Annotated in this window: 63 protein-coding genes (2 of these 63 running past the window's edge); 20 read left to right on the top strand and 43 right to left on the bottom strand. The window is 75.7% G+C overall.

Annotated elements, in window-relative coordinates; translation table 11 throughout:
• Together ACI8AF_RS05325 and ACI8AF_RS05320 are read left to right on the top strand one after the other, a co-directional pair.
• A protein-coding gene (locus ACI8AF_RS05325) for a 1,4-dihydroxy-2-naphthoate polyprenyltransferase (protein WP_456538631.1) crosses the window boundary here: on the top strand, positions 1–705 show its 3' portion. The gene continues 168 nt to the left of window position 1, outside the view; the window shows 705 of its 873 coding nt (coding positions 169–873); the start codon falls outside the window, past its left edge; it ends in the stop codon at positions 703–705.
• Positions 706–788: 83 nt separating this feature from the next.
• On the top strand, positions 789–3,260 hold the full coding sequence (locus ACI8AF_RS05320) for an aminotransferase class I/II-fold pyridoxal phosphate-dependent enzyme (RefSeq protein WP_456538630.1): 2,472 nt from the start codon (positions 789–791) through the stop codon (positions 3,258–3,260).
• A 19-nt stretch (positions 3,261–3,279) separates the two neighbouring features.
• Here the strand turns inward: ACI8AF_RS05320 and ACI8AF_RS05315 are convergent, their stop codons facing one another.
• Positions 3,280–3,612, bottom strand: coding sequence for a DUF4229 domain-containing protein (locus ACI8AF_RS05315; protein WP_456538629.1), 333 nt, complete (start codon positions 3,610–3,612; stop codon positions 3,280–3,282).
• Positions 3,593–4,033 carry an Lrp/AsnC family transcriptional regulator gene (locus ACI8AF_RS05310; protein ID WP_456538628.1) on the bottom strand — a complete coding sequence of 147 codons (441 nt, stop codon included), beginning with the start codon at positions 4,031–4,033 and terminating at the stop codon, positions 3,593–3,595. The genes ACI8AF_RS05315 and ACI8AF_RS05310 overlap by 20 nt, the downstream gene beginning before the upstream one ends.
• Positions 4,034–4,143: 110 nt before the next feature.
• Between ACI8AF_RS05310 and ACI8AF_RS05305 the strand changes: the two genes are divergently transcribed.
• A complete protein-coding gene (locus ACI8AF_RS05305; protein WP_456538627.1) occupies positions 4,144–4,371 on the top strand; it encodes a hypothetical protein in 228 nt (75 codons plus the stop codon).
• 8 nt (positions 4,372–4,379) lie between these two features.
• Here the strand turns inward: ACI8AF_RS05305 and ACI8AF_RS05300 are convergent, their stop codons facing one another.
• The 15 genes from ACI8AF_RS05300 to ACI8AF_RS05230 all read right to left on the bottom strand — a co-directional run bounded on the left by ACI8AF_RS05300 (position 4,380) and on the right by ACI8AF_RS05230 (position 18,792).
• On the bottom strand, positions 4,380–4,571 hold the full coding sequence (locus ACI8AF_RS05300; protein WP_456538626.1) for a hypothetical protein: 192 nt from the start codon (positions 4,569–4,571) through the stop codon (positions 4,380–4,382).
• Between the two features lie 58 nt (positions 4,572–4,629).
• The gene (ccsB, locus tag ACI8AF_RS05295; protein WP_456538625.1) at positions 4,630–5,613 is read right to left on the bottom strand and encodes a c-type cytochrome biogenesis protein CcsB; all 984 of its coding nucleotides are present in this window, start codon (positions 5,611–5,613) and stop codon (positions 4,630–4,632) included.
• A complete protein-coding gene (resB, locus tag ACI8AF_RS05290) occupies positions 5,603–7,234 on the bottom strand; it encodes a cytochrome c biogenesis protein ResB (protein ID WP_456538624.1) in 1,632 nt (543 codons plus the stop codon). Before resB ends, ccsB begins: the two co-directional genes overlap by 11 nt.
• 73 nt (positions 7,235–7,307) lie before the next feature.
• Positions 7,308–8,129, bottom strand: coding sequence for a cytochrome c biogenesis CcdA family protein (locus ACI8AF_RS05285; protein ID WP_456538623.1), 822 nt, complete (start codon positions 8,127–8,129; stop codon positions 7,308–7,310).
• On the bottom strand, positions 8,130–8,702 hold the full coding sequence (locus tag ACI8AF_RS05280) for a redoxin domain-containing protein (RefSeq protein WP_456538622.1): 573 nt from the start codon (positions 8,700–8,702) through the stop codon (positions 8,130–8,132).
• Positions 8,699–9,337 (bottom strand): histidine phosphatase family protein, encoded by a 639-nt coding sequence (locus tag ACI8AF_RS05275; RefSeq protein WP_456538621.1) that lies wholly within the window; start codon positions 9,335–9,337, stop codon positions 8,699–8,701. The genes ACI8AF_RS05280 and ACI8AF_RS05275 overlap by 4 nt, the downstream gene beginning before the upstream one ends.
• Positions 9,334–10,716 carry a glutamate-1-semialdehyde 2,1-aminomutase gene (hemL, locus tag ACI8AF_RS05270; protein ID WP_456538620.1) on the bottom strand — a complete coding sequence of 461 codons (1,383 nt, stop codon included), beginning with the start codon at positions 10,714–10,716 and terminating at the stop codon, positions 9,334–9,336. The genes ACI8AF_RS05275 and hemL overlap by 4 nt, the downstream gene beginning before the upstream one ends.
• Positions 10,713–11,216, bottom strand: a complete 504-nt coding sequence (locus tag ACI8AF_RS05265; RefSeq protein ID WP_456538619.1) for a hypothetical protein — start codon at positions 11,214–11,216, stop codon at positions 10,713–10,715. Before ACI8AF_RS05265 ends, hemL begins: the two co-directional genes overlap by 4 nt.
• A gap of 1 nt (position 11,217) precedes the next feature.
• Positions 11,218–12,210 carry a porphobilinogen synthase gene (hemB, locus tag ACI8AF_RS05260; RefSeq protein ID WP_456538618.1) on the bottom strand — a complete coding sequence of 331 codons (993 nt, stop codon included), beginning with the start codon at positions 12,208–12,210 and terminating at the stop codon, positions 11,218–11,220.
• Positions 12,207–13,751 carry a uroporphyrinogen-III synthase gene (locus tag ACI8AF_RS05255; RefSeq protein ID WP_456538617.1) on the bottom strand — a complete coding sequence of 515 codons (1,545 nt, stop codon included), beginning with the start codon at positions 13,749–13,751 and terminating at the stop codon, positions 12,207–12,209. The genes hemB and ACI8AF_RS05255 overlap by 4 nt, the downstream gene beginning before the upstream one ends.
• Positions 13,752–13,801: 50 nt before the next feature.
• Positions 13,802–14,752, bottom strand: coding sequence for a hydroxymethylbilane synthase (gene hemC / locus ACI8AF_RS05250; protein ID WP_456538616.1), 951 nt, complete (start codon positions 14,750–14,752; stop codon positions 13,802–13,804).
• Positions 14,749–16,137, bottom strand: a complete 1,389-nt coding sequence (locus ACI8AF_RS05245) for a glutamyl-tRNA reductase (protein WP_456538615.1) — start codon at positions 16,135–16,137, stop codon at positions 14,749–14,751. The genes hemC and ACI8AF_RS05245 overlap by 4 nt, the downstream gene beginning before the upstream one ends.
• Positions 16,134–16,811 (bottom strand): redox-sensing transcriptional repressor Rex, encoded by a 678-nt coding sequence (locus ACI8AF_RS05240; protein ID WP_456538614.1) that lies wholly within the window; start codon positions 16,809–16,811, stop codon positions 16,134–16,136. Before ACI8AF_RS05240 ends, ACI8AF_RS05245 begins: the two co-directional genes overlap by 4 nt.
• Positions 16,812–17,029: 218 nt before the next feature.
• Positions 17,030–17,269, bottom strand: coding sequence for a glutaredoxin family protein (locus tag ACI8AF_RS05235; RefSeq protein WP_456538613.1), 240 nt, complete (start codon positions 17,267–17,269; stop codon positions 17,030–17,032).
• Positions 17,266–18,792: an AMP-binding protein gene (locus ACI8AF_RS05230; protein ID WP_456538612.1), complete on the bottom strand. Its 1,527-nt coding sequence runs from the start codon at positions 18,790–18,792 to the stop codon at positions 17,266–17,268. Before ACI8AF_RS05230 ends, ACI8AF_RS05235 begins: the two co-directional genes overlap by 4 nt.
• A 196-nt stretch (positions 18,793–18,988) precedes the next feature.
• Between ACI8AF_RS05230 and ACI8AF_RS05225 the strand changes: the two genes are divergently transcribed.
• The 3 genes from ACI8AF_RS05225 to ACI8AF_RS05215 all read left to right on the top strand — a co-directional run bounded on the left by ACI8AF_RS05225 (position 18,989) and on the right by ACI8AF_RS05215 (position 22,196).
• The gene (locus ACI8AF_RS05225; protein ID WP_456538611.1) at positions 18,989–19,810 is read left to right on the top strand and encodes a sigma-70 family RNA polymerase sigma factor; all 822 of its coding nucleotides are present in this window, start codon (positions 18,989–18,991) and stop codon (positions 19,808–19,810) included.
• Positions 19,811–19,895: 85 nt separating this feature from the next.
• Entirely contained in the window at positions 19,896–21,173 is a 1,278-nt protein-coding gene (locus ACI8AF_RS05220; protein WP_456538610.1) for a DUF5667 domain-containing protein, read from the top strand.
• 69 nt (positions 21,174–21,242) lie between these two features.
• On the top strand, positions 21,243–22,196 hold the full coding sequence (locus ACI8AF_RS05215) for an HAD family hydrolase (protein WP_456538609.1): 954 nt from the start codon (positions 21,243–21,245) through the stop codon (positions 22,194–22,196).
• Here the strand turns inward: ACI8AF_RS05215 and ACI8AF_RS05210 are convergent, their stop codons facing one another.
• The 6 genes from ACI8AF_RS05210 to ACI8AF_RS05185 form a co-directional block, all read right to left on the bottom strand.
• Positions 22,197–23,108 (bottom strand): lysophospholipid acyltransferase family protein, encoded by a 912-nt coding sequence (locus tag ACI8AF_RS05210; RefSeq protein WP_456538608.1) that lies wholly within the window; start codon positions 23,106–23,108, stop codon positions 22,197–22,199.
• Positions 23,101–24,207, bottom strand: coding sequence for an NAD-dependent epimerase/dehydratase family protein (locus tag ACI8AF_RS05205; RefSeq protein ID WP_456538607.1), 1,107 nt, complete (start codon positions 24,205–24,207; stop codon positions 23,101–23,103). Before ACI8AF_RS05205 ends, ACI8AF_RS05210 begins: the two co-directional genes overlap by 8 nt.
• A 14-nt stretch (positions 24,208–24,221) precedes the next feature.
• A complete protein-coding gene (locus tag ACI8AF_RS05200) occupies positions 24,222–24,320 on the bottom strand; it encodes a 30S ribosomal protein bS22 (protein ID WP_012854759.1) in 99 nt (32 codons plus the stop codon).
• A 296-nt stretch (positions 24,321–24,616) separates the two neighbouring features.
• Positions 24,617–24,964, bottom strand: a complete 348-nt coding sequence (locus tag ACI8AF_RS05195) for a helix-turn-helix domain-containing protein (RefSeq protein WP_456538606.1) — start codon at positions 24,962–24,964, stop codon at positions 24,617–24,619.
• Between the two features lie 255 nt (positions 24,965–25,219).
• Positions 25,220–26,050, bottom strand: coding sequence for a pyrroline-5-carboxylate reductase (proC, locus tag ACI8AF_RS05190; protein WP_456538605.1), 831 nt, complete (start codon positions 26,048–26,050; stop codon positions 25,220–25,222).
• Positions 26,047–26,787 (bottom strand): hypothetical protein, encoded by a 741-nt coding sequence (locus ACI8AF_RS05185; RefSeq protein WP_456538604.1) that lies wholly within the window; start codon positions 26,785–26,787, stop codon positions 26,047–26,049. Before ACI8AF_RS05185 ends, proC begins: the two co-directional genes overlap by 4 nt.
• Positions 26,788–26,849: 62 nt before the next feature.
• On the opposite strand from ACI8AF_RS05185, the gene ACI8AF_RS05180 reads away from it, so the two are divergent.
• Positions 26,850–27,416 carry a type 1 glutamine amidotransferase domain-containing protein gene (locus ACI8AF_RS05180; RefSeq protein WP_456538603.1) on the top strand — a complete coding sequence of 189 codons (567 nt, stop codon included), beginning with the start codon at positions 26,850–26,852 and terminating at the stop codon, positions 27,414–27,416.
• Here ACI8AF_RS05180 and ACI8AF_RS05175 read toward each other — a convergent pair.
• Positions 27,413–28,468: a hypothetical protein gene (locus ACI8AF_RS05175; protein ID WP_456538602.1), complete on the bottom strand. Its 1,056-nt coding sequence runs from the start codon at positions 28,466–28,468 to the stop codon at positions 27,413–27,415. The genes ACI8AF_RS05180 and ACI8AF_RS05175 overlap by 4 nt on opposite strands.
• Complete coding sequence (locus tag ACI8AF_RS05170) at positions 28,468–29,412, bottom strand: Ppx/GppA phosphatase family protein (RefSeq protein WP_456538601.1); 945 nt, start codon at positions 29,410–29,412, stop codon at positions 28,468–28,470. The genes ACI8AF_RS05175 and ACI8AF_RS05170 overlap by 1 nt, the downstream gene beginning before the upstream one ends.
• Before the next feature lie 71 nt (positions 29,413–29,483).
• On the opposite strand from ACI8AF_RS05170, the gene ACI8AF_RS05165 reads away from it, so the two are divergent.
• Complete coding sequence (locus ACI8AF_RS05165; RefSeq protein ID WP_456538600.1) at positions 29,484–30,311, top strand: hypothetical protein; 828 nt, start codon at positions 29,484–29,486, stop codon at positions 30,309–30,311.
• On the opposite strand, the gene ACI8AF_RS05160 is transcribed toward ACI8AF_RS05165, so the two are convergent.
• Positions 30,204–31,292, bottom strand: a complete 1,089-nt coding sequence (locus ACI8AF_RS05160; RefSeq protein WP_456538599.1) for a helix-turn-helix domain-containing protein — start codon at positions 31,290–31,292, stop codon at positions 30,204–30,206. The genes ACI8AF_RS05165 and ACI8AF_RS05160 overlap by 108 nt on opposite strands.
• Before the next feature lie 81 nt (positions 31,293–31,373).
• Here ACI8AF_RS05160 and ACI8AF_RS05155 point away from each other — a divergent pair, with 81 nt between their 5' ends.
• Both ACI8AF_RS05155 and ACI8AF_RS05150 read left to right on the top strand, forming a co-directional pair.
• Positions 31,374–31,580 carry a hypothetical protein gene (locus ACI8AF_RS05155; protein WP_456538598.1) on the top strand — a complete coding sequence of 69 codons (207 nt, stop codon included), beginning with the start codon at positions 31,374–31,376 and terminating at the stop codon, positions 31,578–31,580.
• Positions 31,581–31,590: 10 nt separating this feature from the next.
• Positions 31,591–31,794, top strand: a complete 204-nt coding sequence (locus ACI8AF_RS05150; RefSeq protein WP_456538597.1) for a DUF3072 domain-containing protein — start codon at positions 31,591–31,593, stop codon at positions 31,792–31,794.
• Between the two features lie 54 nt (positions 31,795–31,848).
• On the opposite strand, the gene ACI8AF_RS05145 is transcribed toward ACI8AF_RS05150, so the two are convergent.
• Entirely contained in the window at positions 31,849–32,529 is a 681-nt protein-coding gene (locus ACI8AF_RS05145) for a winged helix-turn-helix domain-containing protein (RefSeq protein WP_456538596.1), read from the bottom strand.
• Entirely contained in the window at positions 32,526–33,746 is a 1,221-nt protein-coding gene (locus ACI8AF_RS05140; protein ID WP_456538595.1) for a sensor histidine kinase, read from the bottom strand. Before ACI8AF_RS05140 ends, ACI8AF_RS05145 begins: the two co-directional genes overlap by 4 nt.
• 198 nt (positions 33,747–33,944) lie before the next feature.
• Here ACI8AF_RS05140 and phoU point away from each other — a divergent pair, with 198 nt between their 5' ends.
• Positions 33,945–34,604, top strand: a complete 660-nt coding sequence (phoU, locus tag ACI8AF_RS05135; protein WP_456538594.1) for a phosphate signaling complex protein PhoU — start codon at positions 33,945–33,947, stop codon at positions 34,602–34,604.
• A gap of 68 nt (positions 34,605–34,672) precedes the next feature.
• Here the strand turns inward: phoU and ACI8AF_RS05130 are convergent, their stop codons facing one another.
• Complete coding sequence (locus tag ACI8AF_RS05130) at positions 34,673–35,428, bottom strand: phosphoglyceromutase (RefSeq protein WP_456538593.1); 756 nt, start codon at positions 35,426–35,428, stop codon at positions 34,673–34,675.
• Between the two features lie 34 nt (positions 35,429–35,462).
• Positions 35,463–35,762: a hypothetical protein gene (locus ACI8AF_RS05125; RefSeq protein ID WP_456538592.1), complete on the bottom strand. Its 300-nt coding sequence runs from the start codon at positions 35,760–35,762 to the stop codon at positions 35,463–35,465.
• 59 nt (positions 35,763–35,821) lie between these two features.
• On the opposite strand from ACI8AF_RS05125, the gene ACI8AF_RS05120 reads away from it, so the two are divergent.
• Complete coding sequence (locus tag ACI8AF_RS05120) at positions 35,822–36,571, top strand: class I SAM-dependent methyltransferase (protein ID WP_456538591.1); 750 nt, start codon at positions 35,822–35,824, stop codon at positions 36,569–36,571.
• Positions 36,572–36,584: 13 nt separating this feature from the next.
• Here ACI8AF_RS05120 and ACI8AF_RS05115 read toward each other — a convergent pair whose 3' ends face one another.
• Genes ACI8AF_RS05115 through mshA form a run of 3 tightly spaced genes read right to left on the bottom strand, consistent with a single transcriptional unit; the run spans position 36,585 to position 39,963 of the window.
• Positions 36,585–38,132, bottom strand: coding sequence for an MFS transporter (locus ACI8AF_RS05115; RefSeq protein WP_456538590.1), 1,548 nt, complete (start codon positions 38,130–38,132; stop codon positions 36,585–36,587).
• Positions 38,129–38,647, bottom strand: a complete 519-nt coding sequence (locus ACI8AF_RS05110; protein ID WP_456538589.1) for a YbjN domain-containing protein — start codon at positions 38,645–38,647, stop codon at positions 38,129–38,131. Before ACI8AF_RS05110 ends, ACI8AF_RS05115 begins: the two co-directional genes overlap by 4 nt.
• A complete protein-coding gene (gene mshA, locus ACI8AF_RS05105) occupies positions 38,644–39,963 on the bottom strand; it encodes a D-inositol-3-phosphate glycosyltransferase (protein ID WP_456538588.1) in 1,320 nt (439 codons plus the stop codon). The genes ACI8AF_RS05110 and mshA overlap by 4 nt, the downstream gene beginning before the upstream one ends.
• Positions 39,964–40,064: 101 nt before the next feature.
• On the opposite strand from mshA, the gene ACI8AF_RS05100 reads away from it, so the two are divergent.
• Positions 40,065–40,850 carry an SDR family oxidoreductase gene (locus ACI8AF_RS05100; protein ID WP_456538587.1) on the top strand — a complete coding sequence of 262 codons (786 nt, stop codon included), beginning with the start codon at positions 40,065–40,067 and terminating at the stop codon, positions 40,848–40,850.
• A gap of 41 nt (positions 40,851–40,891) precedes the next feature.
• On the opposite strand, the gene ACI8AF_RS05095 is transcribed toward ACI8AF_RS05100, so the two are convergent.
• The gene (locus ACI8AF_RS05095) at positions 40,892–41,899 is read right to left on the bottom strand and encodes a UDP-N-acetylmuramate dehydrogenase (RefSeq protein WP_456538586.1); all 1,008 of its coding nucleotides are present in this window, start codon (positions 41,897–41,899) and stop codon (positions 40,892–40,894) included.
• A 115-nt stretch (positions 41,900–42,014) separates the two neighbouring features.
• Between ACI8AF_RS05095 and ACI8AF_RS05090 the strand changes: the two genes are divergently transcribed.
• Genes ACI8AF_RS05090 through ACI8AF_RS05080 form a run of 3 tightly spaced genes read left to right on the top strand, consistent with a single transcriptional unit; the run spans position 42,015 to position 44,478 of the window.
• Positions 42,015–42,872 carry a class I SAM-dependent methyltransferase gene (locus ACI8AF_RS05090; protein ID WP_456538585.1) on the top strand — a complete coding sequence of 286 codons (858 nt, stop codon included), beginning with the start codon at positions 42,015–42,017 and terminating at the stop codon, positions 42,870–42,872.
• Complete coding sequence (locus ACI8AF_RS05085; RefSeq protein WP_456538584.1) at positions 42,869–43,615, top strand: maleylpyruvate isomerase N-terminal domain-containing protein; 747 nt, start codon at positions 42,869–42,871, stop codon at positions 43,613–43,615. Before ACI8AF_RS05090 ends, ACI8AF_RS05085 begins: the two co-directional genes overlap by 4 nt.
• Positions 43,615–44,478: a spermidine synthase gene (locus ACI8AF_RS05080; RefSeq protein WP_456538583.1), complete on the top strand. Its 864-nt coding sequence runs from the start codon at positions 43,615–43,617 to the stop codon at positions 44,476–44,478. The genes ACI8AF_RS05085 and ACI8AF_RS05080 overlap by 1 nt, the downstream gene beginning before the upstream one ends.
• Here ACI8AF_RS05080 and ACI8AF_RS05075 read toward each other — a convergent pair.
• Positions 44,468–44,980, bottom strand: coding sequence for an O-acetyl-ADP-ribose deacetylase (locus ACI8AF_RS05075; protein ID WP_456538582.1), 513 nt, complete (start codon positions 44,978–44,980; stop codon positions 44,468–44,470). The two genes, ACI8AF_RS05080 and ACI8AF_RS05075, sit on opposite strands and share 11 nt — an antisense overlap.
• Positions 44,981–45,004: 24 nt before the next feature.
• On the opposite strand from ACI8AF_RS05075, the gene ACI8AF_RS05070 reads away from it, so the two are divergent.
• A complete protein-coding gene (locus ACI8AF_RS05070) occupies positions 45,005–45,208 on the top strand; it encodes a PspC domain-containing protein (RefSeq protein ID WP_456538581.1) in 204 nt (67 codons plus the stop codon).
• Between the two features lies 1 nt (position 45,209).
• Here the strand turns inward: ACI8AF_RS05070 and ACI8AF_RS05065 are convergent, their stop codons facing one another.
• The 8 genes from ACI8AF_RS05065 to ACI8AF_RS05030 all read right to left on the bottom strand — a co-directional run bounded on the left by ACI8AF_RS05065 (position 45,210) and on the right by ACI8AF_RS05030 (position 50,968).
• The gene (locus ACI8AF_RS05065) at positions 45,210–45,491 is read right to left on the bottom strand and encodes a DUF2516 family protein (RefSeq protein WP_456538580.1); all 282 of its coding nucleotides are present in this window, start codon (positions 45,489–45,491) and stop codon (positions 45,210–45,212) included.
• Between the two features lie 139 nt (positions 45,492–45,630).
• The gene (locus ACI8AF_RS05060; protein WP_456538579.1) at positions 45,631–46,401 is read right to left on the bottom strand and encodes a hypothetical protein; all 771 of its coding nucleotides are present in this window, start codon (positions 46,399–46,401) and stop codon (positions 45,631–45,633) included.
• The gene (locus tag ACI8AF_RS05055; RefSeq protein WP_456538578.1) at positions 46,398–46,886 is read right to left on the bottom strand and encodes a helix-turn-helix domain-containing protein; all 489 of its coding nucleotides are present in this window, start codon (positions 46,884–46,886) and stop codon (positions 46,398–46,400) included. Before ACI8AF_RS05055 ends, ACI8AF_RS05060 begins: the two co-directional genes overlap by 4 nt.
• Positions 46,887–46,973: 87 nt before the next feature.
• Positions 46,974–47,915, bottom strand: coding sequence for an asparaginase (locus ACI8AF_RS05050; RefSeq protein WP_456538649.1), 942 nt, complete (start codon positions 47,913–47,915; stop codon positions 46,974–46,976).
• A 23-nt stretch (positions 47,916–47,938) separates the two neighbouring features.
• Positions 47,939–48,496: an RsiG family protein gene (locus ACI8AF_RS05045; RefSeq protein ID WP_456538577.1), complete on the bottom strand. Its 558-nt coding sequence runs from the start codon at positions 48,494–48,496 to the stop codon at positions 47,939–47,941.
• Positions 48,493–49,338, bottom strand: coding sequence for a 3-keto-5-aminohexanoate cleavage protein (locus ACI8AF_RS05040; RefSeq protein ID WP_456538576.1), 846 nt, complete (start codon positions 49,336–49,338; stop codon positions 48,493–48,495). The genes ACI8AF_RS05045 and ACI8AF_RS05040 overlap by 4 nt, the downstream gene beginning before the upstream one ends.
• The gene (ygfZ, locus tag ACI8AF_RS05035) at positions 49,335–50,486 is read right to left on the bottom strand and encodes a CAF17-like 4Fe-4S cluster assembly/insertion protein YgfZ (RefSeq protein WP_456538575.1); all 1,152 of its coding nucleotides are present in this window, start codon (positions 50,484–50,486) and stop codon (positions 49,335–49,337) included. Before ygfZ ends, ACI8AF_RS05040 begins: the two co-directional genes overlap by 4 nt.
• Entirely contained in the window at positions 50,483–50,968 is a 486-nt protein-coding gene (locus ACI8AF_RS05030; protein WP_456538574.1) for a Fur family transcriptional regulator, read from the bottom strand. Before ACI8AF_RS05030 ends, ygfZ begins: the two co-directional genes overlap by 4 nt.
• A gap of 38 nt (positions 50,969–51,006) precedes the next feature.
• Here ACI8AF_RS05030 and ACI8AF_RS05025 point away from each other — a divergent pair, with 38 nt between their 5' ends.
• The 3 genes from ACI8AF_RS05025 to ACI8AF_RS05015 all read left to right on the top strand — a co-directional run.
• Positions 51,007–51,855 carry an aminotransferase class IV gene (locus tag ACI8AF_RS05025; RefSeq protein WP_456538573.1) on the top strand — a complete coding sequence of 283 codons (849 nt, stop codon included), beginning with the start codon at positions 51,007–51,009 and terminating at the stop codon, positions 51,853–51,855.
• Positions 51,856–51,929: 74 nt separating this feature from the next.
• Positions 51,930–53,303: a Na+/H+ antiporter NhaA gene (gene nhaA, locus ACI8AF_RS05020; RefSeq protein WP_456538572.1), complete on the top strand. Its 1,374-nt coding sequence runs from the start codon at positions 51,930–51,932 to the stop codon at positions 53,301–53,303.
• A gap of 321 nt (positions 53,304–53,624) precedes the next feature.
• A protein-coding gene (locus ACI8AF_RS05015) for a hypothetical protein (RefSeq protein WP_456538571.1) crosses the window boundary here: on the top strand, positions 53,625–54,091 show its 5' portion. Its footprint extends 241 nt past the window's final position; only the first 467 of its 708 coding nucleotides appear in the window; it begins with the start codon at positions 53,625–53,627; its stop codon lies beyond the right edge, outside the window.

Below are 54,091 nucleotides of genomic sequence, written 5' to 3'. Positions count from 1 at the left end.
TACGCCAACGACTACTCCGACGGGACGCGCGGCACCGACGCCGACCGGGTGGGGCCGATGCGGCTCGTCGGCTCCGGGGCGGCGACGCCCCGCCAGGTGCTGGTGGCGGCGGCGCTGGCCTTCGGCGTGGCCGCGGTGGCCGGTCTGGCGCTGGCCGCCCTGTCGAGCTGGTGGCTGGTCGCGGTCGGCGCGGTCTGCATCGCCGCCGCCTGGACCTACACCGGCGGCCCGATCCCCTACGGCTACCGGGCGCTCGGCGAGGTCTTCGTCTTCGTGTTCTTCGGCCTGGTGGCCGTCGTGGGGACGACGTACGTGCAGACCCGGTCGCTGGAGGGGCTGGCGTTCGCCGCCGCCGTCCCGGTCGGTTCGACGATCGTCGCGATCCTCGTGGTGAACAACCTGCGCGACATCGAGGGCGACGCCGCCGTCGGCAAGCGGACGCTCGCCGTGGTCGTCGGGGACCGCGCGACGCGGCTGGGTTACGTAGGGTTGCTCCTGGCAACCTTCGTCGTCATCGCGCTGATCGGCCTCGAGCGCCCGTGGGCGCTGGTCGCGCTGCTCGCCGCGCCGCTCGCCGTCCGACCTGCACGGACGGTGCTCGGCGGGGGGAGAGGACCGGCCCTGATCGGTGCCCTCCAGGGCACCGGCCTGGTCACCTTGGCGACGGGAGTGCTGCTCGGAGGGGGTCTCGCGGTCACCGGATGAGGTGAAACTCGCGGAAGATTCTCCGGGTAGGGCCCGCTGCAGCCGTAGGGAGTCCGGGAGCAGGCGCGACGTAGGGGGATCCGGTGGCCACTGCTGAGGACGTGCTGAACGCCGTGGACGAGGTCGTCTCCGACGGTGTCCGGCGAGGCCTGCTGCTCAACCACGTCGAGGACGGCGCCCTGGACGGCCGCCACGTGACCATCGACGGCCGCCGGATGGTCAACTTCGGCTCCTGCTCCTACCTCGGCCTGGAGACGCACCCGGCGCTCAAGGCCGGCGTCGTCGAGGCGGTGGAGCGGTTCGGCACGCAGTTCTCCTCGTCGCGCGTGTACGCCTCCGCGCCGCTGTACCGGGAGGTCGAGGAGACGCTCGCCGGCCTGTTCGGGCGCGGGGTGATCGTCACGCCGTCCACGAGCATGGGGCACCTGTCGGCGATGCCGACGCTGATCGGCGAGCGCGACGTGCTGCTGCTGGACCACCAGGTGCACAACTCGGTGCAGACGGCGGCCAAACTGGTCGCGGCCACCGGCGCCAAGGTGGAGCTCGTCCCGCACAGCGACCTGCACACGCTGGAGAAGCGGCTGGCGACCTACCGGAAGACCCACCGGCGGGTCTGGTACGCCGCCGACGGGCTGTACTCCATGTACGCCGACCTGATGCCGACGGCGGAGCTCGACGACCTCGCCGCGCGGTACGAGAACCTCTGGCTCTACGTCGACGACGCGCACGCCGTCTCGTGGACCGGCCGGCACGGCCGCGGGCACGCCCTCGAGCACCTCTCCCCCGGGACGCTGGCCCGGACGGTGGTCGCCGCCTCGCTGAACAAGTCCTTCGCCGCGTCCGGCGGGGCGATCACCTTCCCGGACGAGCGCACCCGCGGCCGGGTGCTGCGGCTGGGCGGGCCGCTGATCTTCTCCGGACCGGTCCAGCCGCCGATGCTCGGCGCGATCCTGGCCTCGGCCCGGCTGCACCTCACCCCCGAGGTCGCCGAGCGGCAGGCGCTGCTGCTCGACCGCATCCGGCTGTTCAACCGGCTCGCCGCGGAGGCCGGGCTGCCGGTGGTGTCGGAGTCGGAGACGCCGATCCGCTGCGTCGGGGCGGGCGTCTCGTCGGTCGCCTACCGGCTGGTGGAGCGGCTGCGCTCGGCGGGTTTCCACGTCAACACGGCGTCGTTCCCCGCCGTCCCGGCCAAGCGCAGCGGCGCACGGCTGACCATCACCGCGCACCACACCGCGGACGACGTCGCCGGCATGGTGGCGGCCCTGGCCGAGCACCTGCCGGCCGCCATCACCGACGAGGGCGCCTCGGTCGACGACCTGCACCGGGCGTTCGCCCGCCAGCTGCGCGGCCGCAAGGTCATGGGCGCCGAGACGGCCCCGCGCACCAAGCCCGCGCTGCGCCTGGAGCACCACCGATCGATCGACGGCGTCGACACCGCGGAGTGGGACCGGCTGCTCGGCGCCCGCGGCGCCTTCTCCGCGCACGCGCTGCGCACCCTCGAGTCGGTGTTCGACACCGGCGGCACCGGCGCGGCGGGCCAGACCGAGGACGCCTGGGACTTCCACTACTTCGTCGTCCGCGACGACACCGGCGCGCCGGTGGCCGCGACCTTCTTCACGACCGCGCTGTGGAAGGACGACATGCTCTCCTCCGCAGCGGTGTCGCGGGAGATCGAGCGGCGGCGGATCGAGAACGCCGACAGCTACCACCTCACGTCGACGATGGTCGGCATGGGCTCGCTGCTCACCGAGGGCGACCACCTCTACCTCGACCGCGGCCGCGACTGGCGGGGCGCCCTGCGGATGATCCTGCGCGCCGCCCGCCGGGAGGAGGACCTCGCCGCCGCCGCGGGCGTCGTCCTGCGCGACCTGCCCGACGACGACGAGCTGCACGACTTCCTGCTCGGCGAGGGCCTCATGCGGCTGCCGATCTGGAGCACCTGGCACCGCGAGGTCGACTTCGCCGACGACGACGCCTTCCTGGGCCAGCTGACCCGCAAGCACCGCTACCACCAGCGCACCCGCGTGCTGGCGTGGGAGCCGGCCTACCGGGTGCAGGTGCTCCGCGGCGGCAGCCGCGAGGCGCGGGCGCTGAAGCCGTGCGTGCGTGACGAGCTGTACCGGATGTACCGCAACGTGCACGCCCGCTCGTTCGAGCTCAACGTCTTCCCGCTGCCCCGCCGGGTCGTCGACGCCGTCCTCGAGTCGCCGGGCTGGGAGGTCGTGCTGCTGCACCTGCCCGACCGCGCCTCCGGGCCGGTGGCCTTCGCCGCGCAGCACGTCTTCCCCGGCGCGGACGGGCACGTCGCCCCGGTGTTCGTCGGACTCGACTACTCCTACGTGCCGACCCACAACAGCTACCAGCAGCTGCTCTTCCAGGCGCTGCGCAGCGCGCAGCGGCACGGGCTGCCGCACGTGCTGTACGGGATGAGCGCCGACCTGCAGAAGGCCCGCTTCGGGGCGACGCCGCAGCGGCGGTGGGCCTACGTGCAGGCCACGGAGACGTTCAACATGGACGTGCTCGCCCGGGTCAGCGAGACCGTCGCCACCGCCTGACCCCTCCCGGGCGGGGGGGTCAGGCGGCCGGTTCGTCGCCGCTCAGGCGGGCGCGCAGGTCCTCCTTGGCCGCCTGCCGGGCGACGCTGCGCGCGGCCAGGGCCTCGGTGAGCCGGTCCCGCACGGGGCGCAGCACGAGGTAGGCGATCGGCATGGACAGCAGCACCCCGAAGAGCAGGCCGGCGTAGCTGCCCAGCCCGGCGACCCACAGCACCGCGACCAGCGCCGCGGCGATCGCCAGGCGGCCGAACGTGTAGAGCAGCAGCCACGGGGCGACCCGGGGCGGTGTGGCGGGCCCGCCGTCCGGCCCCGCGGGACCGGTCGGGACGGGGTCAGGCGTCGACGCGGCCATGGCGCCCCTCCCACTTCGTCGAGAGGACGACGGTGGTCCGGGTGCGGGCGACGCCCCGGATCCGGTTGATCGCGCTGATGCTCGCCTCCAGGGCGGGGATGTCGGGAACCCGGACCTTGAGCACGTAGCCCTCGTTGCCGGCCACCCGCCAGCAGTCCTCGACCTGCGGCATGGCGCTCAGCGCCTCCTCGACGCCGGTCTCGTCGACCGCGTCGCTCTCGATGACGCCGACCAGCGCGGTGACGTCGAGGCCGAGCGCCGTCGGCTCGACCACCGCGCGGTAGCCGGTGATCACCCCGGCCGCCTCCAGCTTGCCCACGCGCTCGTGCACGGCGGGCGAGGACAGGCCGACCTGCCGGGCCAGCTCGGCGTAGCTGGCCCGCCCGTTGGCGCGCAGCAGGTCGATGAGCTGCCGGTCCACGGCGTCGATGGTGCGTCTCCGTCCTGCGGTTCGGGGCAGCGGCGCTCGCTGCCCGCCACCGAGTATTCACGCGGACGTACATTGGAGGCCGACGAGGGGGTGGTGGGCCGGTGGCGGCGTTCCTGGTGGTCCTTCTGGTGGCGGTCGGCGTGGTGGTGCTGCTCATGCGCGCCGCGACCGCGGCGGGCAACGGCGGTGGCCTGTCGGCGCCGCGACCGCCGCGCGCGCCCCGGGTGCGGCCCCAGCGCCCGCGCCGTCCGGTCGCCCCCGACGACGACCCCGACTTCCTGCGCGAGCTCGACCGGCGCCGCAGCCGCGGCGAGAACCCCGGCGCCTGACGACGGGGTCAGGCGGCCGAGCTGATCCCGGCCGAGCTGGTCCCCGCCGGGCGGCGCCGGTCCGGCGCCGGTTCGGCCGGGTCGTGCGCGGACTCGTCGAGGTCCCCGGGCCAGCCGAGCCCCTCGCCCTTCCGCGGCGGCGCCGGCCAGCCGATGTCTCCCTGCCGGGACGCCCCGTTCGCGGCGCTGTGGCTGCCCATGGGGGCATGGAAGCACGCGCCGCCGCCCGCCGTCACGGGGCGGATGCTCCGCCTGGGCTCAGCTGACGCCGCCGTAGCTGTGCAGGCCGGTCGAGACCATGTTCACGTAGAGCAGGTTGAAGATCATCACGCCCAGCCCGACGACGTTCACCCACGCCGCGGGCCGGCCGCGCCAGCCCGCCGTCGTGCGCGCGTGCAGGTAGCCCGCGTAGACCACCCACGCGATGAACGCCCAGGTCTCCTTGGGGTCCCAGCCCCAGAACCGGCCCCACGCGCTCTCGGCCCAGATCGCGCCGGCGATGACGGCGAACGTCCAGATCGGGAAGCCGAAGACCGCGGTGCGGTGCGCCACGCGGTCGAGCGCCGCGGCCGAGGGCAGCCGGTCGAGGATGCCCGGCGCGGCCGGCTCCTCGCCGGAGCCGCCCGCGGCCACCGTGGCCTCGCGCCGGGACCGCACCAGGTACAGCACGCTGGCGATGCCGCTGACGAAGAAGATGCCGAACCCGAGGATCGCCGTCGACACGTGGACGGCCAGCCAGCTCGACCGCAGGGCCGCGACCAGCGGACCGGCGTCGGCGTACAGCCACAGCCCGATGCCGACCATGCCGAGCACCACCGGCACGAGCACGAACACGCCGATGTGCCGCAGGCCCGGCGAGCGCAGGGCGAGCACCCAGAAGGCGAGGACCGCGACCAGCACGGTGGCGGTCGCGAACTCGTACATGTTGCCCCACGGCAGCCGGCCGGTGGCCATGCCGCGGGTGACCAGGATCGCCGCGTGCGTCACGATGCCGAGCGCGGTGAGCAGCATGCCGAGCGCGCCCCAGCGGCGGCCGGCGCGCGGCTCGGCGACCTCGCCGGCGCCGACCGGTGCCGGCTCGACCGGCGCACCCGCGCCGACCAGCTCGCGGGAGCGCGCGCGGGCCGGGCGGCGACCGAACGCCAGCTGGGCGCAGAACGCCACGACGGCGAGCGAGTACAGCCCGACGCTGATCGAGAAGAACGTGTCCGACAGGTCGGCCAGCGTCTGGTCAGTGGTCACGCGTCGGTGCCTCCCGGTCCGGTGAGCGGTCGTCCAGGGCGGCCCGCAGGTCGCCGGTCAGCGCGGCGAACCGCGGGCCGGGCTCACCGCTGCCCTTCGTCAGCGAGGCCAGCGACAGCACGGTACCGCTGCCCCCGGCCGCCTCGGCGGCCCGGGCGAAGAACCGCTCGCGCCGCACGAGCAGCATCCCGAGCAGGCCGGCGAGCATCGCGATCGCCGACACCAGCACCCACACCTGGCCCGGGTCGTGCGAGAACTGCAGCGCCGCGAACTCCTTGACGCCGGTGAACGTGATCGTCGTCCCGTCGTCCAGGGTCAGCGACTCCCCCGCCGCCAGGTTCCCCTCGCCGACCTGCGACAGCCGGCCGCGGTCGATCTGCGAGGAGTCCAGCGAGTACACCGACTGCGGGATCCCCGAGTCGAGACCGAGGTAGCCCCGGTAGACGACGATCGCGACCTGCGGCGCCAGCGGGCGCGGGTCGATCGAGGTGAGGATGCCGCCCGACACCGAGCCGGTGGGGGCGAAGAAGCCCTCGAGCGCGAGCTGGTCCTCCTGGCCGGGGACGTCGGGCAGCTTGAGCGCGCCCTGGCTGGCCATCGTCGCCTGGTCCGACGGCAGGAACGGCACCGAGAGGTCCTCGAACGACGAGCCGTCGGGGAACGTGACGGTGAACGTCGGGCTGAACCCGTGGCCGGTCACGTAGACCCGGTCGCCGTCCACCCGCAGGGGATCGTTGACGCCGATCGTCGTCTCGCGCCCCTCCTCGCCCGGCGCCCCGTAGCGGATGCCGGCGGTGTAGGAGGCGGCGGTCAGGTTCTCCTCGTACTCGGCCTCGAAGTCCTCGAGGTCGACGCACAGCGGCGACAGGTCGCCGCCCTCGACCAGTGCGCCGGACGAGTACGTGTCGTACTGCTGGAACGAGTTGCAGAAGCCCTGCCCCTCGGTGACCAGGATGCTGCCCTCGTAGCCCCACAGCTTGCCGCCGGCGAGGCCGAGCAGCAGGGCCACCAGCGACAGGTGGAACAGCAGGTTGCCGGTCTCCTTGAGCAGCCCCTTCTCGGCGGAGAGCTCGGGGCCGGCAGTGCCGCCGGCCCCGGCGGAGCGGGCGGAGCCGTCGCGGCGGACCACGCGGTAGCGGCGGACCCGCAGCTCCTCCTCCACGACGTCGAGGGCCTCGGTCCCGCGCAGCGGCGTCTCGAGGCTCGCCGAGTCGGGCAGCCGCAGCAGGTGCCGCGGCGCCGGCGGTGGGGCGGCCCGCAGCGCGCGGGCGTGCTCCACCGCGCGGGGCAGCACGCAGCCGATCAGCGAGACGAACAGCAGCAGGTACACCGCCGCGAACCACGGCGAGCTGAAGACGTCGAACAGGTAGAGGTCGTCCAGCACCGGCGCGAGCGCCGGGTGCTCGGTGAAGTACTCGGCGACGGCGTTCTGCGACAGCGACCGCTGCGGCAGCAGGGATCCCGGGATCGCCGCCAGCGCGAGCAGGAACAGCAGGATGATCGCCGTCCGCATCGCGGTCAGCCGGCGCCACCAGCGCAGCAGCAGGCCGGTGACGCGCCGGTGCGCGGGTGCGGGCGGCGGGGGCGTCGGCGACGTCCGCGGCGGGTCCAGGACGGTCACGACCGCTCCTCGCTGACGCTCGTCGCGTCCGTGCCGGACGGTGCTGTGCCCATGTGCGAGCTCGCGAGCTCGCTCACAGTGCCGACTCCCCGAACCCGCTGGCCGCGATCCACGAGCGCAGCCACTGCATCAGCTCGGTCCACAGACCGGTCACCAGCAGGACGCCGACGACCACCAGGACGACGCCGCCGACCCGGGTGACCGTGCGCGCGTGCCGGCGCAGGAACGACGTCGCGCCCATCGCCCAGCGCGCGCCGAGCGCCACCAGGACGAAGGGGATGCCCAGGCCCAGGCAGTACGCGACGCCGAGGAGGGCGCCGCGGCCGGCGGTCGCCTCGGCGTAGGCCAGCGAGTTCACCGCGGCCAGGGTCGGCCCGAGGCACGGCGTCCAGCCGAGCCCGAACACGATGCCGAGCAGCGGCGCCCCGGCCAGCCCGGCGACCGGGCGGGCCGAGAGCCGCGCGGTGCGCTGCAGGAACGGCAGCCAGCCGAGGAAGGCCAGCCCCATGACGATCGTGACGACGCCGAAGACCCGGTTGAGGACGTCGGACCACTGCAGCAGCAGCCGCCCGAGCCCGCCGAACGCGGCGCCGAACGCCACGAACACCAGCGTGAACCCGAGCACGAACAGCAGGGCGCCGAGCACCATCCGCCCGCGCGGCGAGCGCTCGTCGGTCGTCGTCCGCACGGCCGTGGCGGTGCCGCCGCCGGCCGGGGCGGGCGCCGTCGCCGTCCGCGCGCCGGTGCCGACCAGGCCGGTGACGTAGGAGAGGTAGCCCGGCACCAGCGGCAGGACGCACGGCGAGGCAAAGCTGATCAGCCCGACCAGCGCGGCGACCGCGGCGCCGACGAGCAGCGGGCCGTCGGTGACCAGGCGGCCGAAGGTGTCCCCCACTCAGCCCTCCTCGGTCACCAGCGTCAGGACCGAGCGCAGGTCGTCCTGCTGCACGGCCGCGGTGTACACGGCGGCCACCCGCCCCTGCCGGTCCAGCACGATGGTGGACGGGATCGCGTTGGCCGGGTAGTCCCGGAACGCCAGCGCCACCTCGCCGCGCGGGTCGAACAGCGACGGGAAGGTGATCGCCTTGCTGTCGAGGAACGCCTGGGCCAGCTGGCGGTCGTCCTTGACGTTGACGCCGAGGAACTGCACGCCGTCGCCCTGGACCTCGGCGTAGACCTCCTGGAACTCCGGGGACTCCACCCGGCACGGCGGGCACCACGAGCCCCAGAAGTTGATCACGGCGACGTCGCCGCCGAGCTCGGTCGAGGAGTACTCGCTGCCGTCGAGCAGCTCGCCGGCGAACTCCGGCGCCGCCTGCCGCTCCTCCGGCGCGATCACCTCGCCGGCCGGGGTGCCGGCCACGAAGCGGAACTCCCCGCCGTTGTTGACGTCGACGGCGTCGGAGCCGGTCGAGCAGCCGGCCAGCAGCACGGCCGTCCCGGCGAGGGCGCCCAGCAGCCGCCTCATGCCCCGGGCACCGCGTCCGGGTCGGTCGCGCCGGCCGGCTCCGCGTACTCCACCCGGGCCACCCGGTCGCCCTCGTAGACCAGCGAGGTGACGCTGGCCAGACCGCACTGCCGCCGGCGCGGGTCGTGCGCGTAGCGGCGGCCCTCGACGTGCATCCGCAGCGTCCAGATCGGCAGCTGGTGGCTGACGCAGACGGCGGCGTGCCCGCGGGCGGCGTCGCGCGCGGCCTCGACGGCGGCGAGCATCCGGGCGGCGATCTCGACGTACGGCTCGCCCCACGACGGCCGGAACGGGTTGCGCAGCTTCCACCAGTGCTGCGGCGCGCGCAGGACGCCGTCCCCGACCCCGACCCGGAGGCCCTCGAAGGCGTTGCCGGCCTCGATCAGCCGGTCGTCGGTCGCGATCTCCAGCCCGAGCTGCTCGGCGATCGGCGCGGCGGTCTCCTGGGCGCGCTGCAGCGGGCTGGAGACGAGGTGGGTGACGTCCTTGCCGAGGAACCACTGCGCGGCCTTGCCGGCCATCGCCTGGCCGGCCTCGGACAGCCGGTACCCCGGCAGCCGCCCGTAGAGGACCTTCTGCGGGTTGTGGACCTCCCCGTGCCGCAGCACGTGGACGACGGTGACCTCGGCGCTCACGGGCTCAGCTCCTGGGCGTCCTTCGCGATCTCGTCGGGCGGTGCGTCGGCGGGGTCGGCCGCGGCCGCCGCCCGGGCGGCGTAGGGCAGCGCGTCGAGGACGCGCTCGAGCGACTCGCCCCCGAGCACGGCGCTGACGAACCACGACTCGAACGCCGACGGCGGCAGGTACACGCCGCGGGCGAGCATCTCGTGGAAGAAGGCGGTGTAGCGGGCGACGTCCTGGGTCCGCGCGTCGTCGTAGTCGCGGACCTGCCGCTCGTCGGGCACGAAGAAGATCGAGAACATGCTGCCGGCCTGCTGCACGCGGTGCGGGACGCCCGCGGCGAACAGCGCCGCGCTCGCCGCGCCGCGCAGGGTCGCCGACACCTGGTCGCAATGGGCGTACACCTCGTCGGTGCAGTGCCGCAGCGTGGTGAGCCCGGCGGCGACGGCCACCGGGTTCCCGGACAGCGTGCCGGCCTGGTACACCGGCCCGACCGGGGCGAGCTGGTCCATGAGGTCGGCGCGGCCGCCGAACGCGGCCGCGGGCAGGCCGCCGCCCATGACCTTGCCGAAGGTGAACAGGTCGGCGTCCACGGGGTCGATGCCGTACCAGCCGGAGCGGGACACCCGGAAGCCGGTCATCACCTCGTCGAGGACCAGCAGGGCGCCGTGCGCGGCGGTGATCCGGCGCAGCTCGCCGTTGAAGCCGTCCAGCGGGGGGACGACGCCCATGTTGCCCGCGGCCGCCTCGCTGATCACGCAGGCGACGTCGGCGCCGCGCTCGGCGAAGACCCGCTCGACCGCCGCGACGTCGTTGTAGGGCAGGACGACGGTGTCGGCCGCGGCGCCGGTGGTGACGCCGGGGGTGTCGGGCAGGCCCAGCGTGGCGACGCCGGAACCGGCCGACGCGAGCAGCGCGTCGACGTGGCCGTGGTAGTGGCCGGCGAACTTGACCACCAGCGGGCGGCCGGTGGCGCCGCGGGCGAGCCGGATCGCCGAGAGCACGGCCTCGGTGCCGGAGTTGACCAGGCGGACCCGCTGCACCGACGGCATGCGGGCGAGGATCTCCTCGGCCAGATCGAGCTCCGCCTCGGTGGGCGCGCCGAAGGACAGCCCGCGGCGCGCGGCCGCCGTCACGGCGTCGACGACGGCCGGGTGGGCGTGGCCGAGCAGCATCGGTCCCCAGGAGCTGACCAGGTCCACGTACCGGCGGCCGTCGGCGTCGGTCAGGTACGCCCCGGCGGCCGAGGCCATGAACCGCGGGGTGCCCCCGACGGCGCGGAAGGCGCGCACGGGGCTGTTCACCCCGCCCGGGGTGACCTGACGGCCACGGGCGAAGAGGTCGGCCGACACGGGGGCCTCGTAGGCGTAGCGGGAGGTGTCCGACGAGGTCACCGGTCCAGTGTCCCCTCTGTCCCCGGGCCGCCGTCGGGGACGTCCGCCACAGCGGCCAGCAGGGCGGTGGTCAGCGCGGCCGGGTCGCGGGTGGGCACGAGCACGGTGCGACCGTCGGCCAGCCCGAGCGGCAGCCCGGTGCGGCCCTTCGGCACCGACCAGCCGCCGCCGAGCACCGGCGCGCCGGCGTCGACGCCCGCCTCGCCGTCGCGGACGGCGCGCAGGTGGGCGGTGTCGACGTCGGCCAGCGCCACGCGCTCGCGGCCGACCGACAGCGCGGCGTCCGGGCCGTCGGCGTCGACCCGCACGGTCCACACCCGGCGGGCCGAGACGACGCCGGCGGCCACGACGCCCAGCACCGCGACGACGGCGAGCACCCACACGACCGGCGGCACGTCGGGCCCGGGGAACGCGAGGTCGGCGACCAGGAACACGGCCAGGGCGGCCGCGACCAGCCAGAACGGCCGCCACGACCCGCCCGGCTCGACGTACGGGGTCACCTCAGCGCAGCCAGCGGGCCGCTTCGACCGCCCAGTAGGTGAGCACCGTGCCGGCCCCGGCCCGGCGGATGGCGGTGAGCGTCTCGAGGATCGCCCGCTGCCGGTCCACCCAGCCGTTGGCGGCGGCTGCCTCGAGCATCGCGTACTCGCCGCTGACCTGGTACGCGCTGACCGGCACGTCGACGGCGTCGGCGACCGCGCGCACGATGTCGAGGTAGGGCAGGGCGGGCTTGACCATGACGGCGTCCGCGCCCTCGGCGAGGTCCTGCCGCACCTCGCGCAGCGCCTCGGCGGCGTTCGGCGGGTCCATCTGGTAGGTCGAGCGGTCGCCGAACCGCGGCGCGCCCTCGGCCGCCTCGCGGAACGGGCCGTAGAAGCCCGACGCGTACTTGGCCGCGTAGGCCAGGACCGGCGTCTCGGTGAAGGCGGCGCCGTCCAGGGCCCGGCGGATCGCGGCGACCTGCCCGTCCATCATCCCGCTGGGCGCGATCACGTGCGCCCCGGCCTGCGCCTGGGCGACCGCGACCGCGGCGTAGCGGTCCAGCGTCGGGTCGTTGTCCACGATGCCGGCCGGGGTCACCACGCCGCAGTGCCCGTGGTCGGTGTACTCGCACAGGCACAGGTCGGCCATGAGCACCAGCTCGTCGCCGAGGTCGGCCTTGAGCTGCTGCAGCGCGACGTTGACGATGCCGTCGGCGGCGTCGGCCTGCGAGCCCACCGGGTCCTTCTCCGACGGGACGCCGAAGAGGATCAGCCCGCCGATGCCGGCCTCGGCGGCCTCGTGCGCGGCCTTGCGCAGCGAGTCCAGGGTGTGCTGGACGACGCCGGGCATCGAGGAGATCGGCACCGGCGCGTCGATGCCCTCCTTGACGAAGACGGGCAGCACGAAGTCGGCCGGCGACAGCCGCGTCTCGGCGGTCAGGCGCCGCAGCGCGGGCGTCGACCGGAGCCGACGCCCGCGGGCGACCGGGCGGGCGGGAGACGGCAGCGTCACTTCGAGCTGCCTTCCTCCTCCGCCCGGCGCGCGGCGGCGAACTCCGCCAGCGCGTCGACCAGCGGGGCCACCGCGGCGGTCTCGGGCTGGACGTCGACCCGCAGGCCGAACTCCTGCGCGGTGGCGGCGGTGGCGGGGCCGATCGCCGCGACGACGGTCTTGGCGTGCGGCTTGCCGGCGATGCCGACCAGGTTGCGCACCGTGCTCGACGAGGTGAAGCACACCGCGTCGAAGCCGCCGCCCTTGATCGCCTCGCGCACCGGCGCGGGCGGCGGAGCGGCCCGGACGGTGCGGTAGGCGGTGACGTCGTCGATCTCCCAGCCGCGCTCGACGAGGCCGGCGGCCAGGGTCTCGGTGGCGATGTCGGCCCGCGGCAGGAGCACCCGGTTGATCGGGTCGAACACGTCGTCGTAGGGCGGGAAGTCGGCCAGCAGGCCCTCGCTGGACTGCTGCCCGGAGGGCACCAGCTCCGGCACGATGCCGAAGGCGCGGACGGCGTCGGCGGTGGACTCGCCCACGCAGGCGACCTTCACGCCGGCGAACGCGCGGGCGTCGAGGCCCAGCTCGGTGAACTTCTCGCGCACGGCCTTCACCGCGTTGACCGAGGTGAACACGATCCAGCCGTAGCGGCCGGTGACCAGGCCCTTGATCGCGCGGTCCATCTGCGCGGGGCTGCGCGGCGGCTCGACGGCGATGGTCGGCACCTCGACCGGCACGGCGCCGTAGGCGCGCAGCCGCTCGCTCATCTCGCCGGCCTGGTCCTTGGTGCGCGGCACCAGCACCCGCCAGCCGAACAGCGGCCGGCTCTCCCACCAGGAGAGCTTCCCCCGCTTGTCGACGGCGGCGCCGACGGTGGCGACGACGGCGCCGGAGAGCGCCTCGAGGCCGGCGGTCTTCTCGGCGACGGCCGAGAGCTTGCCGACGACGCTCTTCTGCGCCGTCCCGGAGCCGCCGGCGGTGACGACCACCGGCGTCGAGCCGGACAGGCCGGCCTCGACCAGGCGGACGGCCGCCTCGGGCAGCTCGTCGACGCCCGCGGCGGAGAGCACCAGCGGGCTGCTGGTGGCGGCCGCGGCGCCGGCGAGGGGCGCGAGGTCGGTCTCGCCGGCGAGGTCGGCGGTCAGCCAGCTGCCGCCGAGGGCGACACCGGCGAAGGCCGGGACGGCCGGGACCGGCGCGACGCCGGGGACGACGTCGAAGGCCACGGAGGTGCGGCCGACGGCGAGCACCTCCTTGACCGCGCGCTCGGAGGTGAACGGGTCGCCGGCGACGAGCCGGACGACGGCCGCCCCGCCCTTGGCGGCGGCCACCGCGGACCTGGCCACGTCGGCCGGCTCCCCGGAGACGGGGGTCAGCTCGGCCTGCGGGGCGGTCTCGCGGACGGCGTCCTGCACGGCGGCCGACACCTCGGGGTCGACGAGGACGACGCCGGCGGCGGCCAGCGCCTCGTACGCGCGCGTGGTCAGCATCCCGGGGTCACCGGGGCCGGCGCCGACGAAGACGACCTTGCCGGCCGGCACGCCGGCGGTCTTGCGGGTCATCGGGTGCTCCTGCTTCCTGGCCCCCGTCGGACGGGGGCGGTTGGTGGGTCTCAGGGGTGTGCGGGGGCCGCCATCAGCTCGGCGGCACCCCGGTCGAGCAGCTCGGCGGCGAGCCGGCGGCCGAGGGCCGCGGCGTTGTCGAGCGGGCCTGTGGTCGAGTCCCGGACGGCGTCGCTGCCGTCCAGGGCCGTCACCGAGGCGCGGAGGAACAGTTCGGGGCCGTGCTCGCCCTCGGCGACCTCGGCGTAGGCGGCGACCGGTGCGCTGCAGCCGGCCTCCAGCGCGGCGAGCGCGCTGCGCTCGGCGACGACGCAGGCGCGGGTGGCCGCGTGGTCGAGCGGGGCGAGCAGCGCCCGCGTGCGCTCGTCGTCGGCGCGGCACTCCACGGCGAGCGCGCCCTGGGCCGGGGCGGGCAGCACCTGCAGCGGGTCGAGCGTCTCGGTGATCGCGTCGAGCCGGCCCAACCGGGTCAGCCCGGCGCGGGCGAGCACGACGGCGTCCAGGTCGGCGTCCGGTCCCAGGGCCCGGGCCATCCGGGTGTCGACGTTGCCCCGGATCGGGACGACGTCCAGACCGAGGCCGAGCGCGCGCAGCTGGGCGACCCGGCGCGGCGCGCCGGTGCCGACCTTCGACCCGGCCGGCAGCTCGCCGAGGGTGAGGCCGTCGCGGGCGACGAGGGCGTCGCGCGGGTCCTCGCGCACCGGTACGGCGGCGAGGGCCAGGCCGGGCTCCGGGGCGGTGGGCAGGTCCTTGTAGCTGTGCACCGCGAGGTCGACCTCGCCGGCGAGCAGCGCCTGCCGGATGGCGGCGACGAACACCCCGGTGCCGCCGAGCTGCGCGATCGCGGCCGAGGAGCGGTCGCCCTCGGTGACGATGTGCACCAGCTCGACCGGGGTGCCGGTGGCCGCGGTGATCGCGTCGGCCACCCACTGCGACTGGGTCAGCGCCAGCGCGCTGCGCCGGGTGCCCAGGCGGAGGGTGGCGGTGCGGGTGGCGGTCACGGCAGGCCACCGCCCGGGCGCAGGTCGTCGGGGTCGACGGTGACCGCCTCGGCGAGGGTGGCGTGCTCGCCCTCCACGTCGGTGTCGATGCCCAGGCCGAACAGCGCGCGCAGCGCGCCGGCGTAGTCGGTGCCGCCGGGGGCGCTGGCCAGCTCCTTGACCCGCACGGTGGGCTCGTGCAGCAGCTTGTCGACGACGCGGTGCACGGTGCGGGCGATCTCGGCGCGGGCGCGGGCGTCGAGGTCGGGCAGCCGCCCGGCGAGGCGGAGCAGCTCGGCATCGACCACCTCGGCGGCCTGGCTGCGCAGCGCCGACACGGTGGGGGCGACCGCGGCCGCGTGCCGCTCGGCGCGCAGCAGCGACAGCTCGGTCTCGATCAGGTCGCGCGCCGCGGTGACGTCGTCGGCGGCCACCGAGCCGGCGATCGGGCCGCCGGACCGCCGCTCGCCCTGCAGCAGGGCTGAGTTCCGCTCGCTCTGCAGGAGAGCCAGGTCGACGACGTGCACGCCGGTCAGCCCGGCGACGCCCGGCTCGACGTCGCGCGGCAGCGCCAGGTCGACGACGACCAGCGGGCGGTCGGGCCGGCCGGCCGTCGCGGCGGCGACGACGTCGGTGCCGATGACGATGCCGCTGGCGCCGGTGCAGGTGACCAGGACGTCGGCGGCGGCGAGCTCGGCGGTCAGGTCGGCGAGCTCGACGGCGCGGCCGCCGACGTTCTCGGCCAGCCGCTCGGCGTGCGCGGAGGTGCGGCTGCCGACCGCCACGTCCGCGCCCCGGCGGGCCAGCGTGGTCGCCGCGAGGGCGCCCATCGAGCCGGCGCCGACGACGAGCGCCGGCCGCCCGGTCAGGCTGCCCAGCCGCGCCTCGGCGCGGTCCAGCGCGGCGGAGACGAGCGAGGCGCCGGCGCGGTCGATGCCGGTCTCGGCGTGCACGCGCTTGCCCACCCGCAGCGCCCGCTGGGCGACCGGGTGCAGCGCCCGGCCGACGGTGCCCTCCTCCTGCGCGAGCCCGTACGCGGTGCGCAGCTGGCCGAGCACCTGCGTCTCGCCGACCACCATCGAGTCCAGGCCGGCGGCGACGGTGAACAGGTGCGCGATCGCCTGGTCCTCGTAGTGGACCGTCACGTACGGGGAGAGCTCCTCGACGGTGGCGCCGGCCTGCCGGGCGAGCACCCGGCTGACGTCGACGACGCCGCCGTGGAACTTGTCCACCTCGGCGAAGACCTCGACCCGGTTGCAGGTGGCCAGCACGATCGCCTCGGTGACGTGCGTGCCGGCGACCAGCTCGTGCAGCGCCTTGACCGTCTCGTCCGGCCCCATCGCGAACTGCTCGAGCAGCGCGACGGGGGCGGTCTGGTGGCTCACGCCCACCGCCAGCAGGCTCATGCCATGCCTCCCGCGAGCACCGGCCCGCCCGTCCCGACCAGCCGCTGCTGGCCGAGGAAGGCGAGCACCTGCAGCTCGACGGACAGGTCGACCTGGCGGACGTCGACGCCCGCGGGGGCGGTCAGCGTCACCGGCGCGAAGTTCAAGATGCTCCTCACCCCGGCCGCGGCCAGCCGGTCGCACACCGGCTGGGCCACCTCGGCCGGTGTCGCGATGACCCCGATGGAGGCCTGCGTCGCCGCGACGACCGCCTCGAGCTCCTCGACCGGGCGCACGACCGATCCGCCGATCCGCTGCCCGATCCGGGCCGGCGCGGCGTCGAACAGGCCCACGAACTCGAAGCCCCGGCTGCCGAAGCCGGCGTAGTCGGCGAGCGCGGCCCCCAGGTTGCCGATGCCGACCAGCACGCAGGCCCGGTTGCGCTCGACGCCCAGCACGCGGGCGATGCGGTCGCGCAGGGTGCGCACCTCGTAGCCCACGCCGCGCACGCCGCACGGCCCGAGGTGGGAGAGGTCCTTGCGCAGGCCGGCGGGGTTGACCCCGGCGGCCGAGGCGAGCTCACCCGAGCTCACGGTGCTCCGCCCGCCGTCGGCCAGGCCGGTGAGCACCCGGAGGTACACGGCCAGGCGGGCGACGGTGGCCTCCGGGATCGTCCGGGGCCGGGGCTCTGTCACGGGGCCTGCTACTCCACAGCGGGCGCGCCAGGCGGCCGGCGGGCGCCGGCTCCGGTGCGCGACATCTCGGGGAACCAGGCGGGATGCCGCCCGGCATCCGCCACGGTAACCGCTTGTGAACGCAGGAACAAAGCCGCCGACCGCCGTCCCGCCGCTGACCGGCCACGGACGGGTGGCACTGTGGTGAGGACCACCCTACAGCGGTGCTCCGGGGGCTCTCAGGGGAGGCCCAGGTCCCGCCGGAGCCGGGGCACGTCGACCGTGAAGTACGAGTGCTCCTGGCCGTCGAGCAGCACCACGGGCACCCGGTCGCCGTACTCGGCCTGCAGCTCCATGTCGGCGTCGACGTCGACCGTCGCGGGCACGAGCCCCGCCTCGGCGGCCACCTGCGCCAGCGTGGCCGCCGCCTCCTCGCACAGGTGGCAGCCGGCCCGGGTGAGCAGCTGCAGGCGGCTCACCCGGCCACCAGCTCCCCGCTGCCCGTGAGCCCGAGCTCCCGCAGCCGCGCCCTGCTCACCTTGCCGGTGAGCGAGTGCGGCAGCGCGGGCAGGAAGTGCACCGACGTCGGCACCTTGTAGCGGGCGAGCGACCGCGCGGCGTGCGCGACCAGCTCGTCGGCGGTCAGCTGCTGCCCCTGCTCCAGGACCACGACGGCGCGGACGGCCGACCCGGTGCGCGCGTCGGGCACGCCGATCACCGCGCTCTCGGCCACCGCGGGGTGCGCGTCGAGCACCCGCTCCACCTCGGCCGGGTAGACGTTGAAGCCGCTGACCAGCACCAGGTCGCTGCGCCGGTCGACCAGGTGCAGGTCGCCGTCGTCGTCGCGGTAGGCGAGGTCGCCGGTGGCCAGCCAGCCGTCGGCGTCCGGGCCGTCGGCGCCGTCGGGCCAGTAGCCGGCGAACAGGTTGGCGCCGCGGACGACGATCTCCCCCGGCCCCTCCTCGGCCTCCTCCCCCGGTTCGGCGTCGGCCGCTGCCTCGGAGGTGTCGCGCAGCTCGAGCTCCACCCCGGGCAGCGGCCCGCCGATGCAGTTCGGCTTGGCCCGACCGGTGGCCAGCGTGCTCGCCACCACCGGGCTGGCCTCGGTGAGCCCGTAGCCCTCCCACACGGTGACCGCGGCGCGTTCGCGCAGCGCCGTCCACACCTCGGCCGGGAGCGGGGCGGCGCCGGACGACGCCATCCGGACGGCGGCGAAGGCACGCCGCAGGGGTGCGTCGCTGCCCTCGGCGTCGGCCAGCGCGAGCCAGGCCTGGTACATCGGCGGCGCGCCGGGCACGGCGGTCACCTGCTCGCTCTCCATCAGCCGCAGCGCGGCGGCCGGGTCGAAGGTCTCCTGCAGCACCGCGCAGGCGCCGGTGGCGGCGACCAGCCCGAAGCCGGCGTTGAGCCCGTAGACGTGGAACAGCGGCAGCACCAGCAGCACGCGGTCGTCCGGCCGCACCGGCGGCGGGCTCATGGCCAGGCACTGCTCCTGGTTGGCCCGCAGCGCCGCGTGCGTCAGCATCGCGCCCCGCGGCCGGCCGGTGGTGCCGCTCGTGTAGCAGAGGAAGGCCAGGCCGGCCGGGTCCTCCGCCCGCTCCGGCGGCGGGCCGTCGGCCTCGGGCGGGCCGGGGTGGACGGTCACGCCGGCGACCGGCGGTCGCTCCTCGGGGGTGACCAGGAGCTCGGCCCCGGAGTCACCGAGCACGTGCTCGAGCTCGGGATCGGTGTAGGCGGTGTTGACCGGGACGACGACCAGCCCCGCCCGCAGCGCACCGAGCACCGCCCGCAGCCAGTCCACGCCGTTGGGGAGCTGCACCGCGACCCGCCGTCCGGGCGCCAGGCCGCGCGCGGCGTAGCCGGCGGCGGCGCGGTCGACGGCGGCGTCCAGTTCGGCCCAGCTCAGCCGCTGGTCGCCGGCGACGACCGCGGGCGCGTCGGGACGGTCCCGGGCCGCCGCCCGGACGAGCGCGGACAGCGTCGTGCGGTCGGACACGGGCATCTCCTCCGTTGGAGCTGCGTCGGCCACCCGGGCGGGCGACGAGGCGTGCATCCCGTCGGGGTGGCGTGGACGGACTGCAGCGATGTTGTCACCATGGGAGCAGCCCCGCAGCATGCGCGCCGCTGGGTCCGGACAGCGCGCGACGGGAAGAGCCGCAGGTCGGCTCGGCGGGCCGACGAGGAGGTCGATCGCCCGCATGCCGTCCCCACGCCCTCTCGACGCGGCGCGGCAGTCCGCCACGCCCGCGGCCGACGGGCGCCCGTCCCCGCTCCCGCGCCCGCGCCCCTCGCCGCGGCCGCGGCCGACGCCGTTCCCCCGGGCGAGCGCCGAGACCGCGCCGGCGTCGGCCGAGCCGAACGTCGTCGCCGACCTCGACCCGGTGGCCGACCCGGTGGCCGAGCCGGTCGTCGACGAGGACGTCGAGCAGGAGATCGCCGCGCTGGCCGACGCCGGCGCGGTGCCCGACACCGGTGGCACCGACGTCTGGGCGCTGGTCCGGGCGGCCCAGGACGGCGACGCCGAGGCGTTCGGCCGGCTCTACGACCACTACGTGACCATGATCCACCGCTACGTCTACCACCGGGTGGGCGACCGGGTGCTGGCCGAGGACGTCACCAGCGAGACGTTCGTGCGGGCGCTGCGGCGGATCGACTCGCTGTCGTTCCAGGGGCGCGACGTGGGCGCGTGGCTGGTGACGATCGCCCGCAACATCATCCGCGACCACGTGAAGAGCAGCCGGTTCCGGCTGGAGGTCACGACGGCGGACATGCGCGACGCCGACCGGGCCACCAACGGTCCGGAGGACGCCGTCCTGCAGCACCTGACGAACGCGCAGCTGCTGGCCTGCGTGCAGCAGCTGGGCAGCGAGCAGCAGGAGTGCATCGTGCTGCGCTTCCTGCACGGGCTCTCGGTCGCCGAGACCGCGGCGGTCATGGGCAAGAAGGACGGCGCGATCAAGGCGCTGCAGCACCGCGCCGTCCGGCGGCTGGCGGCCCTGCTGCCGGAGGGGCTGCTGTGACCGGTCCCGCGCGCGGTCGCGTAACCCCCCGCCCGGTGCCGTCGTTGGGCACCCTGGACGGCACCACTCCCAGCGGAGGACTCCTGTGAGCGCTCACACCGGCAGCCCGGCGGCACACCGCCGCGGCGCCGCGGCGCGCGCGCAGGAGGAGGCGCTCGTCGCCCGCCTGGCCGACCTCGGCACCGCGCTGGACGGCGAGCCCGACCCGGCTTTCCGGGAAGCCACACGGGCCCGGCTGGTCGCGATGGCGGCCGTCCGCTCCCCCGAGCCGGCCGCCCGCCGGACCCTGCGCCGGTTCGCCGGCGCCACCGCCGTCGAGACCGCCGCCGCGCGCTGGCGGGGCCGGCTCACCGCCGGGCTGGCCGGCGCGGCCGTCGCGGTGACCGCGCTCGCCGGCCTGGTCGGCGTCTCCAGCGGCGCGCAGCCGGGCGACCCGCTCTACGGGCTCAAGCGCGGCACCGAGCAGACCCAGCTCGCGCTCGCCGGCGACTCGACCCGCGGGCAGACGCTGCTCGACTTCGCCTCGATCCGCCTCGCCGAGCTCGAGCAGCTGCTCGCCGAGGGCACCACGGCGCTGCCCGCCGTCCCCGCCGAGCCCGGTGCCGGTGGCGGGACCGTGCTGGCCGCCGACGCCTCGCCGGACCTCGTGGTGGACGTGCTGCGGACCATGGACGCGCAGACCGCCGAGGGCACCGCGTGGCTGACCACCCGGTCGGTGGAGCTGCGCGACGCGGCGCCGCTCACCGACCTGCTCGACTGGGCCGCCGAGCAGTCCGCCGACCTCACCGCCCTCGCACCCGAGGTCCCCGACGGCGCCGTGGAGGCGATGGACTCCTCGCTGGCGCTGCTCACCCAGGTGAGCGCCCGCGGCACCGCGCTGCAGGAGGCGCTGGCCTGCGCCGCAGGACCGGCCGTGGCCGGGACCGACGCGCTGGGGCCGCAGCCCGCCGACTGCGTCGAGGAGACGCCGCCGCCCGCCTCGGGCGGGACCACGGGCCCCGTCCCGCCGGGCACCGCGACCCCGTCCGGCGAGCCGACCGACCAGACGGTGCCGGGTGTCCCGACGCCGACCGGCGGGACCGCGGGGAGCCCCCCGACCGGTTCCGGCAGCGGCGCGGGGAGCGGTTCGGGTAGCGGGGCCGGCGGCGGTACCGGCGGCGGCCCCGGGCCCGGGACGACGTCCCGCCCGTCGGCGCCGAGCCGGCCGACGCCCGGGCTGCCGCTGCCCTCGCTGCCCCTGCCCGGGACGGGGGGCACCTCGGCCGCGCCCGGCGGCGGGGCGGCGCCCTCGACCAGCACGAGCAGCCCGCCGGCGATCATCGACACCCCGCTGCCGGTCTGCCTGCCGCCGATCATCTGCTGACGCCCCACCTCGGCGCCGGGAGGCGCCGGTTAGGGTCGGGACAGCCGCTGGTCGAGTGGGGAGGTACCCGTGCCGCGTCTGCCGTTCCGCGGCCGCTCGGAGCGGCACCCGCTGCCCGACGCCGAGACGCGCGCCCACGTCGCCGGTGAGGCCTCGGCCGCCGCCGCCGAGGTGGAGGCGCCGCCGGCGGTGGAGCTGGACCCGACCGCGGCCGCGTTCTTCGACGTCGACAACACGATGATGATGGGCGCCTCGCTGTTCTGGTTCGCCCGTGGTCTGGCCGCGCGCAAGTACTTCACGACCAGGGACCTCGCGCGCTTCGTGTGGCAGCAGGCGAAGTTCCGCATCGCCGGCAACGAGAGCGCCGACGACATGCACACCATCCGCGAGAACGCGCTGGCCTTCGTCGCCGGGCGGCCGGTGACCGAGATCGTGCAGGCCGGCGAGGAGATCTACGACGAGCTGATGGCCGACCGCATCTGGGGCGGCACCCGGCAGCTGGCGCAGAAGCACCTGGACGCCGGTCAGCGGGTGTGGCTGGTCACCGCCACCCCGGTCGAGCTGGCGCGGATCATCGCCCACCGGCTCGGGCTCACCGGCGCGCTGGGCACGGTCGCCGAGGTCAAGGAGGGCGAGTACACCGGCCGGCTGGTCGGCGAGCTCATGCACGGCGAGGCGAAGGCCGAGGCGGTCCGGGCGCTCGCCGAGCGGGAGGGGCTCGAGCTGGAGCGGTGCACCGCCTACAGCGACTCGGCCAACGACCTGCCGATGCTCACGCTCACCGGCACCGCCGTGGCGGTCAACCCCGACACCGAGCTGCGCGCGGTCGCCCGCTCGCGGGGGTGGCAGATCCGCGACTTCCGCACCGGCCGCAAGGCGGCGAAGATCGGCGTCCCCACGCTGGCGGCGGCGGTGGTCTCCGGCGGCGTGGTGGGCGGCGCGATCGCGGTCCGGCGCAAGAACACGGTGCCGGTCCCCGTACCGGTCGTCCAGCGGCGCCGGGTCCGCCTGCCCTGGCGCTGACTACCTCCAGACGCTCCTCCGCTGGAGGAGCAGCTGGTAGATCGAGTGCTGGATGGTCTCCCGCACCTGGTCGGTGAGGTTGAAGACCAGCATCGGGTCCTCCGCGGCCGCCGGGCCGTAGGACGCCGTCTCGATCGGCGCGCCGAAGGCGATGAGCCACTTCGACGGCAGCGGCACCAGCCCGAGGGGACCGAGCAGCGGGAACGTCGGCGTGATCGGGAAGTACGGCAGGCCGAGCACGCGGGCCGCCGTCCGGGCGTTGCCGATCATCGGGAAGATCTCCTCGGCCCCGACGATCGCGCACGGGATGATCGGCACGCCGGTGCGCAGAGCCGCTGTGACGAAACCGCCCCGGCCGAACCGCTGCAGGGTGTAGCGCTCGCGGAACGGCTTGCCGATGCCCTTGAAGCCTTCCGGGAAGACGCCGACGAGCTCGCCCTCGGTGAGCAGCCGCTCGGCGTCCTCGTTGCAGGCCAGCGTGGTGCCCATCTTGCGCGACATCGTGCCGACGAAGGGCAGCTCGAAGACGAGGTCGGCGCCGAGCAGCCGCAGCCGGCGCTGGGCGGGGTGGTCGTCGTGCAGCGCCACCGTCGCCATCAGCGCGTCGACCGGCAGCGTGCCGGAGTGGTTGGCCACCACCAGCGCGCCCCCGGTCGCGGGCACGTGCTCCAGCCCCTGCGTCTCGACCCGGAAGTACTTGGAGAACAGCGGCCGCAGCAGCGGCAGCAGCAGGTGGTCGGTGAGGTCGGGGTCGAAGCCGAACTCGTCGGTCTCGTAGTCGCCGGTCACCCGCCGGCGGAGGAACTCGATGCCCCCGGCGACCTGCTGCTCCCAGGTGGGCGCGGGCGACGGCGGCGGGGTGCGCGGCTCGTCGTCGTCCGGCCGGAGCGGGATGACGCGTGCCTCAGGCATCGCGCACCGCCCGCAGTCCGGGCGCCGGGGGTGGCGGCCGGAGCCGGTCACCGACCGCGGAGGCGCCGTTCCCCACGCGCTCGACCAGCCCGCGGGCGCGGGCGGCCGCCGCGCCGACGAGCTCCGGTGCGACGACCGGTGGGACCGTGCGCGCGTAGTCGGCCAGCGCGTCGGCCGTCGTGTACCGCGGGGTGTAGCCGAACCGGGTGCGCAGCACGGTCGTGTCGACGACGCGGCCGAAGTTGAGGAAGCGCATCTGCTCCGGGGAGTAGTCGACGAAGCCGAACCGCCGCGAGAAGCGGCCCACCGAGCCGAGGGCGGGTGAGGGGATCGGCACCTGGATGCGGCCGAGCCGCCGGATGCACTGGGAGAGCAGCAGCGTGCCCTCGCCGCCGACGTTCACCGTGCCGGTGAAGCCGCCGGTCGTCGCGCGGGTGAGGACGGCGAGCGCGTCGTCCTCGTGCAGCAGCTGCACGCGGGCGTCGTAGCCGAGCGCGGTGGGCACCAGCGGCATGCGGAAGAACCCGGTGAGCAACGAGTCGATCCGCGGGCCGATGAAGTTGGTGAACCGCAGCATCGCGACGTCGACGTCGGGACGGCGCCGGGCGAAGGACCGCACGTAGCCCTCGATGTCGACGCTGTCGCGGGCGAAGCCGCCGGACGGGACGCGGCGGGCCTGCATCGTCTCGGTGAAGACCGCGGGGTCGCGCGAGGACGCCCCGTACACCGCGCTGGTGGACTTGAGCACGAACCGGCGCACCGAGGCCGCCCGCTGGCAGGCGGCCAGGAGCTGCATCGTCCCGATGACGTTGAGCTCCTTCATCAGCCCGCGCCCGCCGGCACCGGCGGGGGTGGAGCTGATGTTCATGTGCACGACCGTGTCGACCGACGCGTTCGCGATGACCTTGCCGATCAGCGGGTTGCGGATGTCGGCGCGCACGAACTCGGTGCGCCCGAGCCGGCGGAGCACCTCGGCGGACGGCGGGACGGTGTCCACGCCGATGACCCGTTCGATGGACGGGTCGGCGGCGAGCTCGGCCGCCAGGGCACCGCCCAGCCACCGGCTCACGCCGGTGACGAGGACGACCGCGGGCGGCACGAGCGTCAGCGCCCTTACTTCTTGTTGCGTCGCTGGACGCGGGTCTTCTTCAGCAGCTTGCGGTGCTTCTTCTTCGCCATCCGCTTGCGCCGCTTCTTGATGACCGAACCCATGGCCTGTGCTCCCGACGTCGTTCGTCGCACGGCACTCCGGGCGACGGCCGGGTGGCCGTGCCGGGCACCGCGCAGGTGATCAGCTCGTACGCGACGACTCCGCTGTGGAGTCGGGTCGTCGCTGGCCGCCCGAGCTTACCGGCCGTCCCGCGGCGACGCTGCCGCGGGCGGAGCCGGACCACGACGAAGGGGGAAGGACTTCGACCCCCGTGCTGGCACTGGTGAGGTTCTGGAACGGCCTCGCTGCAGGGCCCCGCCGCGAGCGTGCGAGCGGTGGGGGGCAGCGCGGTCCTTCCTCAGGCGATGTCGGTGTAGGCGTCGCGCAGGTAGTCCTGGACGGCGCGCTCCGGCACGCGGAACGAGCGGCCGACGCGGACGGCGGAGAGCTCGCCGGCGTGCACGAGGCGGTACACGGTCATCTTGGACACGCGCATCATGGCGGCGACCTCGGCGACGGTCAGGAAGGTCACGGCCGAGCGCTGCGCGGGGACGACCGGACGGCCGACGGGCATGGCGGCGGGGTGCGCGGCGGGCACGGGGCGGGCGACGGCGGCGGCCATCGGGCGGCCGACCGGGCGCGGACCCGGGACACCGGGGCGGGCGGCGAACTGAGCGGCGGAAGCAGCGGCGTGACGCTGGGGCATGGTCATGTTCTTCGTCTCCGGACCTAGCGCGTGTCGTCGAGCCGGCTTCCCCACCGACTACGCGGCACGCACGCGCTGACACAGAGAGTAGGGGGACTTCCGTGACAGAAGCGAGACAAGAAACGGACAGGGAGAACGCTCGGTCCTCGGCAGATTTCTACCTATGTCGGTCTGTCGACATGGTGTCAGGCGTGTCGCAGCGACCCGAGGTGCTCCTGTGACTGGCTGTTGATCAGAAGTCGCCGGTGCCGGCGGTCAACGGCGGCCCGCCGGCCCCTCGCCGCTCTCCCGTCCCAGCTCCACCGACCGGGCGTGGGCGGCCTCGATCGCCGCGATCAGGGCGGCCCGGACGCCGTGCCGCTCCAGCTCGCGGATCGCCGCGATCGTCGTCCCGCCGGGGCTGGTCACGGCCTCCCGCAGCTGGACGGGGTGCTCGCCGGAGTCGCGCAGCATGACCGCCGCGCCCAGGGCGGTCTGCACGATGAGGTCGGCGGCCACCGCCCGCGGCAGGCCGAGCAGGATCCCGGCGTCGATCATGGCCTCGACCAGGTAGAAGAAGTACGCCGGACCGCTGCCGGACAGCGCGGTGACGGCGTCCTGCTGGGCCTCCGGGACCCGCCGCACCCGGCCGACGGCGGCCAGCAGCGCCTCGGCCTCGTCCAGGTGCTCCTCCCCGGCGTGCGCGCCGGCCGAGAGCACGCTCATGCCCTCGTCGACCAGGGCCGGGGTGTTCGGCATGACCCGCACCACCGGCGTGCCCGGCGGCAGCGCCGCCTCGATGGTCGTCGTCGGCACGCCGGCCGCCACCGACACGACGAGGTGCCGCGCCGGGTCGACGTGCTCGGCGAGCAGGCCGAGCAGCGCGCCGATGTCCTGGGGCTTCACCGCGAGCAGCAGCGTGCGCGCCCGGCCCGCGGCGTCGGCGAGGTCGACGGCCGGGACGCTGTAGCGGCCCTCCAGCTCGGCGGCGCGCTCCGCGCTGCGCTCGCAGACGACGATGCCGTCGGGTCCGCTGCGCCGGATCAGCCCCGACAGCAGCGCCTCGCCGATCTTCCCGCCCCCGACGATGGCCAGCCCCGCGGTCACGCCCGGCCCCCCACCCGGCGCGCCAGGACGGTGAGGGCACCGGCGCCGGAGGGCACGCCCACCCGGACCCGGTTCCCGGCGGCGACCAGCCGCCGCTGCTCGTCGGTGCGGACTCCCCAGGGCATGACGTGCTCCCAGCTGTCGGGCGCGCGGCCGTTCCAGGCCGCACGCTCCCCCGCGATCGCCAGCAGGCGGGGGTCGGAAGTGGCGACGCCCGGCGACCCGGCGCCGGACATCAGGACGTTGAGGCAGCGCACGAACGCCAGGTCCGTGGCCGCTCCGCGGCCCCCGACGAGCCGGACCCGCCGGTCGGCCAGCGCCCGGCAGCGGTCCTCGGCCCCCGGCTCGCGGGCCGGCACGACGACCACGGCGGTCGGCAGCTCCGCGGCCAGGGCCGCGACGTCGTCCGCGGGGCCTTCGAGCGCGACGCCCAGCCCGGCGGTCCCGGCGGCGGTCGCCAGCGCCTGCGCACGGGCGGCGCCGAGCCGGGGGACCGACAGGGTCAGGTCGCAGGAGGCGGCCAGTCCGGCGTCCGCCGTCCGGGAGATCAGCGCGCCGAGTTCGGCCTCGTCGTCCCCGGGGCCCTCGGCCACGTGCTCGAGCGCCACCAGCCGGCCCGAGCTGACCAGCTCGCCGGCCGCGCGCAGGGCGTCGTCGACCGTCGGCCCGGCGACGAACCGGCCGGCGACGGAGCGGCCCAGCAGGCGGCGCACGCCGGGCCGGGTCATCAGGGGCACGAGGAGAACCGTAGTGCTCAGAGCGTGTGTGCCTGCTCGGAGGCCGGGGTAGCCGCGCCCGCATGGCAGGAGAACTGGACGGGGTGAAGGTGGCCGTCCTCGCGACCGACGGCGTCGAGCAGGTCGAGCTCGACCGGCCGTGGCAGGCGCTCGAGGAGGCCGGGGCGGAACCGGAGCTGGTGTCGTTCGAGGCCGGGACGATCACCGCCTACGACCACATCGACAAGGCCGACCGCAAGGAGGTCCACGCCACCCTGGGCGACGCCGACCCCGACGACTACGCGGCGCTCGTGCTGCCGGGCGGGGTCATCAACGGGGACTTCGTGCGCGCCGACAGCGACGCCGTGGCGTTCGTGAAGGCCTTCTTCGACGCCGGCAAGCCGGTGGCGGCGATCTGCCACGCGCCCTGGGTGCTGGCCGAGGCCGACGTCGTCCGGGGCCGGCGGATGACCTCGTGGCCGTCGTTGCGCACCGACCTGCGCAACGCCGGTGCGAACTGGGTCGACGAGGAGCTCGTCGTCGACGGCAACCTGATCACCAGCCGCAAGCCCGACGACCTCGACGCGTTCTGCGCCGCGATCGTCGAGGAGTTCGCCGACCGGACGGCCGACGAGGCGGTCGACGCCTAGCCGGTCGCCAGCAGCGCCGCAGCCGGGGCGACGGTGAGCAGCACCCCGGCGAAGACGAGGACGGCGAGCAGCTTCGGGCCGACGGGGTCGCGCGACATCTTGTGCCGGTAGGCACCGACGCCGGCCACCAGCCCGGTGACCGCGAGCGGCGCCACCAGGACGGCGAGGTGCGGCAGGGTCTCCCAGATCACCGTGAAGAGGAAGTAGATGCCGACCCCGGCGGCCAGGGCGATCACCAGCTCGCCGCCGAAGCGGGCCCACGCGAGCGCGCTCTCCTTGGGGGTGCCGTCCAGGTCCGCGGCGTCGGCCTCGTCGGTGACGACGGGGATCGGCCCCGTCGACGGGTTGTCGTCGAGCGGCTCGGCCGGCGGCGGCACCCGGCGCTCCTCGAGCGACGGCGCCGCCGGCTCGCGGCGCTCGCCGACCCGGCCGGTCGAGCGGTCGTCGTCCGCCCGGCGGTCGCCGGCGCGCCGGTCGGGGCGCGGCTCGACGGCCCGCCGGTCGCCGACCCGGCCGGTCGACCGGTCGTCGTCGACCGGGCGGTCGGCGACCCGGCCCGTGGACCGGTCGCCGTCGGGACGGCGGTCCTCGAGCCGGCGGTCGGCGAGCCGGCGGTCGCCCTGGCGGCGCTCGCCGACGCGGCCGGTGGAGCGGTCGTCGTCCGGCCGCCGGTCGGCCTGGCGGCGGTCGCCACCGGCACCGCGCTGGTCGCCGGCCCGCCGGTCGCGCACCGCACCGGTCTGCGCGGCGGCGCCGGGCACCTCGGGCTTGCCGGAGGGGCGGACACCGGGGATGGCCGCGGTCTGCGGATCGGCCGGCGCGGACGCCGCGATGCGCAGGTCGCCCGCGCGCCGGCCGTAGGGCCGCCCGCCGACCCGGCCGGTGTCGGAGGCCTCCTCCGCCTCGACGCGGCGCTGCCGGATGCCGGTGTCGTCGGGGTCGTCCACCCTCCGCCGCCGCTGGCCGCGGGTCGGGGACTCGATGCCGGCCTCCCGGAGGATCTCCGCGAGGGAACGGCCCCCGGTCTCGGGGTCCCGCCGTGGTTCGGCCATCACGCCCCTTCCAACGAGTCGAGTCGACGCAGGATGACACCTTCGCGCAGCGCCCACGGGCAGATCCGCACCGACGGCACGTCGAGCGCCCGCATCGCCGCCTGCGCGACGACCGCGCCGGCCGGGATCTGGTGGGCGCGGTCGGGCGAGACGCCGGGCAGCTCGGCGAGCGCGCCGGACTCGATGCGCGACACGAACCCGACCAGCTGGCCGAGACCGGTGAGCGTGAGCCGGCGGTCGACCTGCAGCCCCGCCGAGTAGGGCGCGGCGCCGTTCAGGCGGGCCAGCGTGCGGAAGGTCTTGCTGGTGGCCGCCACCAGGTCGGGGGCGCCGAGGGCGCTCAGCTTGCGGGCGGCCGGCTCGATCAGCCGCTCGGCGTGCTCGTCGAGGGCGCGCAGCGCCTTGAGGTCGGGCCGCCCGCCGGAGCGGGCCTCGGGCAGGAACTTCCGGGTCATCCGCCCCGCGCCCAGCGGCAGGGAGAGCGCGACCTCGGGCTCCTCGTCCACCCCGCCGGCGAGCTCCAGCGACCCGCCGCCGATGTCGAGGACGAGCAGCCGGCCGGCACTCCAGCCGAACCACCGGCGGACGGCGAGGAAGGTCAGCCGGGCCTCGTCCTCGCCGCTGAGGACCGTGAGGTCGACACCGGTCTGCTTCCTGACCCGGTCGAGCACCTCCAGGCCGTTCTCGGCCTCGCGGATCGCCGAGGTGACCAGGGCCATGAAGTCCTCGCAGCCCTGCTTCTCGGCCTGGTCGCAGGCCTTCTGCACCGCCCGGACCAGGGCCTTCTCCCCCGCCTTGGACAGCTTGTCGTCCTTGCCGACGTGCTCGGCCAGCCGCAGCAGCTCGCGGTCGTCGTGCATCGGGGTCGGGTGCGCGCCCGCGTGGGCGTCGACCACGAGCAGGTGCACCGTGTTCGACCCGACGTCCAGGACTCCCAACCGCATGGTCACAGTCTGCCCGGTCGCGATCACCCGCACCGACCGGACACGGATCGGGCGGCGCCTAGGCTGGCGGGGTGTCCGACGAGCCGCCGCCCGAGGTGCCGCTCGACTTCGCGCGCGAGTGGGTGACGTTCCCCGACCCCGCCGACCCGGAGCACGTCGTCCGCGCCGACCTCACCTGGCTCACCTCCGCCTGGACCTGCATCTTCGGCCGCGGCTGCGCCGGCGTCGTCCCCGGCCGGCCGGACGACGGCTGCTGCAGCCACGGCGCGTTCTTCACCGAGGAGGACGACCTGCTGCGGGTCACCGCCGCGGTGGCCGACCTCACCGACGACGACTGGCAGCTCGCGCCCGTCGGCCGCGGGAACTGGACCGAGCAGGACGACGCCGAGGACGGGGTGGCCCCCGACGAGGCCGACGGCGTCCGCTCGCTGCGCACCCGCGTGGTCGACGGCGCCTGCGTCTTCCTCAACCGCCCGGGCCACCCCGGCGGCACCGGCTGCGCGCTGCACCGCATGGCGCTGCGCACCGGACTGCACCCGATGACCACCAAGCCCGACGTCTGCTGGCAGCTGCCGGTGCGCCGCGAGCAGGAGCACGTCGAGCGCCCCGACGGCACCAGGGTCCTGGTGACGACGATCGGCGAGTTCGACCGCCGCGGCTGGGGTCCCGGCGGGCACGACCTGCACTGGTGGTGCACCGGCTCGCCGGCCGCGCACGTCTCCCCCGAGCCGCTCGTGCTCACCTACGAGGCCGAGCTCACCGGGCTGATCGGCGGCCCGGCCTACGAGGAGCTACGCCGGCTGGCCGAGGCCCGCCTCGACGCCGGCCTCGTCGCGCCGCACCCGGCCAGCCCCGAGCCGGTGCTCGTCGAGCTGCACCGGCGCCGTCCCGGCGGCTGAGCCGCTGGGCGCACCCACCGCGCGGAAGGTCTGCCGGTAGGCCCGCGGCGAGACGCCCCGCCGGCGGGTGAACTGCTCGCGCAGCCCGGCCGCGGTGCCGAAGCCGACCAGGCGGGCGATCTCCTCCACCGGCGCGTCCGTGTTCTCCAGCAGCTCCTCGGCCGCGGCCAGCCGCTGGCCGAGCAGCCAGGCGTGCGGGGTGGTGCCGGTCGTGGCCTTGAACCGGCGGGCGAAGCTCCGCGGGCTCATGAGCGCCCGCCGGGCCAGCAGCTCCACGCTGATGTCCTCGGCCAGGTGGCCGGTCGCCCACTCGAGGACGGAGCCGAGCAGGTCGTCGGCGCAGGCCGGGACGGGTGCGTCGATGAACTGCGCCTGCCCGCCGTCGCGGTGCGGGGGCACGACCATCTCGCGGGCCAGCGCGTTCGCCGCGGCGGCCCCCCACTCGCGCCGCACCAGGTGCAGCAGCGTGTCCACCCCGGCCGCGGTGCCCGCGCCGGTGATGACCGAGCCGTTGTCGACGTAGAGCACCGCCGGGTCGACGTCCAGCTCCGGGAAGCGGGCGGCCAGCTCGCCGGCGTAGCGCCAGTGCGTGGTCACCCGGAGCCCGCCGAGCAGCCCGGCGGCGGCGAGCACGAAGACACCCGTGCAGTGGCTGATCAGCTGCGCGCCCCGGGCGTGCGCGCGGCGCAGCGCGTCGAGCATCGCGTCCGAGGGCACGTGCTCGAACAGCTCCCACGCGGTGATGAGCACGATGTCGGACCGGTCGATGCGCTCCAGCCCGTGCTCGACCACGACGCCCAGGCCGGTGTCGGTGCGCAGGATGCCCGGCACCTCGGCCACCAGCCCGAAGTCGAACCGGGGCAGCCCGAGGTGCCGGCGGTCGTAGGCGAACACCTCGTGGCAGACGCCGAGGCCGAAGCTGCCGACGAGGCCGTCGGCGAGGACGACGCTGACCACGAGGGGACGGTCCGGGACGGTCATGCCGACAGTGTGGCAGAAACCATGCGATAGCGGTCAGTCCTGCCACTCGTGCGGACCACGGCGCCGCAGCAGGCTGTCCGCATGTTGCTGATCGCCTGCCCCGTCACCGGCCGCGACGAGCTGATCTCCGCGCTGCAGATCCGCGGGATCGCCAACCACGCCGACCACATCGCCGTCACCGTCGCGTGCCCCTGCGGCGAGACGCACGTCCACCGCACCGGCCGGCGCTGGGCCGAGGCCACCCCGGTCGTCCCGGCTCGGGAGGCGGCGGAGCTCGTCCCGGCGTAGAATCGAACACATGAGCGAACCGCAGCAGGACCGCACCGCGGAGAAGGACCCGTCCGACTGGGTGACCGGGGACGAACCGGCCACCGGCGCCCAGAAGAGCTACCTGCAGACCCTCGCCCGCGAGGCGGGCGAGGACGTGCCCGAGGAGCTGACCAAGGCCGACGCCTCGCGGAAGATCGACGAGCTGCAGGACGAGACGGGCCGCGGGCAGTAGCCCCCGTCGGGGCTCCCCGAGGGCGGACCCGGCGGGCCCGCCGCCCGAGGGGCCTCAGGCCTCGAGCTTGTAGCCCAGGCCGCGGACCGTCAGCAGGTAGCGCGGGTTGGCCGGGTCGGGCTCGATCTTGGCGCGCAGCCGCTTGACGTGGACGTCGAGGGTCTTGGTGTCGCCCACGTAGTCCGAGCCCCAGACCCGGTCGATCAGCTGCATGCGGGTGAGCACCCGGCCGGCGTTGCGCATCAGGAGCTCGAGCAGGTCGAACTCCTTGAGCGGCAGCGCCACCGGCTCGCCGTCCACGGCCACGACGTGCCGCTCGACGTCCATCCGGACCGGGCCGGCCTCGAGCACCGGCTCGGCCGGCGCCTCACCCTCTCCGCGGCGGCGCAGCACCGCGCGGATCCGGGCCACCAGCTCGCGCGCCGAGTACGGCTTCGTGACGTAGTCGTCGGCGCCCAGCTCCAGGCCGACGACCTTGTCGATCTCGCCGTCCTTGGCCGTGAGCATGATGATCGGCACGTTGCTGCGGCTGCGCAGCTGACGGCACACCTCGGTGCCGGGCAGGCCGGGGAGCATGAGGTCGAGCAGCACGATGTCGGCGCCGCCGCGGTCGAACTCCGCCAGGGCGTCCGGCCCCGTCGCGGCGACGGCGGCCTCGAACCCCTCGCGCTTGAGCATGTAGGACAGCGCGTCGGAGAACGACTCCTCGTCCTCGACCACCAGTACCCGCGTCATTCCCGTCCTCTCGAGACGTCGGCGGCGACGACGTCGTCCGCCGGTTCCTGCTCGTCCCCTGCGGGCCCGGCCGCGGGGACGTCGTTCGCCAGGGGGATGCGGAGCGTGAACGTCGAGCCGACGCCCTCCTCGCTCCAGACGGTGACCGAGCCACCGTGGTTGTTGGCGACGTGCTTGACGATCGCCAGGCCGAGCCCGGTGCCGCCGGTGCGGCTGGCCCGCGACTGGTCGACCCGGTAGAAGCGCTCGAAGATCCGGCTGCGGTCGGCCCGCGGGATGCCGATCCCGCTGTCGGTCACCGCGATCTCGGCGAACCCGGAGCGGCCGCGGGCGGCGACGGCGATCTTCGTGTCCTCGGGGCTGTACGCGACGGCGTTGGCCAGCAGGTTGGTCACGGCGGTGGCCAGCTGCGCCTCCACGCCGCGGACGACGAGCCCGTGCTCCCCGCCGGTGGCGATGGCGATCTTCTTCGCGGCCGCGGCGGTGCGGGTGCGGTCGACGGCCTCGGCGATGACCGTGTCGACGGCGACCGGCTCGAGGTCGGGCAGCGGCTCGGCGCCCTGCAGCCGGGAGAGGTCGATCAGCTCGCGCACCAGCCGGCCCAGCCGGTCGGCCTCGTGCCCGGCCCGCTCGGCGAAGCGCCGCACCGTGTCGGGGTCGTCGGCGGCGTCCTGCAGCGCCTCGGCGAGCAGCGCCAGCGCCCCCACCGGCGTCTTGAGCTCGTGGCCGACGTTCGCGACGAAGTCGCGCCGGACCGCCTCGCCGCGGCGCACCTCGGTGACGTCGGACAGGATCAGCGCGACCGGCCCGGGCGGCGGCGCCGCGCCGCTGTCGAGGCGCACGCCGTGCACCTCCATCAGCCGCGGGCCGCTGCCGACCAGCCCGCCGGGCAGGCGGACGTCGCGGCGCCGGCTGCCGCCGGTGCGCACCTCGAGGGAGAGCTGGAGCAGCTCGGGCACCAGCAGGCGGGTGTCGCGGACGATGCCCAGGGCACGAGCGGCGGGGTTGGCGAGGACGAGGACGTCGTCGGCGTCGAGGAGGACGACCGCGGGGTCCATGAGGTCGACCAGCCGCCGGGCCAGGGCCGCCTCCGACGGCGCTCCGGCCGGCTCGGGCGTCCGGTCCTCCCGGGCCGCGCGGACGCGCGGCACCAGCACCGCCGCGGCGATCCCGGCGCCGACGGCGAGGCCGATCAGGAGCACGACCAGCGTCGTCACGCCACCGATGCTAGGTGCGCGGGAAGCCGACCCAGGAACGGTTCACGGCCGACGTCACCCGTCCCGGGGGACTGTTCACCGTCGTGTGGTCCTGCGTTCACCTCGACGCCCGCTGGGGCACCCAGGGGGCCTCCTACCCTGCAGGAGACGCGCGTCTTGGAACACCGGTCGACGCGGCCGGGAGAGGGGCAACGAACAGTGCGCCAGCAGTACCACGAGGAACTCGCCGACATCAACAACTGCCTGGTCCAGATGGCCAACACGGTGGGCTCGGCGATGAACAAGGCCACCACCGCCCTGCTGGACGCCGACGTCGCCCTGGCCGACCTGGTCATCGCCGGCGACCAGCACGTCGACGACACCCGCGAGAGCATCGAGCAGCGCTGCTTCACGCTGCTCGCCCAGCAGCAGCCGGTCGCCACCGACCTGCGCACCATCACCGCCGCGATGCGGATCGTGGCCGACCTCGAGCGCATGGGCGACCTCGCCGTCCACGTCGCCAAGCTCGCCCGCATGCGGTTCCCGGAGGCGGCGGTGCCCACCGAGGTGCGGCCGATCTTCCTCGAGGCCGGGCACGTCGCCGAGCGGCTGGTCGCGCAGACCGCCGCGGTGATCGCCAAGCTCGACGTCGAGGCGGCGACCCGCCTGGAGGCCGACGACGACCTCATGGACCAGCTGCACCGGCAGCTGTTCCGCGAGCTGCTGTCCAAGGAGTGGCCGCACGGCATCGAGGCGGCGATCGACGTCACGCTGCTCGGCCGCTACTACGAGCGGTTCGCCGACCACGCCGTCAGCGTCGCCCGCCGGGTCGTCTACCTGGTGACCGGCGAGCGGGAGATGCACGCGACCGCCAGCTGACGTCGTCGAGACGCGCTTGAGGGGCGGTTCCCGGTGGGGAGCCGCCCCTCAGGCGCATCCGGACGGACCTACTTCTTCTTGCCCTGGTTCTTGACCGCCTCGATGGACGCCGCCGCGGCCTCGGGGTCGAGGTACTCGCCGCCGGGCTTGACCGGGCGCAGGTCGTCGTCGAGGTCGTAGCGCAGCGGGATGCCGGTGGGGATGTTCAGCCCGACGACCTCGTCCTCGCCCATGCCGTCGAGGTGCTTCACCAGCGCCCGCAGGCTGTTGCCGTGCGCGGCGACCAGCACCGTCCGCCCGGCGCGCAGGTCGGGGACGATCGCGTCGTACCAGTACGGCAGCATCCGGACGACGACGTCGGCCAGGCACTCGGTGGCCGGGCGCACCTCGGGCGGCAGCACCGCGTAGCGGGCGTCGCCGTCCTGGCTGTACTCGCTGCCGGGCTCGATCGGCGGCGGCGGGGTGTCGTAGGAGCGCCGCCAGGTCATGAACTGCTCCTCGCCGTACTCGGCGAGGGTGGCGGCCTTGTCCTTGCCCTGCAGTGCGCCGTAGTGCCGCTCGTTGAGCCGCCAGGAGCGCTGCACCGGGATCCACTGCCGGTCGGCCGCGGCCAGCGCCAGCTCGGCCGTGGCGATCGCCCGCTTGAGCACCGAGGTGTGGCAGACGTCGGGCAGCAGCCCGGTCTCGACCAGCAGCTCGCCGCCGCGCGCGGCCTCGGCGCGCCCCTTGTCCGACAGCGGGACGTCGACCCACCCGGTGAACAGGTTGGCCTTGTTCCACTCGCTCTCGCCGTGGCGCAGCAGTACCAGGGTTCCGGTGGTCACGGCCTCATCCTGCCGGACGGCCCGACCGGCCCGCTCAGGCGGTGATCGCCGGCCAGACCAGCCACAGCTCGTAGGCGGCCGGCGGCGCCAGCCCCAGCAGCAGCCAGTAGCTGCGGATCCGGCGGGCGGCGCCCCAGCGGACGGCCGCGACGAAGCCGACGCTGCACACCACGGCCACCGACAGCCACAGCACGGTGGCCAGGACGTCGACGTCGAACAGCTGGGCGAAGACGAGCTGGACGGCGCAGAGCAGCATCGGGTAGACGAGCGCGGAGGCCGCCACGACGCCCATGAGCGCCCGGACGAAGCGCTGCTGCGCGGTGCTGCCGTCCATCGACCCCACGCTAACCGCGAACCTCCCCCGGCGGCACCGGTCAGGGCAGGATCTCACCCGTGAGCGCGGCGCGGCGGTGGGCGGAGGAGCTGGCGGCGTGGGCGATCGACCCGCGGATCCTGGCCGCCGCCCCGGAGTCGCCGTACGGCTTCCCGCCCGGGCTGTTCGGCAGCGGGCGCGGCTCGGCGGTCACCCTCGACGCGGTGCGCGCGGCGCTGCCGGGCAGCGTCCTCGACGTCGGCTGCGGTGGCGGCGGGGCCAGCATCCCCGCCGGCGCCGGCGAGCTGCTCGCCGTCGACGAGTCCGCCGCGATGCTGGACCGCTTCCGCGCGGCGGCGGGCGACGTGCCCGTGCGCACCTGGCTCGGTCGCTGGCCCGACGTCGCCGACGCCGTCCCCGCCGCCGACGTGGTCGTGGCCGCGAACGTCGTCTACAACGTGCCCGACCTCGTCCCGTTCCTCACCGCGCTGACCGCGCACGCCCGGCGGCGGGTGGTCGTCGAGCTGACCGACACCCACCCCTGGACGTCCCTGGCGCCGCTGTGGCGGCACTTCCACGGCCAGGAGAGACCGGACGGCCCCACGTCCGCGCTGTTCGAGGAGGTGCTGGCCGAGCTGGGGCTGCGGCCGTCGTCCGTGCGGTGGGAGCGGGCGGACCTGTGGCGCGACGCCGACCCGGCGGAGGTGCTCGCGTTCACCCGGCGCCGGCTGTGCCTGCCGGCATCGCGCGACCCCGAGGTCGCCGACGCCCTGGCCCGGCTGGCGCCACCCCGGACGCCGACGTCGACGACCTTCTGGTGGGCGCCCTGATCGACCGCGCGCCTCAGCTCCGGCTGCGCCGCCCCGGCAGCCAGGTGAGGACGACGACGGCGGCGACCAGGCTGGCGGTCGCGGTGCCGACGGCGGTCAGGTGCATCGCGGAGACGAACGCCTCGCGGGCGGGCTCCACCACGGCGCCGGCCGCCGCGGCGAGGTCGGCATCGCCACCCGCGGCGAGCCGGCGGACCACCTCGAGGGTGGCGACGACGGACTCCCCCGCCTGGTCGCGCACCCCGGCCGGCAGGGGCTCGAGGGCGTCGCCCAGGTCGTCGCGGTAGGCGGCGGTGAGCAGCGACCCGAGGATCGCGACCCCCAGCGCGCCGCCCACCTGGCGCACCGAGTTGTTCACCGCGGCGCCCGCGCCGGCCTTGTCCCGCGGCACGACCGACATGATCGACTCGGTCGCCGGCGCCATCACCGCGCCCATGCCCAGGCCCTGCACCGAGAACAGGACCACGATCAGCCAGACCGGCGAGGTGAGGTCGAGCAGCTGGATGCCGGCGAACGAGGCGCTGATCGCGAGGAACCCGGCGGCGCAGACCGCCTTCGGGCCGAAGCGCTCGGCCAGCCGGGAGCTGCGCGGCGCCATGACCGCCATGCCGACGGCCACCGGGATGAGCAGGGCACCGCTCTGCAGCGCGGTGTAGCCCCGGCCGCCCTGCAGGTAGTAGACGAGGTAGAAGGTCGCTCCCTGCAGGGCGAAGAAGTTCAGCCCGAGCGCGGCGGCGGCCGCGGAGAAGGCGGGGTTGCGGAACAGCGAGACGTCCAGCGCGGGGTGGCTCGAGCGGCGCTGCAGCCAGACGAACAGGGCCAGCAGCACGATGCCGCCGCCCAGCGGGACGAGGACGGTCGGGTCGGTCCACCCGACGCCGGAGCCGCCGCGGATGATGCCGTAGACCAGCCCGACCAGGGCCACGATGGACAGCAGGACGCCGGGCACGTCGAGGCGCCGCGGCTGCGGGTCGCGCGACTCGGGCACGAACGCCAGCACGCCGGCGATCGCGAGCAGGCAGACCGGGACGCCGATGAGGAACACCGCGCCCCACCAGAAGTGCTGCAGCACCGCCCCGCCGGCCAGCGGGCCGCCGGCGACCGCGATGCCCGCCGTCCCGGCCCAGACGCCGATCGCGCGACCGCGCTCGCGGGGCGGGAAGACGTTGGTGATGACGGCGAGCGTCGTCGGCTGGACCGCGGCGCCGCCGACGCCCATCACCGCGCGCCAGACGATCAGCTCGACCGGGCTGCCGCTGAAGGCGGCGAAGGTGGACGCCACCGCGAACACCGTCAGGCCGATGAGCAGGGTCCGGCGCCGGCCGATCCGGTCGCCGATGACGCCCCAGGAGAACAGCAGGCCGGCGAACACGAGGATGTAGGCGTCGATCGCCCACTGCAGCTCACCCTGGGTGGCGTCGAGCTCCCGCTGCAGCGTGGGCAGCGCGACGTTGAGGATCGTGTTGCCGGTGATCACGACCAGGAGGCAGACGGTCATGGTGGCGAGGACCCACCACCGCCGGGCGTAGCCCGGCCGCTCCTCCTCGGCCGGATCGGTCACCCGCGGCGCTCGCCCCCGGACCGCTGGGCGAAGGCGGCGAAGGCCTCGAGGTTGCGCAGCGACTCCCCGCGCTTGACCCGCCACTCCCACTCGCGCCGGATCGAGGTGCCGAAGCCGATCTCGAGCATGGCGTTGAAGTGGTCGTCGGCGTAGCTGAGCACCGAGCCGAGGATGCGGTCGATCTCCTCCGGCGTCACCGCGGCGTGCGGCAGCCGGCCGGTGAGGTAGATGTCGCCCACGCTGTCGATCGAGTACGCGACGCCGTACATCCGGGCGTTGTGCTGCAGCAGGAAGGTCCACAGCTGCTCGCGGTTCTCGTCGGGCTGGCGGCAGACGAACGCCTCCACCCGCAGGGCGTGCTCGCCGACGATCAGCCCGCAGACGGTCTTGAGCTTCTTCGTGCCGGGCAGGTCGACCAGCCACCGGCCGGCGGCGGGGTGCTCGTGCACCAGCTCGCTGTCGCGCAGGGTCTGCCCGATCACCTCGTCGAGCCGCGTGACGACGTCGGAGCTCATCGCGCGACCGAGGCGCCGGGGATGGCGCGGATCGGGGCCAGCGCCGGCACGCCGGCGGCCATCTCGGAGGCGGCGGCGGAGTACGCCTCGACCAGCGACTCGGCGGTGCGGTCCCACGAGAACCGGGCCGCGTGCCGGCGGGCGCCCGCGGCGAGGAACGGCCGGCGGGCCAGCGCGCTGCGGATCGCCGCGGCGTAGTCGGCGGGGTCGCGGCCCTCGACGAGCAGGCCGGAGACGCCGTCGCGGACCGCGGTCGGCAGCCCGCCCACGGCGGCGGCCACCACCGGCGTCCCGCAGGCCTGCGCCTCCAGCGCCACCAGCCCGAAGGACTCGTTGTGGCTGGGGACGACGGCGACGTCGGCGGCGCGGTAGTGGTCGGCCAGCCGGTGCGGGGCCTGCGGGGGCAGGAAGCGGACCAGCCCGCCGATGCCCAGCCGCGTGGCCAGCTCCTCCAGCTGCCGCGGCGCCTCCAGGCCGGACCCGCTGGGGGCGCCGATGACGTGCACCTCGAGCCGGTCGCGCAGCGACGGGTCGTCGGCGAGCATCCGCGCCGCGGCCTCCAGCAGCAGGTCGGGCGCCTTGAGCGGCTGGATCCGGCCGACGAACATCAGCACGACGGCGTCCTGCCGGATGCCGAGCGTGCGCCGGGCCGCCACCCGGTCGCCCGGCGAGAAGCGGTCGAGGTCGACGCCCGGCGGCACCACCAGCGTGCGGCGCGGGTCGGCGCCGTAGAAGCCGACCAGCTGGCGCGCCTCCTCCTCGGTGTTGGCGATCAGCCGGTCGGCCTCGGCGACCACCTGCTCCTCGCCGACCACCCGGACGCGGGGCTCGGGGCGGTCCCCGGCGGCCAGCGCCGCGTTCTTGACCTTGGCCAGGGTGTGCGCGGTGTGCACCAGCGGGACGCTCCACCGGTCGCGGGCCAGCCAGCCCACCTGCCCGGAGAGCCAGTAGTGCGAGTGGACGACGTCGTAGTGACCGGGCTCGTGCTGGGCCTCCTCGCGCAGGACCGCGGCGGTGAAGGCGCACAGCTGCGCCGGCAGCTCCTCCTTGCCGAGGTCCTCGAAGGGACCGGCCGGGACGTGCCGGACGGTGACGCCGGGGCTCATCTCGACGACCGGCGGCAGGTCGCTGGAGGTGGCGCGGGTGAAGACGTCGACCTCGATGCCGCGGGCGGCCAGCCGCCGGGAGACCTCGACGATGTAGACGTTCATCCCGCCGGCGTCCCCGGCCCCGGGCTGGTCGAGCGGGCTGGTGTGCACCGAGAGGGTGGCCACCCGGCGCGGGGTCCCGGACCGGCGGAAACGGCGAGCGGGCACGCGTGACCTCCCGCTCCTGCTGTTCCCGGCTGCTGGCTGCACGAGGGGTGTCAACGCACCCCTGCCGACTCTCCATCCTGCAACAGCGTCAGGATGACCACATGCCCGGACCCTCCACCTCTCAACCACGCGACCCGTCCCCGCTCCCCGGAGCGGGCCGCGTCGCCGTCGTCACCGGCGCCTCGAGCGGCATCGGCGCGGCCACCGCCGAGCGCCTGGCGGCGGAGGGGTTCGGCGTCGTCCTCGGCGCGCGGCGGCTGGACCGGCTGACCGGGCTGGCCGGGCGGATCGGCGGGCGGGCGCTCCCGCTCGACGTCACCGACCAGGCCTCGGTGGACGCCTTCTGCGCGCAGCTCGACCGGGTGGACGTGCTGGTCAACAACGCGGGCGGGGCCTTCGACGCCAACCCGGTGGCCGACGCCGACCTCGACTCGTGGGCGCGCACCTACGACGTCAACGTGCTGGGCACCGTCCGGCTGACCAAGGCGCTGCTGCCCGCGCTGCGCGCCTCCGGGGCCGGTGACCTCGTGTTCGTCGGCTCCACCGCCGGCCTGATCAGCTACGAGGGCGGCGCCTCCTACACCGCGGCCAAGCACGGGGTGCACACGCTGGTGGAGACCCTGCGGCTGGAGCTGGTCGCCGAGCCGGTGCGGGTGATCGAGATCGCACCCGGGATGGTCCGCACGGAGGAGTTCTCACGGATCCGGCTGGGCTCGCAGGAGAAGGCCGACGCCGTCTACCAGGGGGTGCGCGAGCCGCTGGTCGCCGAGGACGTCGCCGACTGCATCGCCTGGACGGTGACCCGGCCGCACCACGTGAACGTCGACCTCATGGTCGTGCGCCCCCGCGCGCAGGCCGCCCAGCACAAGGTCCACCGCGAGGACTGAGCGGAGTCCCACGGCGCGGAGAACGCGGCCGTGGGACTCCGCTACGGGTGGACGGCGGTGGGCTCGCGCTCCAGCGTCACGCCGAACCGCTCTCGGACGGCGGCCACCACCCGGTCGGCGAAGGCGAGCAGCTCGGCCGCGGTGGCGCCGTCCTCGGTGGTGAGGGCCAGGCTGTGCCGCGACGACGTCCCCACGCGGCCGTCGCGGGTGCCCCGGCCGAAGCCGGCGTGCTGCACCAGCCAGGCGGCGCTGAGCTTGACCTGCCCGTCGTGCGCCGGCCAGCTCGGGCAGCCGTCGACGGCGCGGTCGGCCGGCACGATCGGGTTGGTGAAGAACGACCCGGCGCTGCGGCTGTCGGGGTCGGCGGGGTCGAGCACCATGCCCTTGCCGCGGCGCAGCCGCAGCACCGCCTCGCGGACGTCGGCCAGCGGCGCCCGCTCCCCCAGCTCGACGCCCAGCGTGCGGGCCAGCTCCGCGTACCCGACCGGGGCCGACAGGTCGCCGGAGTGCAGCGCGAACGAGACCTCGAGGACGACGAACCGGCCGGGCTCGCGCTTGAGCCGGCTGTCGCGGTAGCCGAAGCCGCACTCGGCCGGCGCCAGGGTGCGCTCGTTCTTCTCCGCGCGGTCCCACACGCGCACGGCGGTGATCGTCTGGGCGACCTCCTGGCCGTAGGCGCCCACGTTCTGCACCGGCGTCGCACCGGTCGACCCCGGGATGCCGGAGAGCGCCTCCATGCCGGCCAGCCGCTCGGCGACGGTGCGCGCGACGAGCCCGTCCCAGTCCTCACCGGCCTGGACGACGAGCGTGTCGCCGGTGCGCTCGATCCCGCGGCTGCGCACCGCGACGACGTCGCCGGGCCACCCCTCGTCGGGCGCCACCAGGTTCGAGCCGCCGCCCAGGAGCAGCAGCGGCCGGCCGGCCTCGTCGGCGTCCCGCACGGCCTCGACCAGCTCGGCGGCGTCGGTCACCTCGACGAGCCGGTCGATCGGACCGCCCACCGCCAGGGTGGTGAGGTCGGCCAGCCGGGCGTCGCGTCGCACGTGCACGCGTCCACGCTAACCGCGAGGACGACTACCCTCCGGACACGCGAGCGAGCTCACGAGCTCGCCGGGCACACAGCAGCACCGCGAACGCGCCGACGAGCGCCAGCGAGGAGGTGGCGTGAGCAGCGGCGGTGACCACAAGCAGCGGGCGACCCTGCCACCGGTCCGCAAGAAGGCGCCCCGCCTCGCCGCCGGCCGCGCCCGCGCGCTCGGCCTGCCCACCCGCGGCACCACCAACGCCAACCGCCTGCGCCGGGTCGACCGCTGGCTGCTCGCCACGCAGGTCCCCCGGCTGCGCGACGCCGCGCGGCCGCTCGTCGTCGACCTCGGCTACGGCGCCTCCGCCGTCACCACCCTGGAGCTGGTCGAGCGGCTCGCCCCCGAGGTCAAGGGGCTGGAGGTCGTGGGCCTGGAGATCGACCCCGAGCGGGTGACCGCCGTCGCCGCCGACCGCGACCCGCCGCGGGTCGACTTCCGGCTGGGCGGGTTCGAGCTGGCGGGGCTGCAGCCGGTGCTCGTGCGCGCCTTCAACGTGCTGCGCCAGTACGACCTGGAGTCGGCGAGCCGGGCGTGGGACACCATGCGCGGCGCCCTCGCCCCGGGCGGGCTGGTCGTCGAGGGCACCTGCGACGAGTGGGGACGGCGCGCGGCGTGGGTGGCCCTGGACGACGACGGCCCGCTCACCCTCACCTTCTCCGCGCGGGTGTCGGACCTGCAGGCGCCGTCCGACCTCGCCGAGCGGCTGCCCAAGGCGCTCATCCACCACAACGTCCCCGGCCAGCCCGTGCACGACTTCCTCCGGGCCTTCGACGCCGCCTGGGCCGCCGCGGCGAGCCTGTCGGCGTTCGGCCCGCGGCAGCGCTGGGCCGGCGCGGTCGAGGCGCTCGCCGAGCAGGGCTGGCCCGTGATCGGGCCGGCCAGGCGGTGGAAGCAGGGCGAGGTGACGGTCCGCTGGTCGGCCGTGGCGCCCGCGTGAGGGCCGACGAGCGGTTCCGGCTGCGGTGCATCGAGGCGGTGGTGGAGGAGGGCGAGCGGGTCGGCGTCCTCGCCGCCGAGCTCGACGCCGACGGCCGGCTCGGCGTCGTCGTCCCGTGGGTGCCGGCGTGGACGGCGACCGACCTGGTGGCCCACCTGGGCACGGTGCACCGCTGGGCGACCGCGATCATCACCGCCGGGCACGCCGACTCCCCGCCCGCCGGGCGCAGCGCACCGGACGGCGCCCTCCTGGACTGGTACGGCGCGGGCCTGAGCGGTCTGGTGCGGGCGCTGCGCGGGACACCGCCCGACGCCCCCGCCTGGCACATGAGCCCGGCCGCGCCCAAGGTGGCCGCGGAGTGGGCCCGCCGCCAGGCGCACGAGCTGGCCGTGCACCGGATGGACCTCGAGGCCGCGGCCGGCGTCGCGCACGCGCCGCTGGACCCGGCCCTGGCCGCCGACGGCGTGGCCGAGCTGCTCGGCGTCGTCGTCCCCCGGTGGGCGCACACGGAGCCGCTGCGCGACGCCGAGGCCGTGGTGGCGGTCACCGACACCGACACCGGCCGCGAGTGGGAGGTGCGGGTGACCCGCGGCGCGGTCGAGGTCGCCGACGCGCACAACGGCGCCGCGCAGGCGCACGTGCGCGGCGGGGGCGCGCAGCTGCTGCTGCACCTGTGGGGCCGCCCGGCCGAGGTGCGGGTCGAGGGCGACGCGGCCGCCGAGGCGCTGCTGCGCGGCCGCTGATGGCACGACGCAGGGGGCGCGGCGAGGTGCTGCCGCCCGGGCCCACGCCGGTGGTCGGCGGCACCGCCGAGCTGCTCGGCGACGCCGACCGCGACGGCTCCTGGGTGCTCCTGGTGAACGGCACGCCGCAGTCGCACGTCGACCTCGACGAGCCGACCCACCTGGAGTTCGAGTACGTCCGGCGGATGGGGCACGTGCTGGACCTCGCCGCCGAGGAGGGCCGGCCGCTCGACGTCGTCCACCTGGGCGGCGGCGCGCTCACGCTGCCCCGCTACGTCGCCGCCACCCGCCCGGGCTCGCGCCAGCGGGTGGCCGAGATCGACGAGCCGCTCACCGAGCTGGTGCGGGCGCACCTGCCGCTGCCGCGGGACGCGCGGGTGCGGGTGCGGGCCGCCGACGCCCGCGAGGCGCTCGCCGCCATGCACCCGCGCAGCGCCGACGTCGTCGTCGTCGACGTCTTCGCCGGTGCGCGCACCCCGGCGCACCTGACCACGGTCGAGTTCGCCCGCGAGGTGCACCGCGTGCTGCGGCCCGGCGGCGTGCTCGCCGCCAACGTGGCCGACGGCCCGCCGCTGGCGTTCGCGCGGACGCAGGTGGCGACCCTGCGGGCGGTGTTCCGGCACGTCTGCGTCCTCGCCGAGCCGGGCACGCTGCGCGGCCGGCGGTTCGGCAACCTGGTCGTGGTCGCCTCGGACGCGCCGCTGCCGGTGCCCGCGCTCGTCCGCCGCTGCGCCGGCGACCCGATGCCCTCGCGCGTCGTCGCCGGCGACGACCTGGTCCGCTTCGCCGGGGACGCCCGGCCGGTGCCCGACGCCGAGGCGCAGCCCTCCCCCGAGCCGCCGGAGGGCGTCTTCAGCCGCTGAGCGCGGCCTCGAACGCGGCGAGCGCCTCGGGGGAGAACAGCACGAACCGCACCTCGGCCACGTGCTCGACGGCGACCGAGCGCACGGCCGCGACGGCCTGCCGCGCCGCGTCGTCCAGGGGCCAGCCGTAGATGCCGGCCGAGACGGCGGGGAACGCGACGCTGCGGGCGCCCAGCCCGTCGGCCACCCGCAGGCTCGTGGCGTAGCAGGAGCGCAGCACCGCCGAGCGGTCCTCGGTCGCCGACCAGATCGGCCCGGCGGTGTGCACGACCCAGCGCGCGGGCAGCCGCCCGGCCGTCGTCGCGACGGCGTCGCCGCGGGGCAGCCGTCCCTCGGGCAGCCGGGCCTTCAGCGCCCGGCACTCGGCGAGGATCTCCGGCCCGCCGGCCCGGTGGACGGCGCCGTCCACGCCGCCGCCACCGAGCAGCCCGGGGTTGGCCGCGTTCACGACGACGTCGACGTCGGCCTCGGTGATGTCGCCCAGGACGGCGCGCAGGTCCACGTCCGCACCGTAGGGTCGGCAGGCATGACGTCGCCCGTCCCCCACCGGCTCGCCCGCGACACGCAGAACAAGGTGCTCGGGGGTGTCTGCGCCGGCATCGCCCGCCGCTACGGCCTGTCGACGACGGCGCTGCGCCTGGCGTTCGTGCTGTCCTGCATCCTGCCCGGACCGCAGTTCATCGCCTACGTGGTGCTGTGGATCGTGCTGCCGCCGGACACGCGGCGGTAGGTCACCAGCTGTTGCCGCGGCGCAGTCCGCGCACCGCCGGCCGGACGTCGACGAGGTAGACGACGGCGGCGATGACGGCGGGGAGCCCGAAGAAGTCCAGCGGCCCGCGGAAGAACAGCACCACCGCGGCGAGGGCGGTGATCCCGACCCAGGCCGGCTTGGACAGCTTGCCGGTGGCCACGTAGGCGGTCGCGGGCCGGATGACGGCGTCGACGAACGCCCAGACCGGGAGTGCCAGCGCGGCCCAGTACAGGGCCGTCAGCAGGAGCGCGTCGAACGTCATGGGGGCAGGGTACCCGCGGGAGCGGCCTCGTCCCGGCTCATGACGGGCGACCGCGCTCCGCGGGGGTGAGGTCCCGGGGACGCCACAGGGCCCCGGAGCGCTCGTGGCAGCTCCGGGGCCCTGGTTCGGCGATCCGGCGTCAGGCCTTCTTGGCCGGGACGGCGGTCGGGTCGGCCGGCTTCGCGGTGCGGGCGCGGGTGGTCCGCGCCTTGCCCACGGAGGAGGTCGCCTTGGCCGGGGTGGCCTTGCGGGCCGCGGTGGTGCGCGGCGTGCGCGTGGCCGGCTGGACCGGCTCGGCGGCGGCCGCCTCGACCGTGTCCTTGGCGGACTCGGCGGCCTCGGCGGCGACCTTCTCGGCCTTGGCGGTCACCTTGGTGGCCTTGGCAGCGGTCTTCTGCGCGACGGAGGTCACCTCGTCGGAGGCGTCCTGGACCTTCTCCGCGGTCTCCTCGAGCACGTCCTCGAGGGCGTCCTCGACGGTGTCGACGGCGCGCTCGGCACGGGTCACGACGCGACGGAAGCCGGGCTGGCGACGCAGCTCGTCGACCACGACGGCGCCGCGCTCGGCGAGCGACTCGACGGTGGCCAGCGCCTGGGTGCGGGCGGTCTCGACCAGGCCGGCGACGGTGCTGCGCACCGACTCCGGCCGGGCGGCGACGGCGAGCTCGTGGGCCCGGGTGCGGGCGGTGCTCACAGCCTCGGTGGCCCGGGTGCGGGCCTCCTTGACGCCGAGGTCGGCCTGGACCCTGGCCTCGCCGGGCAGGGCCTCGGCGCGGGAGCGGAGGGTGCCCACGACGGCCTTGGCGCGCTCGACGGCGAGGTCGCCGGCGCCGATGGTCGCCAGCAGCTGGGTCTTGGTGAGCTTGACGGCGGTCTCGCCGTACTGCTTCACGGTGTCGGTGGGGGTCATGCTGTCTCCTCGGAGGATCGGGGGTCGGGGGCGGTGCGGGGGCTGGTCGCGGCGGCTGCGTGCTCGCGGACGTAGGTCTCGTAGAGCTCGAGCAGCACCGCCTTGTGCCGCTCCGACAGCGCGTCGTCCGAGCGGATCGCCGCCACGGTGTCGGCGTTGCCGGGCCGCCGGTCGAGGATCCCGGCCTGCTCGTAGAGCGTCTCGGCCGAGATCTTCAGGCCCCGGGCGATCGCTGCGAGGACCTCTGCCGACGGCTTGCGGAGGCCCCGCTCCACCTGGGACAGGTACGGGTTGCTGACGCCGGCGGAGCGGGCCAGCTCGCGCACGGAGACGCGCGCGGCGTTGCGCTGCTCGCGGATGAACTCACCCACCGCCGAGGCCGTGGGCGCCGCGGCGACGGTGTCCACGACCGAGCCGGCGATCCGGTCCACCGTCTCGCGGACCGTCGTCACCTGCTCCCGCACGAACTCCGTCGGCTTCTGCACGGGTACGACGCTAGCCGCAGGTGCTAGCTGTTGCAAGCGGCGCTGCTAGCGCACGACGGTGAGCATCCTCACACCGGAAACCGCAGGTCAGACGATTATCGCCGCCGCGGGCCGGATCTCACCCACCACACCGTCCCCACCGCGGACCGGGCCCAGCAACCACGGGCCGAGCAGGTCGGCGGGCACGCCGATCCGGCGCAGGCCGGCCGCCAGCGCGGGCGTGCGGCCGCGGTCCCCACCGTCGTCCAGCTTGAGCGCCACCGCACCACCGCCGGGCAGCGCGGCGACGTGCACGCCGTCGGCACCGCCCTTGACCAGCAGGCCGGGGACGGCGCGCATCAGCTCGGTGTCCTCCCGACCGGTGCCGGCGACCAGCCACGGGGAGGCGCGCATCGCGTCGGCCACCGACCGCTCCCGGCTGCCCGCGGGCGCCGCCACCAGCGACAGCACCCCGCGGGCGAGACCGGTCAGGGTGAGGGCGTGCTGCGGCGCCCCGCAGCCGTCGACGACGACGGCCTCGACCGGCTCCTCCGCCGTCTCGGCGAGCCGGGCCTCGACCGCCTGCTGCAGCGGGTGCCCCGGGTCGAGGTAGCCGTGCGGGTCCCAGCCGGCCGCCACGCAGGCCGACAGCATCGCGGCGTGCTTGCCCGAGCAGTTCATCGCCAGGCGCTCCGGCGCCCGGCCCCCGGCCAGCCACCGCGCCCGGGTCGGCTCGTGCAGCGGCAGGGCGGGCGGGCAGCCCAGGTGCTCCGGGCCCAGCCCGACGGCGGCGAGCATGCCGGCGACCAGCTCGCGGTGACCGTCCTCGCCGGAGTGCGAGGCCGCGCCGATGGCGAGCTCCTCGGCGGAGCGGGGCGCCCAGCCGGCGGCGAGGAACGCCGTCGCCTGCACCGGCTTGTTGGCCGAGCGCGGCAGGACCGGCCGGTCGACCGCACCGGCCGCGGCGAGGACCGCGCCGTCGGCCCCGAGGACGACGAGGGCGCCCCGGTGCACCGACTCGAGGAACCCCGAGCGCCAGACCTCGACCAGGACCGGGTTGTCCGGCCAGGCGTTCAGTGGCGCCCCTCGTCGGCCAGGAGGGCGGCGACGTCGGCCTCGCCGTCGCGGTAGCGGCGGCCCAGCTCACCGGCCAGCGCGTCCATCACCTGCTGCACGCCGCGGCGGCGCTCCGACAGGCCGGTCTCGGCCTCGGCCAGGGCGCGGGCGGCCTTCTCCAGCTTCGCGTCGGAGAGCTCGGTGATCGCGGAGAGGTCGACGTCGGTGAGGCCGTTGACCCACGACTCGTACTCCTCGGGCGCCGCCGGCTGCACGGTCTGGTGCCGGCCGAGGCCGTGCGCCGGGCCGCGGCCCTTCTCGGCGAGGATCTCGGGCAGCAGGTCGACGAGCGAGCGGCCGTCGTTGTCGGCGCGGCGCTGCAGCTCCCGCCGGACGATGTCGAGCCGGCCCTGCAGCAGGCGCCGGGTGTAGGAGAGGTTGACCTCCTCCTGCTCGGCCGTGCGGCGCAACCGCCGGACCTCGGCCATCGGCTGGTGCACCGCGTTCTCGACGAAGCCCGGGTCGAGCAGCGCGTCCACGGCGGCGCCGCCGGCGGGGGTCGGCTGGGGAGTCACGAGGAGGCCTCCACGAGGTTTCTTCCGATGCCGAGCAGGGCCCGGGCCTGGTCGGTGGTCAGCGGCGGGCGCTGGGCGATGCGGGCCAGCCCGGCGGCCCGCGCCACCAACTGTGCGTTGTCGCGCACCGGTTCGCCGGGAGCGTAGGTGAGCGTGTCCTCCATGCCCACCCGGAGGTGACCGCCGGCCGAGAGGGCGGCGAGCATCACCGGCAGCGAGGTGCGGCCCACGCCGGTCGCGGCGAACGTCGCCCCGGCGGGGAGCAGGGGCAGGCAGGCGGCGAGCGCCTGCGTCGTCCCCGGCATGCCGCCGGGGACCCCCATGACGAGGTCGACGTGCACGTGCCCGCCGTGCGGTGGGCCGTGGCGGTCGAGCAGCCGTTGCAGGGTGGCCAGGTGCCCGAGGTCGAAGACCTCGTACTCGGGGACGATCCCGCGCTGCTGCATCTGCGTGTGCAGCTCGACGATGAGGTCCCACGGGTTGCTGAACACGTCGCGGCCGAAGTTGACGGTGCCCAGCGACAGCGAGGCGGCGTCGGGATCGACGCCGAGGACGGCGAGGCGGGCGTCGAACGGGTCGGTGACGGCGCCGCCGGTGGAGATCTGCACGACCAGGTCGGTGGCCTCGCGCACGGCGGCGACCACCTCGCGGCAGCGGCCCAGGTCGAGGGTCGGGCGGGTGTCCTCGCCGCGCACGTGCAGGTGGACCACCGCGGCGCCCACCGCCTCGCAGTCGCGGGCGGTGCGCACGACCTCCTCGACGGTGACCGGCAGCGCCGGGACGTCGGCCTTGGCCGACTCCGCCCCCGTGGGGGCGAGGGTGATCAGCGTGCCCTGGGTCACCGGCCGATGTTCGCAGACCGGACCGCGCGCACGCGCTCCCGGGCCGCGGCGAGCGCGTCGTCCACCTCGGCCGGCGCGTCGTCGGGGTCGATCGCGGCCGCCGCCCCGCCCACGGTGAGCGCGGTGCCCGGCTGCACGGACCGCTTCACCAGCGCCAGGGCGACGACGCCCAGCTCGTGGTGGCGGACGACGGTCCCCACGCGGCCCACCTCGCGCGGGCCGGCCTGCAGCGGCGTGCCGGGTGCGGGCAGCTCCTCGCTCACGCCGTCGAGGTGCAGCAGCACCAGCCGGCGCGGCGGGCGGCCGAGGTTGTGCACCCGGGCGACGGTCTCCTGCCCGCGGTAGCACCCCTTCTCCAGGTGGACGGCGGTGGTGAGCCACTCCAGCTCGTTGGGGATGGTGCGGTGGTCGCTGTCGACGCCCGCCCGCGGCCGCCGCGCCTCCACCCGCAGCGCCTCGTACGCGTCGAGCCCGACGAGGCCGGCGCCGGCGGCGAGCAGCCGGTCGGCCAGCTCCCCCACCGACGCGCGCGGGACGACCAGGTCGACGACGGCGGCGGTCCCGTCGCCGATCGCGGGCATCCGGCGGGCGAAGCCGCCGCCGTCGAGCGGGGTGACCGCGTCGGGCACGGGCAGACCGGCCGCGGCGAGCACGTCGGCGCCCCGCGGGCCGACGAGCGAGAGCACCGCCCACCCGTCGGTCACGAGCGCGGGCTCGACGCGGAGCATGAAGACCATCCGCTGCAGGAAGCCCAGCAGCTCGGCACCGGTGCCCGGCTCGACGTCGGCCCACGTGGTGCCGGCGAGGTCGGCCAGGACCAGGTGGTGCTCGACGTGCCCGTTCGGCGAGAGGACCAGCGCCTCGGTGCCGGTGCCGTCGGCGAGCCGCTCGAGGTGCTGGCTGGTGAGGCTGTGCAGCCAGGTCAGCCGGTCGGGGCCGGGGATCGCCAGCACGTCGCGGTCGCTGCGGTCGACCAGCCCGGCGCCCTCGGCCAGCAGGCGCTGCTCGCGCAGGGGGTCGCCGTAGTGGGCGGCGACAGCCGGGATGTCAGCAGAGTGGGCGGCGACAGCCGGGATGTCAGCAGGGTGGGCGGCGATCCCGCCGCTCTCGACTGCCACCGCTCCCGGGCGGTCCAGCAGGGGGTTCATGAGTGCTCCGTTCCGGCTCGGTCCCGGCAGTCGCGGCAGGTCCCGGAGAGCGCGACGTGCCCCACGTCCACGGTGAAACCGAGATCGGCGGCCAGACGTTCCGCGGCGCCGTCGAGCAGCGCCGGATCGGCCGAGGCGATGGTGCCGCACGACTGGCAGACCACGTGCAGGTGCCGGTGCTCGGCCGCGGCGTGGTAGACCGGCGCGCCCTTGCCGAGGTGGGTGTGCCAGACCAGCCCGAGGCGCTCGAGCACCTCGAGGTTGCGGTAGACGGTCGAGGTGTCGGGGGCCGCGCCGTCGGGGCCGGCCTGGTCGCGCAGCCAGGCGCCGATCGCCTCGGGGGTGGCGTGGCGCAGCTCGTCGACCGCGGCGAGCACCTGGCGGCGCGGCGCGGTGAGCCGCAGCCCCTGCGCGTGCAGCCGCTCCGCCAGGGGCGCGACCTCGCCGGCCGGGCCGCCCCGGTGTCCGTGCTCGTGCGCCACGCGACGAGCCTAGGCGTGCCGTGTAGCAGGCTGGGGGCGTGGACGACGTGCAGCGGGTGGCGGTGTGGGAGGACGGCGGCGTGCGGACGCCGGCGGCCGACGAGCCGGTGGTGAACGCCTTCGACCAGGGCCTGTCCCGCGGCGACGGCGTCTTCGAGTCGGTCGCCGTCGTCGGCGGTCGGGCCCCGCACCTCGACGCGCACGTCGCCCGCCTGTCCCGCTCGGCCGGGCTGCTCGGCCTCGCCGACCCCGGCGCGGCGGTGTGGCGGGCGGTGGTCGACGCGCTGGTGGAGAAGTGGCCGGCCGACGTGGAGGCCGCCGTCCGGCTCTACCTGACGCGCGGCCTGGGCGACGGCTCGACGCCCACGGTGCTCGGCGTGCTCTCCCCGGTGTCGGCGGAGGTGCTGCGGCAGCGCGCCGAGGGCATCGCCGTGCTGAGCCTCGGCCTGGGGGTGCCCGCCGGCTTCCGGGCGCGGGCGCCCTGGCTGCTGGGCGGGGCGAAGACGCTGTCGTACGCGGTGAACATGGCCGCGCTGCGGTACGCCCACGAGCACGACGCCGACGACGTGGTGTTCACGTCGGTGGAGGGACAGCTGCTCGAGGGTCCGACGTCGACCGTCGTTTGGGCGGCGGACGGCGTGCTGCGCACCCCGCCGGTGGACACGGGCATCCTCGCCGGGACGACGGTGCAGCGCCTGTTCGCGCGCGCGGCGGAGGCCGGCTGGCCGGCCGAGGTGGCCAGGGGCACCGTCGCGGACCTGCACGCCGCCGACGCCGTGTGGCTCGTGTCGGGCATCCGCGGGGCCGCGGCCGTGCACACCCTGGACGGCGTGCGGCGCGGCGATGCGGGTCTGTCCGCCCGGGTGCGGGAGCTGCTCGACCGGTAGGCTCACAGCCAGGTGAGCCGGGAAGTCTGGTCGGCACGTGAACATCGCCGACCCCTGATCCGGAGCCGCCGCCCATGACCCGTCCTCACACCCTGTTCGGCCGCGGCACGTGGCCCGAGGCGCGCCGCGTCGCCGACATCCTCCGCAAGGAGACCGTCGGCGGCGTCCTGCTGCTGATCGGTGCGGCGGTCGCGTTCGCGTGGGCGAACAGCCCGTGGGCAGGTGCTTACGAGAGCCTCCGGGACACCCGGGTGGGACCGAGCGCGCTGCACCTCGATCTGACCCTCGGCACGTGGGCCGCGGACGGCCTGCTGGCGATCTTCTTCTTCGTCGCCGGTCTCGAGCTCAAGCGGGAGTTCGTCGCCGGCGACCTGCGCGATCCCCGTCGCGCCGCGCTCCCGGTCGCCGCCGCGGTGGGCGGGATGGCGGTGCCGGCGCTGTTCTTCGTGCTGTTCAACCTCGGTGCGGCCGACGGCGCCCTGCGCGGCTGGGCCATCCCGGCGGCGACCGACATCGCGTTCGCGCTCGCCGTGCTGGCCGTGATCAGCACTCACCTGCCGACGGCGCTGCGGACGTTCCTGCTCACCCTCGCGGTGGTCGACGACCTGCTCGCGATCGTCGTGATCGCCGTGTTCTACACGGCTGAGCTCGCGGTCGTCCCCCTGCTCCTGGCTCTGCTGCCGCTGGCCGCCTTCGGCATCCTGGTGCAGAAGCGGATCCGTTCCTGGTGGTTGCTGCTGCCGCTGGCGGCCGTCACGTGGGTGCTGGTGCACGAGTCCGGCGTGCACGCGACGGTGGCCGGCGTGCTGCTCGCCTTCACCGTCCCGGTGGTCCGCAGCGAGGCCGCCGGCGGTCCGGACGCCGGCCCGGGGATGGCGGAGCACTTCGAGCACCGCATCCGGCCGCTGTCGGCCGGGGTCGCCGTCCCGGTGTTCGCCTTCTTCTCGGCCGGCGTGGCGGTGGGCGGGCTCTCCGGCCTCGGCGCCGCCCTGGGCGACAGCATCGCGCTCGGGATAATCGTCGGGCTCGTGGCGGGCAAGACGATCGGCATCACGGCTGCGACCTGGCTCGTGCAGCGGTTCACGCGCGCGCAGATGGACGAGAGCCTGGGCTGGCCCGACGTCGTGGGCCTGGCCCTGCTCGGTGGCATCGGCTTCACGGTCTCGTTGCTGATCACCGAGCTCGCCTACGGTGCGGGCACGGAGCGCTACGACCACGCCAAGGTCGGCATCCTGGCCGGGACGATCGCCGCGGCGGTGCTCGCCACGGTCGTCCTGCGCCTGCGCAACCGGCGCTACCGGCGGATCCACGCACTCGAGACCGCCGACCTCGACCAGGACCAGATCCCCGACGTCTACCAGACCGCCGACGAGGCGGCGCAGCACGACCCCGGCTGGAAGGGCGCCCCGCCCCCCGGTCGGCCGGCGCCGCCGTTCTCCGAGGGCTGAACAATCACGTTGCCGCCCCTCCCGACGGCGTCGTACCGTCGAGGTACACGAGAGAGGAGGTGGTCCGTACTTTGCATGCTCATCGGACTCGTGAGGTGGCTGTCCGCTAGCCGCCGTCTGTGATGGGCCGCCCGTCCGGCGTGGAAGCCGGGCGAACGGCACGACCGCCCGTCGCTGTGAACGGCGGCGAGCGAGAACCGGACAGTCACCCGACCCCCGGGCCGCCGACCATTGTCCAGTCGGCCCGCGAGCAGCCGTCCTGTCGGACCGGCGCCGCGGAGCAGCCCGGGGGTTGTCCGTTCTCCGGGTAGGTTCCGCCCCGTGCACCTGGCCGGCCGCCCCGTGGAGACCGACACCTCGGCCGGGGCGTGGCTCGCCGCCGCGCCGGCACCGCCCGGACCACCGACGGTGGGCTCGCTCGTCCCGGCCGTGTTCGAGGCCTACGCCCGCGTGCTGCACCCCGCGATCCGCTACGACGGGGACGACGACGTCGAGGTCCCCTGGGCCGCGGTCGCCGAGCACAACGACCGGACCCCCCACCGGTTGATGCAGTGGGCGGCGGTGACCGGCTCCTGGGACTTCGTCGCGGACGACGACCAGCCCGACCTCTGGAACGACTCCCCCGCCGAGGGCCACCTGCCGGTGCCGGTCGCCGAGCGGCTGGCCGCCGTCCTCGTCCGGCACACGACCACGCCCGACGACTGCTGGTTCGGGGCCTACACCGATCCGCCGGCCGACGGGGGCACGCTCGTCCTCGGCGACCGCTGCCACCGGCTGGTGCGCGGGCC

The sequence above is a fragment of the Blastococcus sp. SYSU D00669 genome (genome assembly GCF_054050715.1).
Note: the sequence above shows the minus strand (reverse complement) of the source record. Positions and strands in the feature narration are given on the sequence as shown.

Coding starts and splice junctions, on each gene's coding strand:
- ACI8AF_RS05315 (WP_456538629.1), bottom strand. CDS start 3,612: ATGGCCGCGTCGACGCCTGACCCCGTCCCGACCGGTCCCGCGGGGCCG.
- ACI8AF_RS05300 (WP_456538626.1), bottom strand. CDS start 4,571: ATGGGCAGCCACAGCGCCGCGAACGGGGCGTCCCGGCAGGGAGACATC.
- ACI8AF_RS05280 (WP_456538622.1), bottom strand. CDS start 8,702: ATGAGGCGGCTGCTGGGCGCCCTCGCCGGGACGGCCGTGCTGCTGGCC.
- ACI8AF_RS05255 (WP_456538617.1), bottom strand. CDS start 13,751: ATGACCCGCAAGACCGCCGGCGTGCCGGCCGGCAAGGTCGTCTTCGTC.
- ACI8AF_RS05245 (WP_456538615.1), bottom strand. CDS start 16,137: ATGAGCCTGCTGGCGGTGGGCGTGAGCCACCAGACCGCCCCCGTCGCG.
- ACI8AF_RS05230 (WP_456538612.1), bottom strand. CDS start 18,792: ATGCCCGTGTCCGACCGCACGACGCTGTCCGCGCTCGTCCGGGCGGCG.
- ACI8AF_RS05225 (WP_456538611.1), top strand. CDS start 18,989: ATGCCGTCCCCACGCCCTCTCGACGCGGCGCGGCAGTCCGCCACGCCC.
- ACI8AF_RS05210 (WP_456538608.1), bottom strand. CDS start 23,108: ATGCCTGAGGCACGCGTCATCCCGCTCCGGCCGGACGACGACGAGCCG.
- ACI8AF_RS05200 (WP_012854759.1), bottom strand. CDS start 24,320: ATGGGTTCGGTCATCAAGAAGCGGCGCAAGCGGATGGCGAAGAAGAAG.
- ACI8AF_RS05195 (WP_456538606.1), bottom strand. CDS start 24,964: ATGCCCCAGCGTCACGCCGCTGCTTCCGCCGCTCAGTTCGCCGCCCGC.
- ACI8AF_RS05180 (WP_456538603.1), top strand. CDS start 26,850: ATGGCAGGAGAACTGGACGGGGTGAAGGTGGCCGTCCTCGCGACCGAC.
- ACI8AF_RS05175 (WP_456538602.1), bottom strand. CDS start 28,468: ATGGCCGAACCACGGCGGGACCCCGAGACCGGGGGCCGTTCCCTCGCG.
- ACI8AF_RS05170 (WP_456538601.1), bottom strand. CDS start 29,412: ATGCGGTTGGGAGTCCTGGACGTCGGGTCGAACACGGTGCACCTGCTC.
- ACI8AF_RS05160 (WP_456538599.1), bottom strand. CDS start 31,292: ATGACCGTCCCGGACCGTCCCCTCGTGGTCAGCGTCGTCCTCGCCGAC.
- ACI8AF_RS05155 (WP_456538598.1), top strand. CDS start 31,374: ATGTTGCTGATCGCCTGCCCCGTCACCGGCCGCGACGAGCTGATCTCC.
- ACI8AF_RS05150 (WP_456538597.1), top strand. CDS start 31,591: ATGAGCGAACCGCAGCAGGACCGCACCGCGGAGAAGGACCCGTCCGAC.
- ACI8AF_RS05145 (WP_456538596.1), bottom strand. CDS start 32,529: ATGACGCGGGTACTGGTGGTCGAGGACGAGGAGTCGTTCTCCGACGCG.
- ACI8AF_RS05125 (WP_456538592.1), bottom strand. CDS start 35,762: ATGGACGGCAGCACCGCGCAGCAGCGCTTCGTCCGGGCGCTCATGGGC.
- ACI8AF_RS05110 (WP_456538589.1), bottom strand. CDS start 38,647: ATGAGCTCCGACGTCGTCACGCGGCTCGACGAGGTGATCGGGCAGACC.
- ACI8AF_RS05100 (WP_456538587.1), top strand. CDS start 40,065: ATGCCCGGACCCTCCACCTCTCAACCACGCGACCCGTCCCCGCTCCCC.
- ACI8AF_RS05080 (WP_456538583.1), top strand. CDS start 43,615: ATGGCACGACGCAGGGGGCGCGGCGAGGTGCTGCCGCCCGGGCCCACG.
- ACI8AF_RS05070 (WP_456538581.1), top strand. CDS start 45,005: ATGACGTCGCCCGTCCCCCACCGGCTCGCCCGCGACACGCAGAACAAG.
- ACI8AF_RS05065 (WP_456538580.1), bottom strand. CDS start 45,491: ATGACGTTCGACGCGCTCCTGCTGACGGCCCTGTACTGGGCCGCGCTG.
- ACI8AF_RS05060 (WP_456538579.1), bottom strand. CDS start 46,401: ATGACCCCCACCGACACCGTGAAGCAGTACGGCGAGACCGCCGTCAAG.
- ygfZ (WP_456538575.1), bottom strand. CDS start 50,486: ATGAACCCCCTGCTGGACCGCCCGGGAGCGGTGGCAGTCGAGAGCGGC.
- nhaA (WP_456538572.1), top strand. CDS start 51,930: ATGACCCGTCCTCACACCCTGTTCGGCCGCGGCACGTGGCCCGAGGCG.